The following is a 54,056-nucleotide window of genomic DNA, read 5'->3' on the forward strand; positions in this document are numbered from 1 at the left end:
GCTGCGCTGAACGTAAGGCTGCGAGACGCGTGCATCCTTGTAGGTCAGACGACGCTCCGCCGTTTGCGGCGGTTCCTGCGATCGGACACGTACTGGCAGGTCCGGATTTGCAGGAATCACACCGTAATATTGCTCGGCCAGCGATTTGACTTCGTCAGGCTCGACATCGCCCGTGACGACAAGAATGGCGTTATTGGGCGCATAATGAGTTTGGTAGAAGGACAGCGCGTCCTCCATATCCAGCGTCTCCATCTCATGCCGCCAACCGATGATCGGAACGCCATAGCGGTGGTTGAGGTACTGCGACGCGCTCATCTGCTCGCCGAACAGGGCGCGGGGGCTGTTGTCGGTGCGCTGGTTGCGCTCTTCAAGGATCACGTCGCGCTCGGTAACGATATCGTTTTCCGACAGCCGGATGTTGCGCATCCGATCCGCTTCCATCCGCATCATCAGTTCCAACCGGTCCGCTGCGACGCGCTGGAAATAGGCAGTGTAGTCGTAAGACGTGAACGCGTTGTCATTACCGCCATTGGCCGCGACGGTGGCGGAAAACTCGCCCGGGGCCAAAGTGTCAGTGCCCTTGAACAGCAGATGTTCGAGGAAATGTGCAACCCCGGACGATCCCACCGGCTCATCCGCCGAGCCGGCCCGATACCAGACCATGTGCTGCACGACCGGCGCGCGATGATCTTCGATCACGACGACATCCATGCCGTTGTCCAATGTAAATGTAGTGACCGCTTCGTGCCCCTCACTGGCGGCAAGAGGGGTTGCGGCCATCAGGGCAGCCGACAGTGCCAGAGCCCGAACCATAGGGCGTCCTCCGTTTGATTTATGGTGTTCAAACTACGGTGACGCCGCGCAGGTTCAAGCCCGATGACGGAAAGTTAAAGATTATTCATCTACCGGCGGCGATGAGGGCGTTTCGATGCCCGCGCGACGTGCCGCTTCGTTCTGAATGTCAGGATTGAGAGTTTCGCGGCGGTAAACCTGCGAATAGCGATCCACCTTGAACAAACGCAGGCGTGTCAGACGGCCCTGCTTTCTGCGGAATTCGGCATCTTCGGTGTCGACGACCTGCCGCGCGTTCGCTGGCACACCATAGCGGCTTGATGCGGTCACAAGCGCAGCGTCCGAAGACGGGATCGCTGTGTTGGTGTTCAACGACGAGGCGTTGCCACCAAGGGCGACGACCGCTTCTGCATTGGGATTAGGATCGGTCAGATTGCCACCGCCCGGAGTGGGCGCGGGCAAGAACTTGTAATCCTTGGGCTGGGTCAGCGGTTTGACAGGCATAACCGAAAACTCATCCGGTCCTTGCCCTGGCGCTTCTAGGTGGCGTAATCCGATATCGGAGCACCCCGCAGCCGCAAAGGCCAATGTCAAAGCAATTATGGAACGCGGCAGCCGCATAATAGTCTCCAGCCAGTTTCAGGCGCTTTTATCGCATTTCAAATGGCGCGTCACGAGGGCTTTTTTCCATCGAACAGCACCAAACCGATAGCTCCGGCAAAAATGAACACGTCGGCCAGGTTGAACACGAAGGGATTGTTGATGCCACAGCAGGACATGTTCAGGAAATCGAGAACATAGCCATAAAGCAGGCGATCCACGACATTACCCAGCGCCCCGCCGATCAGCAGCCCGCCGCAAACCAGCATGAGTTTCGACGGGACTGTGCGCATCAGCCAGATCAGCACGCCGATCGAGATTACCAAAGAGACACCGATCAGCGCCCAGCGGGCAGCATCGGTATTTCCCTGGAACAGCCCAAAATTGATGCCCCGATTCTCGCCATACTTGAACACCAGCAGCGGCGGCAGGACGTCGATATTCCCTTCGGCCACGCGCATCACGTGGACGACCAGATACTTACTGATCTGGTCGATCAGAAACGCGGCCAGACCAGCCCAGAGAAGCAGGCGATAACGCATCAGTGGCGGAAGTGGCGCATGCCGGTGAAGACCATGGCCAGACCGACCTCATCCGCTGCTGCAATCACCTCGTCGTCGCGCATCGAACCACCCGGCTGGATGACGCAGGTGGCACCGGCCTCGGCAGCCTCCATCAAGCCGTCGGGGAATGGGAAGAACGCGTCTGAGGCCACAGCCGACCCGATTGTCAGCGGCTGTGGCAGGCCCAGCGCGTCGGCCATGCGTTCGGCTTTCTTGGCGGCAATCATGGCTGAGTCCAAACGGCTCATCTGACCGGCACCAACGCCAACAGTTGCACCATCTTTGACATAGACGATGGCATTGGATTTGACATGCTTGGCCACTTTCCACGCGAACAGCAGGTCACGCATTTGCTCCTCGGTCGGCGCTTTCTTGGTCACGACTTTCAGGTCATCCATGCCGACAAAACCGTTATCCTTGTCCTGAACCAGCAAACCACCGGCCACCTGACGCACAGTTTTGCCGCCCGCAGTCACATCGGGAAGGCTTTCTGCGGTCAGCAGACGCAGGTTCTTCTTGGCGGCGAAGATTGCCTTGGCCTCGTCCGATGCGCCCGGAGCGATCACCACTTCGGTGAAAATCCCGGTGATCTCCTGCGCGGTTTCGGCGTCCAGCGGCTGGTTCAGTGCCACGATCCCACCAAAGGCCGAGGTACGGTCGCAGTCGAAGGCCGACTTATAGGCGTCCAGCAGAGTGGGGCCCGTGGCCACGCCGCAGGGGTTGGCGTGTTTGATGATAGCACAGGCCGCGCCTTGTGACGGATCGAACTCGGCCACCAACTCAAACGCGGCGTCTGTGTCGTTGATGTTGTTGTAGCTCAGTTCCTTGCCCTGATGCTGCACGGCGGTCGCCACGCCCGGACGGTTGGTGCCGTCGGTGTAGAACGCCGCCTGCTGATGGCTGTTCTCGCCATAACGCAGGGTCTGCTTCAGCTCACCGGCAAAGGCGCGGCGCTTGGGGGCCTCAAGTTGCAGCGCGTCGGCCATCCAGTTGGATACGGCGGTGTCGTAGGCGGCGGTACGGGCATAAGCCTTCTGTGCCAGCCACTGGCGGAAACCATAGGATGTCTTGCCGTAATTCTCTTCCAACTGATCCAGCAGCGACGAATAATCCTCGACATCCACAACCACGTTCACAAAGGCGTGGTTCTTGGACGCCGCACGGATCATCGCGGGGCCGCCGATATCGATGTTCTCGATGCATTCGTCATAGCCAGCACCTTTGGCCACTGTCGCTTCGAACGGATAGAGGTTCACCACCAGCAGATCGATCGCGCCAATGCCGTGTTCGTCCATCGCGGCGACGTGGGTGTCGTTGTCGCGCAGCGCCAGCAGCCCGCCATGCACCATCGGGTGCAGCGTCTTGACCCGACCGTCCATCATCTCGGGGAAACCGGTTATCTCGCTGACGTCCTTGACCTCCAGCCCTGCATCGCGCAGCGCTTTGGCCGTGCCACCGGTCGACAGCAACTCGACCCCACGCTCGGCCAATGCCTTGCCCAGCTCGATCAGCCCGGTCTTGTCGGAAACGGAAAGCAACGCGCGGCGCACGGGGTGAAGATCGGTCATGGGTCCAAAGGTCCTTTTGGCGTCAGTCAAACTCGGGCTCGTCCCGGTGCAGATCGCGCACGGCATAGGCTGTATCCTGTGCCTTGCTCAGCGTCCACCGGATGCGGGTCGCATACTCCATTGCGCGCCCGGATAGAACGATCTGTTTTGTCGCGCGGGGCTTTAATCGGCCTTTTTCCAAATAAACGCTTGGTTCAACTGACAATTTTCCTACGCCATCGTGACGGAAAACCCAGATCTCGCCGCTTTTGAGCGCCATCGACACCGCCGCACCACCCAGATCAATGGCCGCATCCACGTCCGGATGCAGGTGAAACCGGATGTCAAAGTTGATGCCTTTCAGGCCCGAGGCGTCCAATGCCTTGTCGAATTGCCGCTTTGCCTTGTCGGTGGCGGTCAGCAGAATGTCCTCGCCGGTCAGTTCGCGCCCGTCAAAGCGCAGTTCAAGCGTGCGGGCATGGGTCAGGCCAAAAACCTTGGTGTAGCCGTCGTGACCGGCCATGAAGCGCGTGCCTTCGAACGCTTCTTCGAACTCAACCGGAACCTCCTGCGGTGCATCTACCAGCGCCTCACGCTCGGTCCCGGGGGTCGGAGTGGTCAATCGCGCGCTGGAATACCCATCCAGACACAGCGTCGAGTGTGACGGCGTGGCCCGCCCGGCGCGACGCCATTCCAACCCGAAACTCTCGCCCGAGCCGCAATTGACGATCAGCGGCCGCCGGCCTGACGTCAATTCGAACGCCAGGGTTGACGCGTGCGCATTATACGACGCGGCACCCTTCGGCGGCGGGCTCGCGTCGACAATGACACTGGTTCGGGCCGCATAAACCCGGGCAAACCCCATGGACAACCCCACGGAATGCTGTGGCCGTACACCGCTTTGCGCCAGCGCCTGATCCAGACGGCCTTCGACACCGCGACCGCCTCCGTGAAAGCGGGCCAGCGCACCGTCCGAATGGCGTAAGCTGCGCAATGTGGGGGCCATACGCTTGATCGCGTTTGCCTGCGCTCCGGGCGTTCCCCGCCCCAGATCGCTGAGTGCGGCTGACGTCCACGCCAGCAGGGTAAAGACCTCGAGCAGCTCTTCCGGATTTCGCGTAGAAATACCACCTTGCTCGTCAATCTGACTGTCGCATTCACGGGCTAAAGCCCGCAATGCGGGATCGGCCAGATGCTCCAGCCCTTCCAACGCCAAACCAGCCTGAACCAGCCCGGCCAGCGCCTCAAACCGGGGCAGGCCCGGTGTTGCTGCCTTCCAGCGTTTGGACAGGAACCATGTTTGTTGCGCCAATGAACGGAAGAAGATCTTGCTTTGGTTTTCGTCCATGCCGCGCAGCAGGAAAATCGCGTGGTTGACCCAACGCATCACTCGTCGCCCAGTCAGGTCCGGCGCCCAGCCAGGCCCCTGACCCCGACCATGCGCCTTGATCCAACCCCAGACCCACCGCTGGGCTTTCTCCCGCGCCCGCATATCACCAACAGCGGCCAGATCATCGAGCCAGGCAAAACCGTGGCGTTCATCGTCGAAACCGGTACTAGGTGCAGAAACGTCCCACAGCTCGGTGTCCTGAGCTTCGACAAGATACCCGGCAAACAAGAGGTTTCCGGCAACAAGCTGACGTCCACGAGCAAAAGAGCCGACCGTGCGCGGCTCAGGTTCGCCGACAAACCCCGAAACCGCTTTGCGTCGCTGACTGAGCCGCGCGTAGAGACGGTTCTGAAACCGTGTCCACCGATTGGTCATGGTATCTGTCTTTGACATGACGCTCGTTACTCTGCCCCTTGCGCTCTGCTGGCGCCTGAACCAACGATAGCCCGCGGCGATCGTCAAGTCATCGAAAAGCGTCTTGTCACGTCGATTTGTTCAGGCAGGCGATATAGAAGCCGTCCATTCCGCCCCGATCCGCCCAATAATCGGGCCGCAGGCGCAGACCGCCTTCTTCGGTGATCCAATCCTGTTCAATACCGGGAACAATCAGAGCTTCACGATCAACCGCCATGTCCGGGTATTGCTCCAGCGCCTCTTCGACCTGCACCTCGCCTTCGTCAGGCAGCAGGGAGCAGGTGCAATACACAAGCCGCCCGCCGGGTTTCAGCAGGGTCCAGGCATGGGCCAGCATTTGGGCCTGCAGTTCGATCAGGCCGCCAAACTCCGAGCCGTCCTTGGCAAAGGGCAAATCTGGGTGGCGACGGATGGTGCCCGTGGCCGAACAAGGCGCATCAAGCAGAATGGCGTCGTACTGGCCCTGATGCTCCAGCGCATCTCCTGCGATGACATTCGCTGTCAATCCAGTGCGTTTAAGGTTTTCGCGCACGCGTTCCAGCCGCGAATCCGAGATATCCAACGCTGTGACCTCGGTCCCTGCGGCCGCCAGTTGCAGCGTCTTGCCGCCCGGTGCAGCGCAGAGGTCCAGAACCTTCTCTCCGGCCTTGGGTGCCAGAATGCGCACAGGCAGGGCTGCTGCTGCGTCCTGCACCCACCATTCGCCCGTGTTGAAACCCGGCAGGGCCGAGACCTGCCCCGCGTCCTGAACTCGCAATGATCCTGTTGGCAGCGCTTCACCGGGGCCGGATGCTCCGGGTTTCAGCGAGATATCAAGCGGCGCACCTGCAAATTGCGCCTGCTCCATACCCGTAACTGCCTCCGCGCCCCACGCCATGACCAAAGGTTCGCGCAGCCATTCCGGCAAACGCGGAACCCGCATCTTGGGCCATGCTTGGGGCCCTTCAGCCGCCACTTTGCGAAGCACCGCGTTCACCAGACCTTTCAGCCGCCCGTGCTTGCGGGACCGACCAACGATCTCGACCATGGAATTGACCACACCGTGCGCGGCCTCACCGTGGCACAGTTCCACCGCGCCAAGGCGCAGCGCGTTGTGCACGGTCAGAGCCGGAGTTCGGTTCAGGTGATTGTCCAGCAACCGGTCGGCACGTTCCAACCCTCGCAGGGTTTCCAGAGTCAGGCGTTGTGCCCGCGCGCGATCCTCTGGTCCCAGACGATCCAGCGCACCAGCGGCCAGACATTCGGACAGCAACCGCCCTTCCCCCAGAATCTGATCCAGCAGATAGATCGCGCTGCGTCGCGCCGCTGTTGCGTTGTCGGACATGAAAACCGCCTTTGATTTGACCGTCGCCCGCATTGCCAAGGGCGGACGGGGGCGTATATCAAGCGAATGCACGGAAAGGAACCCGATGTCATGAGCGACGACCGCAAAGACCTGCCCCCCGCTGCCCAGCGCGCGCTGGCCGAAGCCGAAGAGCGCCGCAAAAAGGCGGAAGCTGAGGCAAAAAAGATGCCCAAGGAACTGGGCGGTCGCGACGGTCCTGACCCGGCCCGCTACGGGGATTGGGAGAAGAAGGGCATCGCAATCGATTTCTGATTGCTCATCCCCGCAAAGCTTCCAGAAAGTCCGCGATCAGAGCGCGTTGTTTTTTTGATTTCGCGCGCTCTTCGGGCCACGCCAGCCAATACCCATCCCGCGCTTTCAGCTCTGGCAAGTTCAGTCTGCGCAACCGTCCGGCCTGCAAATCCGCCTTGGCTAACGGCACTGACCCCAGAGCCACGCCCATTCCCTGACGCGCCGCCGAAAGCGCGTGCTCCATTGAATCGAAACTGATATTGGACGGTGTCACATCCCCTTGATCCGTCTTCCGCGCCCAATCCCGCCATCCCGGCCTTTCCCCGCGAAGATCAATCAGAGGCGCGTCCCAATCCACATCCGGGGCCGCCATCGGCACCAGCACTTCACGCGCGATCAGCTCGGCATCCCGTCCCGGCCAGATGCCCCGTCCATACCGGATTTGCAGCCATGTCCGCTCTTCATCCAACGACGATCGTCGCGCCACAGAGTCCGTCATCACACGCACCTTCGGGCGCATTTCCTGAAACCGGGCGAGGCTGGGCACCACAAGCGCATGGATGTTCGATGACAGCCCGGCCACGCGTAGTTCGCGCGGGGATTTGCCGAACAGGTCCTCGGTATTGCGCTCCAACGCCTGCAAACTGTCTTGCACCAAGGGCAGATAGCTTTCGCCTTCGATAGTCAGCGACACGCCCCGCGCCTCGCGCACGAACAGCGACCGGCCCAGCCAGGTCTCAAGATTGCCGATCCGCTGACTGACCGCCGCTTGCGTCAGACCAAATTCCCGCGCGGCGGCGGAAAAGCCACCCAATCGCCCCGCGGATTCGAACACGCGCAGCCAATCCAGCGGCGGCAACCCGACCTTTTTCTTAGCCATAAGAATTTCCAAGCCTCAGTAGAAAGAAGGATTAATTGTCGTAATGCCACAGGCGGCGTATGTGCTCAACCAAAGCTCGCGCCGAACAGGAGACCCCCCATGCTGCGCTCTGCCACCCATGACCCCTCCGTGGTGACTGTCGACTTTATCGATGGCACCCAATCCCGCTTTCACGCCATCTGGCTGCGCGACAACGCGCTGGACCCCAAAACCCGCGCGCCCGGCAACGGTCAGCGCCTGATCACCATCGGCGACATCCCCGCCGACATTTCGGTCAGCGCCGCCGAAATCGACAATGGCGACCTGACCGTCACGTTCCAGCCCGAAGGCAAAACCGTCACGTTCCCCGGCGCGTGGCTGGCCGACCATGTTTATGATCGTGCCGCTGCATCCGAATTTGGCCGCCCCGCCCCTGGCATCACCACATGGGAACGTGGCATCAACGCACCCAGCGGGGATTGGAACGAAGTGCATGCCAGCCCTGTGGCCAAACGCGACTGGCTGGCTGCCGTGGCCGAATACGGCTTTGCCAAGCTGACCAACGGCCCGACCGAACCGGAATCGCTGCTGAAAGTGGCCGATCTGTTCGGCTATGTGCGCGAGACCAATTATGGCCCCTATTTCGAGGTCCGGACCGAAGTGAACCCGACCAACCTCGCCTATACCGGGCTGGGCCTTCAGGCCCATACTGATAACCCCTATCGCGATCCGGTGCCGACGCTGCAGATCCTTTATTGTCTTGAGAACAGCGCCAAGGGCGGCGATTCCATCGTGGTCGACGGCTTTTGCGCCGCAGAGAAACTGCGCGACCAAGACCCCGAAGGATTCGCCCTGCTGGCAGGTTACCCCGCGCGTTTCGAATACAAAGGCTCAGATGGTGTGTGCCTGCGCTCGCGCCGCCCGATGATCGAACTGTCGCCGGATGGTGAGCTGATTGGCATCCGTTTCAACAACCGCTCGTCAGCACCGTTCGTGGACATCCCCTTTGACCAGATGGAGGCCTACTACGCCGCCTATCGCCAATTGGGCGAGATCATCGACGACCCCGCCATGGGCGTGTCGTTCAAGCTGGAGCCGGGTGAGAGCTTCATCGTCGACAACACCCGCGTTCTACATGCGCGTCTGGGCTATTCCGGTGCGGGTTCACGCTGGCTGCAAGGTTGCTACGCCGACAAGGACGGACTGCTGTCCACGCTGGCCGCTATGGACATGGCGCAACCGGAGGCGGCGGAATGAAACCCGATTTCTCGACTTTGAACCGGGACAATATCGTGGCTTTCATCGGCGATATCTTCGACCGTCGCGGCGGCGAGGAATACCTGGGTGAACCGGTGACCATGGCCGAACACATGCTGCAAGGTGCCACCATCGCGGAACAAAACGGCCAACCCGAGGAAATTATCGTCGGCGCACTTTTACATGACATTGGCCATTTCACATCCGAGTTTGGTACCTACCATCCTGATGATACCGAAGACCGTCACCACGAGGACGCAGGCGCTGAAGTACTGGAACAGTTCTTCCCGTCGGTCATCACCGATTGCTGCCGCTATCACGTGGCAGCCAAGCGGTATCTCTGTGCCACCAAGCCCGAGTACTTCAACCGTCTGTCTTCTGCGTCGGTCCATACCTTGGAACTGCAGGGCGGGCCTATGAGTGCCGAGGAAGTCGCGGAGTTCGAGGCCAATCCAAACCTGAAAGAGATCATTCAGGTGCGCTATCTGGACGAGGCAGGCAAGCGTGCAGACATGGAAACCCCGGATTTCACCCATTTCGCGCCGATGGTGCAGCGCATGGTCGACAGGCATCTGGGTGCAGCATGAACGCGCCGGAGTATATATTCGAAGCCAGCTCGAAACCCTCCCTGCCTTGGCACGAAGTTCCGCTGATCCGGGCCACAGACGATTCGGTCAAAGGCTATGGCTGTCTGGTCGATGACCCCGATACCTTCGAGATTGAAATCGCCCGCTGGCCCCAACAGGGCTGGCGCCCGATTGACGAAGGAACCGGCGACGAGGGTGGCTGGGTCGAAGGCACGTTCAAATGCGACTGGCAGGGTGATGTTCTCTACGGTGAGAACGAGGCCGTCAAGGGACACTATGTTCTGGGCTGGTCCGCCGATCCCCAACAGGCACAGACGGAACAACAAACCGCGCCGCGCGATCAGGTGCTGCTGTGGCATATGAACTATCACCCCGATGGTGGGCAGATGTTCTGGCCACTGGACAACAAACCCTTCATCGTTCCCGCCGCCCTGCCCGGTGACAACCTGACTCCCGAAAAGGTGGTCGCGTTCTGGTGCGATGGCTCACGCGGTCTCTATATCCATCCCGGTATCTGGCATGAGGGGATTTTCCCCGTCGAAGACAATCAGCGTTTCCTTGATCGCCAAGGCCGGGTCCATGCCCGGGTTAGCGCCGATATCGGCAAAGAGTTTGGCGTGTATCTCGCCTGCCCGCTGCGCGCCGATAAAATTCGGGATCTTTGAAAAAAATCGTAGCAGGGCCAGTTCCACTTGGGACCGGCCCTGCTACGCGATCGGATATCTTACTAGCGATCACTGTTCTCGCTTAGCGGACAACCCGGCATAGATCAGCACCGTCACAAGAATGATTGCACCCCCGATAAAGCTTGCGACAGGCGGAATTTCTCCAAAGAACCCGAAAGCAAACAACGGCGCAAAGACCACTTCGGTCATCAGGATCATGCCAACTTCTGGCGCGGTGATATATCGGATCGCAACCGCTGACATCACACGGCCAAACGGCGCGGTAAACAACCCCATGGCCCCCATGATGACCCAGGTGCCGAGGCTGTACCCCGAAGGTTCCGCCACAATTGCCATCGTGAGTGCAAGGAACAACCCGCCCAGCCCGACACTCGCCATGCGGCTGACGTCCTGATACTTGCGCAACAGAGTTTGGTTCAGCGACAGGCAGATCACCGCAAAGAAAGCGAGCAAATCGCCTTTGAGGTTCCCGGACCCAAAAGACCCCGACACCACAATCGCGATCCCCAGCATAACGAACACGATCGAGATCCACGTTGACCGTCGTGTGATTTCTTTCAGGAAGAACCAGCTGAACAACGCTGCCAGCGCTGGCGAGGTGCTGAGGATCACAAACGTATTGGCGACCGACGTGTTCTTGATGCTCAGAACAAGGGCCGAAGCGCTGCCCAGCATCAACAGGCCCGACAGAAATATTGGCCAGCCGCCGGCCTTAAGGACTTCGATCAATCCACGCTCATCTCGCAATTGAATGAACGCCGACATCGATATCGCCGTGAACAATCCGAACAGAAAGGCGGTGTCAAATCCACTGACACCCGAGAGACGGATAAAAATCGGATCAAAGCTCATCAGCAACGCGCCAAGAAGGGCAATCGCAATGCCGGTCATACGTGGGTTTTGGGATCGCAGAGCAAGGGTATAGGAAGGTTTCATGTCAGCCACCGGATAGAATCATACTGATCGGTATGATTATTGCCCGCTTGCGAAGATTTCAAGACTATCATACCAATTAGTATGATTTTAGGGTGCAAGCATGAGCAAGCAGGAAACACGCAAAGAAAAGACCCGGCAGAAAATTCTGTATGCCTCGAAATCTGTCTTTCTGACCGAGGGCTACGTTCTGGCCAGCATGGACACGATCGCGACCCGGGCGCAGGTCACGAAACAGACGATCTATAGGTATTTTTCATCAAAGCTGGAGCTGTTTGAAGCAACACTCAGACACATGAGCCCAGGACCCAAGGCAGATTTTCTGGAGAGTCTGGAGGTGCCGGATACGCGTGAAGCCCTTATCGGATTCGCCATCGGTTTCATGCGATCGCACCTGAGGCAGGAACATCTGGATACAATCCGTCTGCTGATCGCCGAGGCACCAAAAGCACCTGAAATCGTACGCTCATTCTTTGCGATGGGACCGAGCGACACCAAGGAACGTCTGCACGAATTCTTCAAAAACAGGCTGGGCGTAGACCAACCGGAAATCCCGATGCGCCTGTGGACAGCCATGTTGTTCGCTCATCAAGAAGCCGCGATGCTGGGGCGAAGCGTTCCGACCGAAGAGGAACTGGCAGTCTATGCCGAAACGGCAACTGACTACCTGCTCGCAGGGCTGGCCGCGCGGACTTAAGAACCCTTTAACACCCGACCGGTTCTTCTGTGTTATTCTCAACAGACTCGTCGCGAATATTATGTCACGGAGGCATCTTATGGGCTTGAACAGACGCAGAGTTGTCCAGCTGGGAACAGCGGCTACAGTCGGATCGATGCTACCGGGGCTTGCACTTTCAGCATCCAATCAAAACGACTCGTTCGAACAGGAATTTGCCGACACGCTGGACCGGTTGAAGGTGGCGTTCTCCGAACTCGGCTACACCCAGACCACGCCGCTTTCTATTGCGACCGGAGCGAACGACTATAACGGCGGGCTGCGGCACGATTTCGATCAGGCCGAACTGCCCATGGGCGCCTTTGTGATCCAGCCATTGGCGCGGGTCGCTGATGTGGAAGAAAAGCAGCGCCCTGATGTGCTGCCCTTGTTTCATGAGGTCGGCTGCCATCCCGCAGATGCTGATGGTCAGACCACAACCCGTCTGATGGTGGGTCTTCTGACCGACAAGTTTGGCCTCGACCCGTCGCGCCTCGCCTTTGTCAGCGTGCCGCAAGCCGACACCATGCGCCCGGTGCTGGACGAGATCGGCTTGCCTTTCGCGAAAAAAGTCCTGTTGCGGGATGAGGCCGAGGCCCTGGCGGCCCGCGACGCCTCGGGCTATTTCTTTCCCGATCCGTTTGGCGACTACTACATCGTCACCATGGGCGTCTATTACCGCGTAGGCGAAACCGATGAGCCCGCGCCTACGGCTTATCCTCCGCCACCCAATTGGACCGAGATCGGCGAGATCGTAATCGACGGCACCGTCGCGCCTCTTGGCATCTCAATCGGGGCCGAGCGCCTCACTTATGCTCTGACTGGCCAATACCCGACATGGGATCAGCGGTTGGGGCTGCTCTTTGCGACGGCGGAAGAGAACGGCGCAGAGCCGCCTGGCCTTGCCGCGTTCCGGTAGCCGGGACTACAGTCCCAGCACATCCACCATGTCATACTGACCGGGGGCCTTACCCTGCCCCCACAGCGCTGCTTTTAGCGCACCTCTGGCAAAGATGGCGCGGTCGGTGGCCAGATGGCGCAGGACGATGCGTTCACCGGGGGCGGCGAACAGGACGTCGTGTTCGCCCACGATGTCGCCGCCGCGAATGGCGTGGAAACCAATATTGCCGCGTTGACGCGCGCCGGTGATGCCGTCGCGGCCGCGGTCGGACACATCTTCCAGTTTCACGCCGCGACCTTCGGCGGCGGCCTCGCCCAACATCAACGCGGTGCCCGACGGGGCATCGACCTTGTGATGATGGTGCCCTTCGATCACTTCGATGTCGAAATCTTCATCCAGTGCAGCCGCAACCTTTTTAGTCAGTTGCACCAACAAGTTCACGCCAAGGCTCATATTGCCTGCCCGTACGATGACAGCGTGACGCGCAGCCGGTTCCAGCGCAGCGATCTGCTCATCCGTCATGCCTGTGGTGCCGATCACGTGGACACAGCGCGCTTGCGCGGCCAGTGCAGCAAATTCCAGCGTCGCTTCGGGCGCAGTGAAATCGATCACCGCCTGCGCCTGCGAAAACGCTTCCAGCGGATCATCCGTGACTTTCACGCCCAGCGCCTGGCCGCCCATCGCCGTGCCTACGTCCTGCCCGATCCAGTCATGGCCCGCACGCTCAACCACGCCAACCAGACGTGCCTGATCGCTGTCGGTGATGGTCTTGATCAGCATCTGCCCCATACGGCCCGAAGCCCCTGTTATGACGATCCCCGGAATTTGGGTCATAGCGCTGGTCCTTTCTAAAGTCGGCTCAAAGCCTCCTACCCCGTTCGCGCCCGCTTGGCAAAGCCCTGCTTTGCCCTTAGATCGGGGATATGGCAAAGAACAAATTCCACGATGGCCCCGGCCCGTCCCAACGACAGCTGCGCGTCGGCGAACTGATCCGCCGCACCCTGTCCGAGGTTCTGGCGCGCGGAGATGTCCACGACCCCGACCTGAACCGTATGTCGATCACCGTGGGTGAGGTACGAACCTCGCCCGATCTGAAGATCGCCACCGCCTATGTGCTGCCCTTGGGCGGCAAGGGGCAGGAGGACGTGATCGAATTGCTCGCCCGCAACAAGGGCGAGTTACGGCGTATGGTCGGCAAGAAGGTCGGCCTGAAATTCTCGCCCGATCTGCGCTTCCGTCTGGACGATACGTTTGACCGTCTGGACGACACGCGCCGCATGTTCGAACAGGACGCGGTGCGCCGCGATCTCGACGAGTGATCCGAACGCTGGCCACGCTGGGCGCTGTTTTCTGGGCGGCGCAAGCCTCTGCGGTCACCTGTGAGAAACTGACCCATGAGGATAAGCGGTACACTATCTGCGAGGTGGATGCCGCTAACGAAGACTTGCGCCTGTTCCTGAACGACCACGACGGCGTTCTGCTTGGGCATTTTTCTTCGGTGAATGATGCTCTGAACTCGGATGACAAACGTCTGGCTTTCGCGATGAATGCTGGGATGTATCACGACGACCGCTCACCGGTTGGGCACTACGTCGAAAACGGCCAGGAACAGATGCGCGTGATCCCGAACGCCGGGCCGGGAAATTTCGGATTGCTTCCGAACGGGGTGTTCTGCATCCGGGATGGCCGCGCCGATGTGTTCGAGACGTTGGAATATGTTGATCAGGCTCCAGAGTGCCGTTTCGCTACCCAGTCCGGCCCGATGCTGGTGATAAACGGCGAGCTGCACCCGCGTTTTCTGCTCGATTCGACTTCGCGCTATGTGCGCAACGGGGTGGGCACCAGCGACGACGGCACCCGCGCTGTGTTCGCGATCTCAGACGGCTACGTGACGTTTCACGAGTTTGGCAGCCTATTCCGGGACGTGCTGAACACCCCGAATGCATTGTTCTTCGATGGCAATATCTCTCGTATGTATGACCGGGCGAGCAATCGATCAGATGTCGGGTTTTCGCTGGGGCCGATCGTTGGCGTGGTCGAAGACGCACCCCGAAATTGACAGGGGCAGAGTGATCCGATAACTCGCGCGCCTCAGCAAAAGGCAAGGTGCAAGATGGGACGTAAACGCAAGGGTCGCGACATTTCCGGCTGGCTGGTGGTGGACAAGCCTGCGGGCATGACCTCGACCGCTGTGGTCAACAAGGTGCGTTGGGCGATGGACGCCAAGAAAGCGGGCCATGCGGGCACGCTGGACCCTGAAGCAACGGGCGTTCTGGCCGTGGCGCTGGGAGAAGCGACCAAGACCGTTCCCTATATCACCGACGCGTTGAAAGCCTATACTTTCACCGTTCGTCTGGGTCAGGCCACCAACACCGATGATGCCGAAGGCGAAGTGATTGCTGAAAGCGATGCGCGCCCTTCAGATGACGATATCAAACAGGCGCTGACCCCGTTTCTGGGGGATATTATGCAGGTGCCGCCTAAATTCTCAGCTGTAAAGATCGACGGCCAGCGCGCCTACAAACTGGCCCGTGATGGTGAGGACGTTGAACTGACGGCCCGCCCGCTTTGGGTCGAGGAATTGATTTTGGTCGATCGCCCCGACGAAGACCACGTCGTGCTGGAAATGACCTGCGGAAAAGGTGGCTATGTTCGCTCTATTGCACGCGATCTGGGGGCAGCATTGGGTTGTCATGGCCACGTCAAAGAACTGCGTCGAATCTGGTCCGGCCCGTTCGAGGTCGAAGACGGGTTGAACATCGAACAGATCGACGAGATGGCCAAGACCACTGCTCTGGATGAATACCTGCACCCGCTGGAAACCGGCCTCGCTGATCTGCCTGAATTGAAATGCACACCCGAAGGTGCCACCCGTCTGCGCAATGGTAATCCGGGTATGGTTCTGGCCTCGGACGTGGAATACGGAGACGAGGCCTGGGCCTCGCTGGATGGCAAGGCAGTGGCCGTGGGCATCTATAAATCTGGAGAATTACACCCCAGCCGGGTGTTCATTCAACCGGTCTGATAGAACGAGCGAAAATGTCCATAAGTGTCGCGAACTATGCACGACCGTTTAGGGGAACAGGGTTGTGTCAGGCAAAATTGGACGAAAAGCCTTAAATTTGGTATGATCAGCATTATCGCTTGAACTTTTCGGAGTGTGATTATGTTGAGTTTCTCAAGTGACAAATTGTTCAAAGCAATTGCTGTTTCTCTGACTTCGTCCCTTTTTGCCGTTCCGGCGGCAACCGCAATGACGCTGCAGTACCAAATCGAAATCGACGGTGCGATTGGCACGTTTGAAGCCCCGGATACCGGTGGTCTTCTTTCGAGTTTTGAGATCACCATAGATGGCGTCACCTTTGATACCCTTGGCGTCGGAAACGCAGCGCCCGTATACGATGCGGTGGACAATGACATCCGCGGAAACCCGGGCACGGAAGGGTTTATCTTGAATTCCATGGCCGGTGGAGCTTGTCTGGCAATGGAGTGCATCCTGTCGTTGGAGGATTCGGGCAATCCGGGAGTCGAACCGCCTCTTTTTGCAATCTTCCCTCTCGTTGGCGGAGTTCCGGATACTGTAACTAACTCAGGCGAGTACTCGATTTCACAGGGACCGCCGATGAGCCCGATTCCGCTTCCTGCGCCTTTCGCTCTGTTGGCCGCAGCACTTATGTTCTTGTTTGCGATTGGCAGAAGGGTTCGGCGCCCCCAGCCATGTCATTGAGTTTATCTGGTCAAGTTGCCGGGCAATTTACTCAGGACTGAAAGCAGGTTTTTCTGAACATAGTCGTTGGCCCTGCTTGATTTAGCGTGTTAGGCCAGCGGGATGATCACCCGTTCTCATACCAAGGGCGACGCGCCCTCGACCGCCATCTATTCGGATTGCGAGCAGTATCGCTATAGCCTGACCCGCGTCTGGGATCCGGACGGGCGTAAGGCGTTGTTCGTGATGCTGAACCCATCCACCGCGACCGAGGTTCAGAACGACCCCACTGTCGAACGCTGCGAACGCCGCGCGCGGGCCTTGGGGTTCGGCGCGTTTCAGGTGACCAACATCTTTGCCTGGCGCGACACCGACCCACGCAAAATGCGCGCCGCTGGCGATCCTGTGGGTCCGGAGAATGACGCGGCCATCCTGGACGGCGTCGAATGGGCGGATCAGGTTATCGCCGCCTGGGGCACTCATGGTGCTCATCTTGAACGCGGCCCCGCAGTAGAAAACCTGCTGCGCGGCACCGGCCAGCCCCTGTTCCATCTGGGGCTGACCAAAGACGGACATCCCAAGCACCCGCTCTATGTCGCTTACACTCAGCAACCCGAACCCTGGTGACCAAAGGTTAACCACGAGTCCAGCTTGGCTTTGACCAACTGACTGACATCATGGGATATTTCACCCTCGGAGCAGTGCGTTCTCGGAGGGTTCCCATGTTTCTGATCGGATTTCTGAGTCTGGCCGCAGTCGGCGGTGCGGCCTATGCGATGGGCGACATATTCGACTCTGACGAAAACTCCGAAGAGGACGACGTTATCGATGACGAATCTCAGGAAGTTCCCGATGGGAACTTTCTGGACGTGGGCGAAAACGTAGACGACCCCGAGCCGACCGAAGTACCTGAGCTTTCGACCGGGACCATAATCTCGGAGTTCGAGGGCGATCTGGTCATTGCCGGCGGCGAAGACACGGACGTCCTGACAGGACAGGATGGGGACGACCAGATCAACGGCTATGGCGGTGACGACACGGTGATCGGGGGCGAGGGCAACGACACCCTGCATGGCGGTGACGGCATTGATACGATTGAAGGCGGCGAAGGCGATGACGTAGTGCATGGTGAGGGCGGCGATGACGATCTGTCCGGTGATGCTGGTGACGACGCGCTTTACGGTCATTTCGGCGCGGACAAACTGGACGGCGGCGAAGGCGATGATGACCTGTTCGGCGGTCAGGACAACGACACTCTGACCGGAGGAGCGGGAGAGGATGCGCTGCACGGCGGATATGGCGACGACGTGCTGAACGGCGGTGCAGGTAAGGACGTGTTGTTTGGTGGTGACGGCAACGATGTACTGACCGGCGGCGACGGCGAAAACGAAGAGTCCATGGATTTCCTGAATGGCGGTGCCGGCGATGATACGATCCTGGCAGATAGCGGAGACATCGTGACCGGAGGTGACGGCGCGGACAGCATCCAGATCGCCCCGGAGGATGACGACGAGGCGGTCAAAGTCATGGATTTCGAACCGGGTCAGGACAAGCTGCTAATATCCTGGGAAGGTGAGGAAGATCCGGAAATTCAGATCGAAACCGACGCCGGCAACGAAAACCTGACCCGCGTATTGGTCAACGGGCAGAACGTCGCCCAATTGCTGGGCGCTGACGGGTTGACGCTGGACGATATCCAATTGATCAATGGTCAGGACCTGTCGCAACTCAGCGCGCTTGGCTGAACCCGCAGAATCCTTTTGCCATTTGCCCGAAATGCGCTTATACGCGCCCATCCGCATCGGAATCGGTGCGGTTTTCTCCATGGGCCTGTGCTGGACGACATCCCGGCCTGCGCCATCAACTCTAACCTTTCAAAGGAGACCCCGATGTCGATTACTGCCGCTGAAAAAGCACGCGTCATGAAAGAATTCGCAACCAAGGACGGCGACACCGGTTCGCCTGAAGTCCAGGTTGCAATCCTGACCTCGCGCATCACCACGCTGACCGAGCACTTCAAGACCCACAAGAAAGACAACCACGGTCGTCGTGGTCTGCTGAAGATGGTTGCTCAACGCCGCAAGCTGCTGGACTACCTGAAGGGCAAAGAAGAAGCGCGCTACCAGGACCTGATCAAAAAGCTGGGCATCCGTCGTTAAGCGTCATTTGCGCATTTCGAACGGGGTTTGAGACCCGGTTTGGTTTATTGGAACGCCCGCCATATTGGCGGGCGTTTTTTGTTTCATGTTGCGAAAAACGCGTATTTCCAGGCCTTCAATTCAGCCCGAACCAATCTTTGGAAGAGGTCAAAAAACAACTGGTTTCCATCTTTCAAACCACCAGGAATTCTCCGGAGTTTTTTGCCGCCCATAGGCGGCTAAATGCCCGCACCCTTTACTTAATATTTGCCCGCCCTACCAAATCCCCTATGCTTTCTATACATGCGAATTTGTGACGTCAGTTTTTTGGTTTTTAGGAGAGTACCCATGAAAGCAGTGGCGCTTGTGTCTCTATTACCGTTGGTTCAGTTCATACCGAACTTGGCACTCGCGCAGAACACCGCGACCGGCAGCGCATTCGATGGCGCGTATGTGGGTCTGGAACTTGGCGCGGCGACGTCAGATGGCACGACGGATTACCCGGTTTTATCCGGCGGAAATGTGAACGCGTCCATTGACCCGGACAACGGGCGCAGCTTTGGTGGTCTGGTCGGATATAACCTGCAACGAGGCGATTGGATTTACGGCGCCGAGTTTCGGTATTCGAACATGTCCCACGTTCTGCAAAACGACGCCCCCGATCCCGAGCGGCGCGAGGTTTTGGACTTTTCCGACCTGCGCGGCAGGGTGGGTTATGTGAACGGTGATTTCATGTTCTACGGCGCGCTGGGATGGTCCTGATCGCGATTCCGCGTTCATCCCAGTGCATCCTTCAAAGACCGTGACAGTCAGACCACGCTGAACGGCTTCAACATCGGACTGGGTATGGAGTACAATGTCTCGGACAAGTGGTTGGTAGGCGCGGACAATACCTATCGCGATCTTAGCGGCAGATTAGATGGCGCGTCCGACGACTCGGACATCGATCTGAGTACAATCACTGCCCGGGTTGCGTATCGGTTCTGAAGAACCCCGAGAGTGTAATAACACGATCCGCCTCAGCCGGATGTTTCGAGCTTTGCAGTTCCCATGCTGTTTGGATGCCCGACATGCAAGGACTGTGGTTTCGAGGACGAAAAATGCCAGTTTACCCAAATCACCGCGCGATTTTCGTGAACATTCCGAAGAACGGTGGATCAACGCTGACAACGATGCTGAAACGCAATCGTTTCCTGGGACGGCGGGTGAACAATACAGATCCCCGCTGCGATGATTGCGAGTTTGTTTCGCAATATCTCGATGTGCTTGGGGATGGGGCCGCCGACTACTTCAAGTTCAGCTTTGTAAGAAACCCCTGGGATCGGTTTGTCTCGGCCTATCACTATGTGTGCCAGTGACGCCCGGAAATGGCTCAGGTGACGTCACACTGATCATTCGCAGAGTTCACCTCCGCGTTTTCCGACGACCCCGAGGCATTCCTGCATATCCGCTATTTCAAACCGCAATGGACCTATCTGACAGACGCCGCCGGCGCGGTGCCTCTGGATTTTGTCGGCAGGTCGGAAAGGTTCGAAGACGACCTCAAGGTGGTGCTGAAAAAGCTAGGGCTGCGGCGCTCGCTCGTACGCCGGAGAAAACAGACGAAACGTTCTGATTTCCGCGACTACTACGACGATGAAAGCCGCGCAGTGATCGCGCGGACTTACGAACGGGACATCGACCTGCTGGGGTACGAGTTCGAGGACGGAAACCGCCGACAAAAATCCGGCGTTCTTGGGTTTCTGAAGTAACCTGTCGGCGTGGACGAAGTGCGCGGCAGAAAGAGAAATGCCCACCAAATTGGCGGGCATTTCCTGTTCTTGGGATGTCAGCTTACATCTTCGCCCGTTCAGATTTCAGCGCCAGCCACAAGCAGTAGCACATAATCAGAACCACCAGCGTGAACGGGATGCCGGTCGACACCGCAGCGCCCTGCAGTGCAGCAAGCCCTCCGCCAAGCAGCAATGCAATGGCAACCAGACCTTCCAGAGTGCACCAGAACACCCGTTGGATCACCGGTGCATCCATCTTGCCGCCCGCGGTGATCGTGTCGATCACCAACGATCCGGAATCCGACGAGGTCACGAAGAAGATCACGATCAACACCAAAGCGATTGGGGCCACGATACCGTAGAGCGGCAGTTCCTTCAGGAACCCAAACAGCGCGCCTTCGGGGGCATAGCTTTCGATCACCGTTGCACGGACACCTTCGGCTCCGCCTACATTCAGCATATCGATGGCCGCACCACCGAATGTCGACATCCACAGGGCACATACCGCTGTGGGGGCCAACAATGCGCAGATGATGAACTCACGCACCGTGCGACCGCGCGAGATGCGGGCGATAAACATGCCCACAAACGGCGACCATGCGATCCACCACGCCCAGTAGAACGTCGTCCAGCCGTGGAAGTAACTGGTGTCCTCCCGCCCAAACGGGTTGGACAAGGCTGGCAAATGGCGCACGTAATCTGCCATCACGTTGAAGTAACGACTGATTGCCGTTCCAACGCCCGTAACGGCTATTACAAAGATGAAAAGCCCGACGGCCATAACCATGTTGATCTCACTCAGCCGTTTGACGCCTGCATCCATACCCATCAGGACCGACCCCAAGGCTATCATGGTGATGCCTATGATCAGCAAAACGACAACGGTCGGGCTGGGTTCGATGCCGAACACCTCATAAAGCCCTGCCGCAACCTGCTGAGCGCCCAGCCCGAGTGAAGTTGTCAGACCAAACAGCGTGGCAAAAACCGCCAGTGTATCGATGATATGACCCCACCAACCCCAAACACGCTCGCCAAGGATTGGGTAGAACGCCGAACGCAAGGTCAGGGGAAGGTCAAGATTGTAGGCGAATATTGCCAGGCTCAGACCGACGGCGGCATAGACCGCCCATGCCTCAAGCCCCCAATGGTGGATGGTGCCGACAACGCCAGCGTATTCGTTACCGGGCACCGCGATATCAATGCCCAGCGGCCGTGCGCCGCCATCTTCAGCAAAGTTGTAATAGACGGGCTCCATCACGCCAAAAAACAGCAGGCCGATACCGATACCGGCTGCGAACATCATCGCGATCCATCCGGGATAGGAATAGTCCGGCTTTGCATCCTTGCCTCCGATCCGAACGCTGCCAACCGGCAACACGATCAGGACCAGACAAAACAGGGTGATTGCATTGACCGATAGCACCAGAAACCAGTCAAATGTGCTGGTCAGCCAAGGCCTTAGCCAGCCAAAGAACGTGGCTGTAGCCTCCTGATTGGCCAGTGCGATCAGCACAAATGCGAAGATCACGATGCTCGAGATCAGGAAAACCGGGTTGTGGATATCCAGACCGAAGGGCCGGACGTTGTCTTGCCCAAGCTCGTATTCGGTCTCAAAATCATAGATCCGCGGATCCGGATCCAGCATTTTCTTGGTGTCAGCCATTCGACTGCCCTTCTGTTCGCGCAATGCAAACGCCAAGGTATTCTGCCGGATGACGGTTCTGAGTTATCGACTCCCTTGGCGCGCTCCCGTCATGTCGACCTTGAGGGAAGTGTTAACATATTACACTGACACCAAAATTTCGCAAAACGCATTCTGTCTTTGGAATATGTATACCCGGCCCATGGAGAACCCAAAAGCAGGAACGCAGTCCCGCTTTCACCCCTCCTCACTTGCGTACCGTTCTCCCTTAGGTGGAATCTAGCGATAACTACTTAGGACATTCCAGCCATTTTACGAATTACGACACTCTCATCTGAAGGCACGCACTTTTGACCCTCATCCTCAACTCGTTGACACTGTCATTTGGCGTTTTTGCGCCCACGATTGTCCCGATCCTTCTGATCAGCGTTGCTTCTGTTGGTGTTTGGGCCGTCCTGAATCTGGTCACGCTCGGGATGCAAGTTACATTAGCCAGCCGGTCACAACGGTGTTTGCCCTCTTGCCCGTCATTGTGTCGGTTTTTAAATACTTACAACACCGTCATTGCCGGAAATCGATCTGGAAACGGTCCTAAGAGGGATGGCAGCGGCCGCAGCCCTGCTCTGGCTTAATTCCTGGGTCTGGTCCGTGTCTGCATTGGGGCGCTTTTGAAGTTCCAGAATAGCGACGCCCCGCACACGTCTGGCTCGCCACCAAATGCAGAAACGGCAACGGACATTCGGGCATTGCGCAAAGCTCGCGAGCGGTCTTTTTGAGTTTGGACCTGTCCGCAGGTTGGCCTTGAACCATTGAGGCCGATAATCACTCCTGAACGCGAGACCTCTTTTAATTCGGCCCGTTCTCATGTATGCGCGCGCTATCTGAGACGTTGTGCCCTGACCCCGGCACTCGAACGGAAGATAAATTGGGGTCGGCGGCAATGGGGCCGCCATGCAAACGGGAGACCCGCAGGGGCGGGAGTGCTCTCATCTAGGATACGCATATGTTTGATGTAACGAAGAAATCGATGCAGTGGGGCGAAGAGACGCTCACACTGGAAACTGGCAAAGTTGCGCGCCAGGCCGACGGCACCGTGATTGCCACGCTGGGCGAGACCAGCGTCATGGCGAACGTGACCTTTGCCAAGAGCCAAAAGCCCGGTCAGGACTTTTTCCCGCTGACCGTACACTACCAAGAGAAATACTATGCCGCCGGTAAGGTTCCGGGTGGCTTCTTCAAGCGCGAGGCGCGCCCGACCGAGAAAGAGACGCTGACCGCGCGTCTGATCGACCGTCCGATCCGCCCGCTGTTCGTTGACGGCTTCAAGAACGAAGTTCTGGTGATGTGCACCGTGCTGAGCCACGATCTGGTCAACGATCCCGACATCGTCGCGATGATTGCTGCTTCGGCTGCCCTGACAATCTCGGGCGCGCCGTTCCGTGGCCCGATTGCCGGTGCCCGTGTTGGTTTCGTCGACGGTGAATACGTCCTGAACCCGACCGTGGACGACATGCAGGACCTGCGCCTGAACCCGGAACAGCGTCTGGATCTGGTTGTTGCCGGCACCAAGAACGCCGTGATGATGGTGGAATCCGAAGCTTACGAGCTGTCCGAGGCAGAAATGCTGGGCGCCGTGAATTTCGCGCATGAGCAGATCCAACCGGTTCTGGACCTGATCATCGATCTGGCCGAAGAAACCGCAAAAGAGCCGTTTGAGTTCGAAGCGCCCGATTACTCGGACCTGTACGCTGCCGTCGCAGCCGCCGGTGAAGAGCAGATGCGCGCCGCCTTCGAGATCACCGACAAGCAAGAGCGCACCGCCGCTGTTGCCGCTGCGCGTGAAGCGATCAAGGAAGCGCTGACCGAGGAACAGCTGGAAGACGGCAACCTGGGTTCGGCGATGAAAAAGCTGGAAGCCGGCATCCTGCGCGGCGACGTCGTCAAAGGCGGCAAGCGCATCGACGGTCGTTCGACCACCGATGTACGTGCCATCGATGCCGAAACCTCGCTGCTGCCGCGTACACACGGTTCCGCCCTGTTCACCCGTGGTGAAACGCAGGCGCTGGCCGTGACCACGCTGGGCACCGGTGACGACGAGCAGTTCATCGACGCGCTGCATGGCAACTTCAAATCGAACTTCCTGCTGCACTACAACTTCCCTCCGTATTCGGTTGGTGAAGTTGGCCGCGTTGGTTCGCCCGGCCGTCGTGAGATCGGCCACGGCAAGTTGGCATGGCGTGCGCTGCAGGCGGTTCTGCCTGCACCGACCGACTTCCCCTACACCGTTCGCGTGGTGTCGGAGATCACTGAATCGAACGGCTCAAGCTCGATGGCATCGGTCTGCGGCGGTTCGCTGTCGATGATGGATGCGGGTGTTCCGCTGAAAGCACCGGTTGCCGGTGTGGCCATGGGTCTGATCCTGGAAGATGATGGTGAATACGCTGTTCTGACCGACATTCTGGGTGACGAAGACCACCTGGGCGACATGGATTTCAAAGTGGCAGGTACCGAGAACGGCATCACCTCGCTGCAGATGGACATCAAGGTCGCAGGCATCACGCCGCAGATCATGGAAACCGCTCTGGCACAGGCCAAAGAAGGCCGGATGCACATTCTGGGCGAGATGGGCAAAGCCCTGTCCGAGACCAACGAATTCTCGGTCCACGCTCCGCGCATCGAGACCATGAACATCCCGACCGACAAGATCCGCGAAGTGATCGGCTCGGGTGGTAAGGTCATCCGCGAGATCGTGGAAACCTCGGGTGCCAAGGTCGACATCAACGACGACGGCGTCATCAAGATCGCCTCGCCGGATGGTGAGTCGATCAAGAAGGCCTATGACATGATCTATTCGATCGTGGCCGAGCCGGAAGAAGGTCAGGTCTACACCGGTAAAGTGGTCAAGATCGTCGACTTCGGTGCCTTCGTGAACTTCTTTGGCAAGCGCGACGGTCTGGTCCACGTGTCCCAGATCGAAAACCGCCGCCTGAACCATCCGTCGGATGTTCTGAAAGAAGGTCAGGAAGTAAAGGTCAAGCTGCTGGGCTTTGACGATCGCGGCAAGGTCCGCCTGTCGATGAAAGTCGTCGATCAGGAAACCGGCGAAGAGATCGTTCCCGAGAAGAAAGAAAAGAAAGAGGAAAGCGCAGAGTAATCTGTTCTCTCATTCAGAAACGTTAAAGACCCCGGCCTAGGCTGGGGTCTTTTTTTGATTTGGCCTTCTCGATTCCGCGGTATTTTTCAACATTGGTGATTTCACAACTTCACATCTTCAGCGCAACACCTTATATACGTGAGTAGTGAAATCATGAATGTTGAGATTTACCCATGAAGAAAATTTTGAGAGAGTACGCAAAACTGTGTCAGACAGAGGGTGTGAGCCTTATCGAGATTGAATCGCGCAGACGGCACTATGCCCTTCATTTCGAAAAAGGATTTGTGATCGCTCCGGCTTCCCCGTCTAGCCAACGAGCGCACCGTGAAGTACGCGCACATATTCGTAGACTACATAAATAGGGGCTGGAGAATGGTAGTTGACCAATGGCCTGGCACACCAGAAACGATGACGGCAGAGGCACGTCGACGTTGCTGGTACGAAGACGAACCGAAGTTTATCGTTTCATATCTTCGCGGTTTCGCGCACGAATTCACACCGCTGGCGAACAGCACTCTGGATACTGCAGAACGTATTTTTGGAAAATCAAAAGCCGCGATATGTTTTAAGGAGTTTATACCAGGCAGTGAGCCAGAGGACGAGAACTGGCATGGTCCGGTATCTCGAACAACGCCATCACAAATCCTGAAAACATGGCCAGGCGCTCAATTCATTGACCAAGTGGGCCTGTATGGATTGTTTGGTGTCACTGCAGCAGATTGGCCCCTGGCAGAAAAGCGGTATTGGGTTGCAAGCCTGACAGTCGAACTCGAGCATTGGCAAGACGATTTGAAATCAGATCGCTACGACGCTATCCGAACTATTGTAGACCTCGCCCTTTCACGACATGCCCTCGAACACGAATTTTATTTTGACGGTGACGAGAACAAAACCACGGCAGAAGTGGACGTTCGCTCTCTATCCATCTTTGGAGGCGTTACCGAAGGCAGAATTCGCAATATTCTTTCAGACGGGAGCGGTGGCCTTGTTCGTATCGGCCACAAAATAACTGCGACCAGTGCAAAAGCTTGGTTGAAAGGTCGTAAAGAGTTCTTCGCTTCTATTTGGGACCAACCGGAGGGAGACTTGCCCGCTCCCCCCAACCCAGATTTTTCAGGCGAAGTTATTTTTGTCCCGGTCGCTGCAGATGGAAGTACCTTTCATCCGGGGCTCGCACGTAATGGTTCTTACACAATCGGCGCAAAGGGAGAGGAAGAACGCATCTTCAACTTTGATGACGCCCTGATCGCACTGCAAAAAATGGCAACGCCTCGCTGGCGGCGTCCTAACGACGCTGGCAACTGGGGCATTGTATCCGGTCGGGATTGGAGGCGAGTAGAGCGCTATTGAATCGCTCTGCAGTTTGAGTGCATTCCTTCGACAAAAGAGGGCCCCGGTGGAAACGCCGGGGCCTTTTTTGTGCTACAGTGCAACTTGATCCAGTGGGAGGGAAAGCGATGTCGGACAAAGATCGGATTGACCATCTGGCGCGGCAATATCTGCAGGCTATCGAAAGCGGTGATATCTCGCAGATGCTGAGCCTGTTTTCCAACGATGCGACCGCGACCTCACCAATTTCCGGCAAGCAACAGGCGCGGGACTTTTATACCCATGTCATGAAGATCACGAAGGACCGGTCTACCGTACACAAGAACACATTCGCCGATACGTCCAGCGCGCTGCAAATGGCGGTGCATTTTGACTACACACGCATCATCCATGACGGTCATCCCGAAACCATCGAATGTGTGGACCTGTTCGAACTGACCGAAGATCAGAGCCGGTTCAAATCTGTAACGATCATCTATGACACGGCCCCGGTTCTCGTGGACATTGATGAAGCCTGATCGTCAGTGCGCAACCCCCGACGGTCCGTGCTTCATGACGTGCCATTGGCCGTAGCTGTCGTTCAGATCCAATTTGATCGCTGCGTCTGCCTTGGTTGAAGCGCTGCCGATCTCAGCCAGGGTGAACTCAATACCGCCGGGGATATCGATCCGTACACGATGCGGGCCGCCACCATGCGGCGCTTGAATCGGCTCTCCGGTTGATTGGAGCACATCACCGATTAAGACATTGGCCGTGCGCCCCTCAATGTCCATTTCGAAGTCAATCGGCAAAAACAGGGTGTCGTGAACCCTTTCGCACATGGCCCTGAACACGAACCAATGCGTCGCCATTTCTTCGGTTTCTTCACCGTGAAAGACCTTTTTCAACGCGGCGCGCTGCGCCTCCGACGCACTGGGATCAATGATCACTTGCATCTCGCCGCCGCCTTCGAAAATCGGGCCCGGCCAGGCGTAAATCAGGGCAGCTTTTGTACCGCTTAAATCCGTATCGCCGAAATGTCCTTTTTTGATCTCCAACACTTCGAACCCGCGACAGTGCCCGTGGGTGGGCAGCTCTTCGAACTGGCATGGACATGCATAGCCGCAGTTACAGTTCCCAAACGCATCGCCTTCAACATACCAATCAGTAAATGCCATCGTCATCTCCTGTTACGCACAGTGTGAAATCCCGACGTCGTCGGTTGCTGCCTGTAGAAAACTCCCCCAATGACACTTTATCACAGTTTGAGTCCGTTCAGAGCGTTGATTTTGACAGCCTAGCGGACACAACGAGGTCTTGCTTTGATGTTGCGTGTTTTAGCGGTGTCACGGGCCGCACCTATTCACTCACACACCCCCAAAAACCCGTGAAACGAAGTGATGGCCGCGCACCTTCACTTCGCCCACCGCTTTCCCACATGTGCGCCATACCAAATTCGGAACAAAGGACATGGTTATGGTTACGCGCCTCATTCTCGCCTCGACAGCCCTGACGATCAGCGCATCCGCGCTGGCCGCGCAAAGCCTGTCGGACGGCCTCTACGTTCAGGGCTTCGCCGGGTACAGCCAACTGCAGGACAGCGATTTCAGCGGAACGATTAATGGATCGACACAATCCGTGGTTACAGACTTTGATGGCGGTTACGGGCTGGGCATCGCCGTCGGCAAAGAGATCCCGCAATGGTCAAACGATCAGATCGGCACCCGGATCGAGCTTGAGCTGTCCTATCGTGACAACGATGTGGATGGCGTGAATTTCTCGGGCAATGGTCCCGGTGCCGAAGGCAACATTTCAGGCGACGTGACGCAGACATCGTTATTTGCCAATGTGCTGGTCGATTTCAAGCAAGCCGGAGCATTCACACCATATGTCGGTCTGGGTCTGGGGGCCACCTACTCGGATCTGGACTTTGCGTATGGACCGGGCGTCGCGCTTAATGACACCGACACGACCTTTGCTGCGCAAGTTATTGCCGGTGTCGCCTACGAGGTCAGCGCGAACACCGCCCTGACCCTGGATACCCGTTATACGCGCGCATTCGACGTTTCCTCTGAACGTTTGGCCCCGAATGGCGCATCTACAGGCACGGTAGAGGACGACATCGACGCCTTCAGCGTCAACTTCGGCCTGCGCTACGGCTTTTGATCGACCAAAGGAGGTGTTTCTGTCGAGTTTCTCTTCCCCCTCTGGCCCCGGTGTTCTATGCACTGGGGCATGAAGTCTTTTGTTATTCATATGACCTCAAGCGCAGCCCGGCGCCCCAACGCCGAAAGGCTGTGCACTGAATTACCCAACGCCGAGTTGTTCGAGGCCGTGAATGGCAAAGACCCCGAACAGATCGCGGATGTTCAGTTGTTTCCCGGCGATTTGCATCGCCCCAGGTACCCTTTCGCCTTGAAACCGGCCGAGATCGGCGTGTTCGAGAGCCACCGTCGAATTTGGCGCAAGCTGGTGGATGAGAAAATCGATCGGGCGATCATCACCGAAGATGATCTGCGCGTGGATGCCTGTCGCATGGCCGAAGCCTTGGAAATGTTGGAACCGCTGGCCACTCCGGATGATTATATCCGCATCCCGGTAAAGCAACGCGAAGAACCGGCGCAAACCCTGGCCAAACATAACGGGCTGCGCCTGATCCTTCCCAGGGTGATCGGTCTTCAATGTGTATGCCAGATGGTCGGACGCCGCGCGGCCGAGCGGTTGCTTGCCGTGACCGATCAGATCGACCGGCCGGTTGATACGTTCCTGCAGATGCATTGGGTGACAGGGCAGCCCATTCTTTCGCTGCAAGGTAGCCGTAATCAGGAAGTCGCCGCTGAAATTGGTGGCTCGACCATTCAGACAAGCCCGCCTCTGGCCGACAAACTGACGCGTGAGTTCAAGCGAGCTTCGTATCGCAGGAAACTGTATCAGTATCCGCAGCGATCTTCGGCCTGACAGAAATTGAAAACGGGCGGGGCTTTGCGCCCCGCCCGCATTGTTTTAGCTGGGCGCTTTGGTTTTACGCAGGTAGGGGAAGATGGTTTCGAACTCGCCAAACTTCTCTTTTGCCTCGTCATTCGAGACGGCGGGCGGGATAATCACGTCTTCACCCGGGACCCAGTTTGCGGGGGTGGCCACACCCTTGGCACTCATCTGCAGACCATCCAGTGCGCGCAGGATTTCCGCAAAGTTGCGGCCTACGGTCATCGGGTAGGTCATCGACAGTTTCAGCTGTTTATCCGGGCCGATGATAAAGACCGAACGCACGGTGGCACTGTCCGCAGGGGTTCGGCCATCGGGCAGATATGCTTCGGCGGGCAGCATGTCGAACGCCTTGGACACGGCCAGCCCGTCATCGGCGATGATCGGGAAACCGGGATTGGCGTTGCCGTACGCCTCAATGTCTTTCTTCCACTTCTTGTGGTCCTCGACACCGTCGACCGACACCCCGATCACCTTGGTGTTACGTGCCGCCCATTCGTCGTTCAACTGCGCGACAGCCGAAAACTCGGTGGTGCAGACCGGAGTGAAATCCTTGGGGTGAGAGAACAGGATGGCCCAGCTGTCACCGATCCAGTCGTGGAACTGAACAGTACCCTGATCCGTTTCTGCGGTGAAATTCGGAACGGTGTCATTGATGCGCAAACCCATGGGGCATCTCCTTTTTTGTGAAACAACCGAGTCGGTTGGGGGAAACCTAATAACTCTGCGTCATTGTTAAACCATCCGTTGGCTTAAAGGGTATTCATTTTTGAGGAAAATAATTTGATCAAATTATCTCTTGCCACACCGAAATGCCGGTGCCAGAGTGGCGCAAATTCCCGGCATCCGGGCCATGGGATCAGGAGGATACGCGATGATCGAGAAGCGCAATTTCTACATCAACGGAACATGGGTCGCCCCATCCGCACCCAATGATTTTGAGGTGATCAACCCCTCGACCGAGGAACCCTGCGCCGTGATTTCGCTGGGTGCGCAGGCCGATACCGACGCTGCCGTTGCTGCCGCAAAGGCCGCACTGCCCGGTTGGATGGCCACACCGGTCGAGGAGCGCATCGCTCTAGTCGAAAAACTGATCGATTTTTACCAGAGCCGGTCCGAGGATTTGGCGCAGGCGATGTCGCTTGAGATGGGAGCGCCGATCGACATGGCGCGCACCCAGCAATCCGGCGCGGGTGTGTATCATCTGGCGAACTTTGTACGCGCAGCCAAATCGTTCCAATTCGACCGCCCGCTGGGCGATCACGCGCCAAATGACCGGATCATCTATGAGGCGGTCGGGGTTGCCGCCCTGATCACGCCTTGGAACTGGCCGATGAACCAGATCACGCTCAAGGTCGGCGCCGCGGCGATTGCCGGATGCACGATGGTTCTGAAACCGTCCGAGCAAAGCCCACTGAACGCGATGATCTTTGCCGAGATGATGGATGAGGCGGGCTTTCCTGCCGGTGTCTTCAATCTGGTGAACGGCGATGGCGTCGGCGTCGGCTCGCGACTGTCGGCGCATCCGGACGTGGATATGGTCAGCTTTACCGGCTCGACCCGAGCGGGCACCGCGATTTCCAAAAGCGCAGCGGATACACTGAAGAAGGTACATCTTGAGCTGGGCGGCAAAGGCGCAAACGTGGTCTTTGCCGATGCCGATGAAAAGGCGGTTAAACGCGGCGTCCTGCATATGATGAACAACACCGGCCAAAGCTGTAACGCGCCCAGCCGGATGCTGGTTCAGCGACCGATCTACGATCAGGCGGTGGAAACTGCGGCCGAGGTTGCAAACGTGGTCTCAGTCGGCAGCGCTCAGGAAGAAGGGCGTCACATCGGCCCCGTCGTGAACGAGGTGCAGTGGACCAAAATCCAGGATCTGATCCAGAAGGGCATCGACGAAGGCGCGCGTCTGGTTGCCGGTGGCACAGGTCGCCCCGAGGGCCTGAACAAAGGCTACTACGTACGCCCGACGGTGTTTGCCGATGCCAACAACCAGATGACCATCGCGCGCGAGGAAATCTTTGGCCCGGTCCTGACCATGATCCCCTTCGACACCGAAGAAGAGGCCGTCGAGATCGCTAATGACACGCCCTACGGCCTGACCAACTATGTCCAGACCCAGGACGGCGCACGTGCCAATCGCATGGCGCGGGTCCTGCGGTCCGGTATGGTCGAAATGAACGGACAGTCGCGCAACGCAGGGTCGCCTTTCGGCGGTATGAAGCAGTCCGGCAACGGGCGCGAAGGCGGTCTTTGGGGTCTCGAAGACTTCCTTGAGGTCAAAGCCGTCGGTGGCTGGGCGGCAGAGTAAACAGATTTACCAATGTCGGTTGATTTTGACCTATTGAACACTGTTGAACCCGTGAGCGCCAAACGTTTGGCAGAGAAGCACACGGGTTCACTTCTGATGCGTCTAAAGGCTCTCAGACGCCTGCAGGAGTCTTTTTCTCAGAGCGATTGGAGCGATGAAGAGAGGGAAGCCGTCGACGCACAGGGGCTTATTGCATTTAAGGACAGTGAGAGCTGGCAACGTGCCTGGTCAGAGTTGAAGGCCGAGCTTTCCACTCGTGAGCATGTACCTCCGGGCGGTAAGGAGTTACGGCGTCTCAATCAGCAAGCAAAACAAAAACGTTAGAGCCCTGCCGATTTGTGGCATGGCACCACGCTTTACTCCACAGCGATGACACGGGCGGTTTCCTTTAACTCTGTGTCCGGCTCCAGATGGATCACAAAGACTGATCCGGGAAACTTTTGAACCAACGCCCCCTCGATATCGTCGCAGATGTCATGCGCATCGGTGACCGACATATTGCCATCGACCACAAGGTGGAATTCTACGAAAATCATGTTGGCCGACCTGCGACCCCGCAGGTCATGGTATTCCAGCGCCGGACCCAGATTGGCCTCAACCGTTTCCCGCACAGACTTCAAATCCCCGTCGGACAGCGAGGCATCCATCAGCCCGTCGACCGAACTGCGGATGACTTTCCAGCCCTCCCACAGAATGTTGACGGCCACGAGGATCGCGATGAGCGGGTCCAGGATCAGCCAACCGGTGGCCATCGCAACCAGTAACCCGACGACAACGCCAACTGACGTCATCAGGTCGGTAAAAATGTGCTTTGCGCTTGCCACCAAAGCAGGTGAATTTTCGCGCCCCCCGATCCGCAAAAGCAAAAAGGCCCAAATGCCGTTCAGACAAGTCGCCCCCACATTGATAGCGATGCCGAGCAAAGGCGCGCCTGCCAATTCAGGATTGGGTAAAGCAAAAACGGCTTCACGAATGATCAGCAGCGCCGCCAGAACAATCAGGGTTCCTTCGGCCACGGCCGACAGATACTCGGCCTTCTTGTGCCCGAACGGGTGTTTTTTGTCCGGCGGCATACCCGAAATTCGGACCGCAAAATATGCGAGCAAGGCCGCCGCCACATTCACGACCGATTCCAACGCATCCGACAGCAACGCGACCGAGCCGGTCACCCACCAAGCCAGCAGTTTTAGCAATAAAACTGCAAGCGAAACGGGGATGGCCCATGCAGCGAATGTCTGGGTTGTCTGTCCGGTGTCCTGCCTCATGAAGACTCACCTAGCACATGAAGCAGGATCACGAAGGTTCTTTTTTAACGCCTATGCATCCGCCTGCGCGGCCTCATAAGCAAGCATCGCGCGTTTCACCGGCAGCCCCCAATGATAGCCGCCCAGACCACCGGATTTGCGCAGCGCACGGTGGCAGGGGATCAGCCAGCTAACCGGGTTGCGCCCAACTGCCGTTCCGACTGCGCGCACGGCTTGTGGCGATCCAACACGCTGCGCGATCTCGGAATAGGTCGTTACCTGCCCCGAGGGGATATGCATAAGCGCTTCCCATACCTTGATCTGCAAGGGCGATCCGATCAGCAACAGCGGCGTCGGTTCCAACCGGTCACTGGCCGCACCAAACGCGCTGAGCACCCAGGGGCGCAGGCGCATCGGGTCTTCTACGAATTCCGCCATGGGCCAGCGCGAGATCATGTCCTTCAATGCAGCCTCTTCACCGGTTTCGGCCCCAAAAGCCATGCCACAGATGCCTTTTTCAGTGCCCATGACCAGTGCAGGACCAAACGGGCATTCGAACCAGCCCCAATAGATCGTAAGGCCATCGCCCTTGCGGGCGTATTCGCCGGGGCTCATGGATTCCCATTTCAGGAACAGATCATGCAGGCGGCCGCTGCCGGACAAGCCGACATTGTGCGCCGTCTCAAGCGTTGTGAATCGCTCGCGCAGCAGCGCCTTGGCGTGGCCCAGGGTCAGATATTGCTGATAGCGTTTTGGTGACACCCCGGTCCAGCGCGAGAACAGGCGCTGGAAATGCGCGGGGCTCATGTCCATCTGGCGCGCCAACTCGTCGAGACTGAGGGTTTCGCCGCCCTGATCAATCAGGTTGATCGCACGGCGCATGACGTTGTAATGGTATCCGCTTTCCGGGGTCTGGACGTTCATGGTTCTCACCTCTTTGTCTTGTCCAAACCATAGCGCGCAGGCCACGGCCCCGCGACCCGGAACTTGCGCATTGGCTTTGGACTTGTATCAACGCGCCCCGACCGGCATTAAGGCGCGGATGGCAAAACAACTTGATTATCACACGATCCGCGAGATCTTCACGCGTTTTCAGGACGCCGACCCAGAGCCCAAAGGCGAGCTGGATCACGTGAACGTCTATACTCTGGTCGTGGCCGTGGCGCTGTCTGCGCAGGCCACCGACGCCGGGGTAAACAAGGCCACGCGCGCGCTGTTCAAAATCGCCGACACGCCGCAAAAGATGCTGGATCTGGGCGAAGAGGGCCTGATCGAGCATATCAAGACCATCGGCCTGTTCCGGCAAAAGGCCAAGAACGTCATCAAGCTCAGCCGGATTTTGGTCGAAGAGTATGACGGTGAAGTGCCCAATTCCCGCGCTGCGCTGCAATCGCTGCCGGGTGTGGGTCGCAAGACCGCCAACGTGGTGCTGAACATGTGGTGGCGTTATCCGGCGCAAGCCGTGGACACCCATATCTTCCGCGTCGGCAACCGCTCTGGTATCTGCCCCGGCAAAAACGTCGACGCTGTCGAGCGCGCCATCGAGGACAATATCCCAGTTGATTTTCAGCTGCATGCGCATCACTGGCTGATCCTGCACGGCCGCTATCACTGCAAGGCACGCAAACCGATGTGCCCAACCTGTATCATCCGCGATCTCTGCGAATTTGAGGACAAGAACTTATGAAAACGTACCAACTGACCGGCATCGGGAATGCTGTTGTAGACGTGATTTCCCAAGCTGATGACAGTTTTCTGGAACTGATGGGCATCGAGAAGGGCATCATGCAGCTGATCGAGCAGGAGCGCGGTGAGGTGCTGTATGCCTCGATGGAAGGCCGGGTACAGACACCGGGCGGATCGGTTGCCAATACGATTGCCGGCGCAGGTGCTTTGGGACTGGACTCAGCGTTTATCGGGCGCGTGCATGACGACGCTCTGGGGCGTTTCTACGCGGATGCGATGAACGAAGATGGCGTCGACTTCGTGAACCCACCCGTACCGGGCGGTGAATTGCCGACCTCGCGCTCGATGATCTTTGTTTCGCCCGATGGTGAGCGGTCGATGAATACTTATCTGGGGATTTCCTCGGAACTGTCGTCCGAAGACGTGTCCAGCGATGTCGCGGGCAACAGCCAGATCATGTTCCTCGAGGGTTATCTGTTCGACAAGGAAAAGGGCAAGGCGGCGTTTCTTGAGGCCGCACGCAACTGCCACAAGGGCGGCGGCAAGGCGGGCATCGCCATTTCCGATCCGTTCTGCGTGGAGCGCCACCGGGTCGACTTCCTGCTGCTGATTGAGAACGAGCTGGATTTCGTCATCGGCAACGAGGCCGAGATCAAATCGCTGTTCGAAACTGACGATCTGGAAGAAGCGCTGGCCAAAACCGCCGCGATCTGCCCTCTTGTCGTGTGCACACGTTCGGGCGACGGAGTTACGGTTCTGAACGAAGGCAAGCGCATCGACGTGCCGGTGGAAAAAGTGGTGCCCGTGGATGCGACCGGTGCAGGCGATCAATTCGCGGCCGGATTCCTGTTTGGAATGGCGACAGGCCGCGATTATGAGACCTGTGCGCGGATCGGTAATGTCTGCGCCCGCGAAGTCATCAGCCATATCGGCCCCCGCCCCGAGGCAAACATGCAGGAACTGCTGCGCGCCGAAGGGCTGCTGTAACCGCCAGCTACGATCCAGCCGCCGCGTCGTTCAGCGCCCAGTCGTACTGGTATGCTTTGACACGCGGCGTCTGCTGCAGACGGGCGCGCAGCTCGGGTTCCGCCACCGTTTCGATGTAGGCCAGAATCGCCTTTTCATTCGGACCGAAGTCCTCGCGGAACCAGATGTAGATTTTCGACAGGATTAGCCCGTCGCGGTTGTCGAACCATACTCCGCGCGGGTCGTTTACATAGTCGTGTTCAGCAGCGGCAAAGTCCCGCTCCAATGTCTCCGCCCGCCAGGCACGGTTCATCAGGTTGGGGCAGCCCACAGCGGCACAGTTCAGCGCATAGTGGATACGCGGTTCGTTGAATGTAGGCCGGATGATGCGGTGTTCGATGTCATTCAGGGTCAGGGTTTCCCCGCTAACCTGTGCCAAAGGACGGTTCCACGGCCCAATCGACAGCGGTCCATCCTTGATGTCTCGGATCGAGGCAACGGGGTAGTTGTCGAGCACCACATCAACCGTCAACGCATTATACAGATTGATCCAGTAAGCAAGTTGCTGGTTACGGGTTAGCTGCGCAGGGTCAACGGCCTGTAAGTCGGCCAGATACTCTTTCAGACGCGCCTGATCCGCCTGTGTCACTTGCCCATACGCCAGCCGATTCACGCCTTGCGCATCCGTGCTGACGTAGCGGTTCAGAAAGTTGTCCCAATCCCGGTGATCAACTTTCTCTCCGGGAGGTGTCGCGAAGCGGGTCAGGGTCTGCCCCGGAAGGGCCTCGGGCGCAGGCAGGGCCAACCGTTCCACGCTGGCGCAGGCCGCCAGTATCGGAAATAGCAGAAGTAACAGAAGGTTTCTCATGACACGTCCTTTCGGTTCCGGCGCAACGCACGCATCTGACCTTTGAGCCGTTTGAGAGGTGCCAAAGCGGGATCGCTTAGATCCGGCAGATCGGGGGTTCCTGACAGGCGTGGCGCGGCGGCGTTCCACCAGCTTGGACCAAACGGGCCGTCGATCTGATCGGGTGCCGCCAGATGCAGGTCGCGTTGCGCATTGTGGGCACACATAGAAAGTGGGCCGTTTGCCGTGGCAACCATGAACACGCAGGAGGCGCAGCGATCTTCTTCCAGCGCATCCGCGGCCATGAAGTTATGGATGAACACGGATTGTCGACGGACCGGTCCGCGTAAAAGGCCGCGCCCCAGACGCAGAACACAACCAAGCAGATGCAATCCAGCCCGCGCAGCCACGAGTGGATGGCGTAACGCCATGCGCCGCACCCCATCACGGATATCGATATGGCCGTCTGCCGTCCGATCCGCCTGTTCCAGCGCGGCTATCACCTGATGAGCTAGACGCCGGGCTGACAAAAGTGAAACCGCGCGTCCTCCGGCAGTGACCACACTGGCATAACGGTTGCATTTCGAATGCCCGACGGCTGCGGTGTCGAAATGCAGGGGCGTTTCATACCCGGCCTCGACCGCGCGCATCACGCTGTCTTGTGTGATCGCGTCGGGCCGTTCGCGCAGCACTCCCCGCCCGGTATCGGCCTGCATCTGGAACGAAACAAAGGCAACCTCAGGGCGGTCACGCAGAAACCGCGCCAGCGATGGGAGTTCGTCGAAATTGCCACCAAAGACCGTTGTGTTGAACAGAACCCGCAGGCCCAGCCCGCGTGTGCGGCGGATATAAGCACAACGCACGGTGTTCAGCTCGGCTTCGCTGGCGAACCCTTTGCGTTCCTGAGTCAGATCGACGTGAAAGGCCACATCATCCAATCCGGCTGCTGCGAGCCGCGTCAGAAAGGCCCGGCTGGCGCGAATACCGTTGGTCATCAGGCAGGACCGCATGCCCAAGCGCTTGATCTCGCGGCAGAGCGCTTCAAGATCCTCGACTTTGCGCAGTGTCGGATCTCCGCCTGTCAACTGGACCGAAACACCGGGGCCGTAGTGGCTTTGGATCGTGGCAATCCGCGCGAACAAAACCGAAAGCGGCGGATCATACGTCATCTCGGCCCGGTCCGAGAGGTAACACAGCGTGCAATCCAGATTGCAGCGCTGGGTGACCTCAAGCGCGACGCAAGCGATGGGATAGAACCGGCCTGCGGTCTGGCCGGCGCCATATTCCCCACATCCTTGCAAACCGCCACGTAACGGAGCGCGGCGGTCGGTACCCGTGAACTTGCGTCCGGCGGGCTTTATGGAAGTGAGAGCTGGGGCTGTGTCCTTCATACCCGCCAAGCTAGACAGGTCGATCAGATGCGGCCACGCCCCCTCACGCCAACGTGCGGCTTGGTGAGTGAATCAGCCGCAGCACCCACCGGATTGTTTCAACGGAGCGCTTGCAGGCGCTTCATTCAGGTTCGCGCCCCGACCCAACCACGTCCGCTCGACCAAATAGAAATCGGCGAACCGGGCGACAAAATCCTCGGACACAGTTTTCTGCGGGATGCCTGTCGCCAGCAAAGCCTGCTGCCAAGCTTTCACCTTCGGATAGGCTGCCAACATATCGTGCCCACTGTGATCAGCCACGATTGCAGCGCGATGCAGCAAGGGCAACCACGCCATATCGACATTGCCCAGCGCCTCACCCGCAAAAAAGGGTCCGTCGCCCAACTGCTTTTCAGCTTTCGCAAACGAGGCGTTCAGCTTGGTCGTGCGATCACTGTAGATCGCCTGATCCGCGCTTTGCATCGCGCTGCACTGGACCAGGTAATGTTTGCTTGCCTGATAGCTCCACGCGCGGTTCAGGGCGCGCTGTTCGGGCGTCAGGTCGGGCTGCAGGGGGGCAGCCACTTCGTCGAGGTATTCAGCAATCGCGTCCGACTCGAACAACGCAGTACCGCCTTCGGTCACCAGAACCGGCACCTGACCTGTCGGCGACAGCTCCAGAAACCAATCTGGTTTGTCGCTAAGGCTGATATAGTCGATCTGATAAGGCACCTGCTTCGCTTCCAACAACGCGGTGACGCGCTGAACGAATGGGCAGATTTTGAAACTGATGATACGGATCATTTGTCTTTCCTTTTGCTGGTTTCATCTGTCAGACGAAGCCCGCGCCAAAAAGACGACGATCAGATCAACATTTTTTGCAGGATTTCGGTTTTTCCTGAATGTCCGAGATATTGCCCCGCACATCCATCGAGATATTGCAGCAATCTTCGAACGCTTTTCGCAATTCTGCCCGGCCCTTCTGAACGCGGGATTTCAGAGTTGAATACGCCAGCCCCTGCGCCGCCGCGTAATCCTGCTGGGACATGCCATTGATGTCGATCGCCATTAGCATATCTGCAGTTTCCTGCGGCAAACCCCGAATGAAGGGTTCGACACAGCCCTCCAGATCCTGCCGCGTTTCCGGATCATCGCGGTGATACCAAAGGTCATCAGGGTGCGCCTCGGCACGGCCGGATTTCCGGTAATAGTCGATGATCGTGCGGTCGGCTGTTTGAAACAACCACGGCTGCAGTTTTGCCGGGTCCTTCAAATTCGGCAGACCGGTGAAAACTTTGACCGATATCTCTTGCAGCAGATCATCCACATCTGCCGCGTTGGACACACGCGAATGCAGAAACGCCTTCAGGCGTGCGCGGTACTTGGGCCAGATGTCTTCGATTTGCATGCTGTCTTATGACAGGTGATCGGCAAAGGCGGCAACCACTTGCTGGTAAACCTCACGTTTGAACGGCACGATCTCTTCGATCAGCTTACCGGGGTCCTGCCATTTCCATTGAGTGAATTCCGGATGCTCTGTCTGGATGTCGATCTGGTCGTCCCGGCCCGTATATCGTAGCAAAAACCATTTCTGTTCCTGCCCGCGATAGCGGCCCTTCCAGATTTTGGGCACGATGTCATGCGGCAGATCATAAGGCAGCCAGCCGTCGGTCTCGGCTACGATCTCGACAAGGTCGGATGTAACCCCCGTTTCCTCCCACAATTCACGCAGCGCCGCGTCGCGCGGGTCTTCGCCTTTGTCGACGCCGCCCTGAGGCATTTGCCAGGCCTCTTTGTGGCGGTCATTGCGCTGGCCAACGAAAATCTTGCCATCGGCGTTCATCAGCATAAGTCCCACGCAGGGACGATAGGGCAGTTTGGCGATTTCTTCGGGAGTCATGCGCGGCCTCATGAATGTGCTTTGAGACGTCTGTATCAAGCCCCAAGGCCCCAGCAAAGGGTTTGACGTTAGGTTTCGCGTGACAACGTTGACGCGAACGTCAATCTAGCGTCGAGAAATCGGGAGGGAGAGTTCGCCATGACTGCGTACCCAAACATGCTGGCCCCGCTGGATCTGGGCTTTACCACTTTGAAGAACCGCGTCCTGATGGGGTCGATGCACACAGGGCTAGAAGAAACCGGCGACTGGAACCGCGTGGCCGAATTCTATGCCGACCGCGCCCGCGGTGGTGTCGCCCTGATGGTGACGGGCGGAATTGGCCCGAACCTTGAAGGCTCGGTTTTGCCCGGCGCGTCCATGATGACCAACGACAAAGAAGTGGCGAACCATTCCATCGTGACGCAGCGCGTGCATGAAGCAGGCGGCAAGATCGCGATGCAGATCCTTCACGCAGGCCGTTATGCTTACGGTCCGAAATGCGTGGCCCCCAGCCCGGTGAAATCCCCGATCTCACCCTTCCCGCCGAATGAGCTGGACGAGGAAGGCATAGAGAAACAGATCGCCGACATCGTGAACGCCGCCGTTCTGGCCCAGAAGGCGGGCTATGACGGGGTCGAGATCATGGGGTCTGAGGGGTATTTCCTGAACCAGTTTCTGGTGACCCACACCAACAAGCGCACCGACCGTTGGGGCGGGTCTTACGAGAACCGCATGCGCCTGCCCATCGAGGTGGTGCGCCGCACGCGCGAGACCGTGGGCACCGACTTCATCATCATCTACCGCCTGTCGATGATTGACCTTATCCCCAATGGCTCGACCCATGAAGAGGTCGTTGAACTGGCCCAGCGCATCGAAGAAGCAGGTGCCACGATCATCAACACCGGTATCGGCTGGCACGAGGCGCGAATTCCGACCATTGCCACCAGTGTTCCCCGCGCTGCGTTTGCCTGGGTGACAAAAAAGTTGATGGGCAAGGTGTCGATTCCGGTCATCACCTCGAACCGGATCAACACGCCCGAGGTCGCCGAAGAGGTCCTGTCGACTGGCTGCGCGGATATGGTGTCTCTGGCACGGCCGATGCTGGCTGATGCGGATTTTGTGAACAAGGCGATTGTAGGTGAAGCGGCCAAGATTGCGCCGTGTATTGCATGCAACCAGGCCTGCCTGGACCACACGTTCAACGGCAAACTGACGTCGTGCCTTGTGAACCCGCGCGCCTGCCATGAGACCGAACTGGAAATCGGCGTGGCCGACACGCCCAAAACCGTTGCCATCGTCGGTGCAGGCCCGGCGGGATTGTCTACAGCGATGACCGCTGCCCAGCGTGGTCATGACGTGACCCTGTTCGACCGCGCCTCGGAGATTGGCGGTCAGCTGAACATGGCCAAGCAGGTGCCGGGCAAGGAAGAGTTCTGGGGGCTGGTCGACTGGTATCGCACCATGATAGCCGATCTGGGCGTCAAAGTTGAACTCAACCGCGAGATCAGCGCTGACGACCTGAGCGGCTTTGACGAGGTAGTGATCGCCACCGGTGTCACGCCGCGCGACCCGCGGATTCCCGGGCAAGATCGGGACAACGTCATCAGCTATATTGACGTGCTGCGCGACAAGGCCGAAGTCGGCAAATCCGTAGCGGTGATCGGCGCAGGCGGCATCGGGTTTGACGTGTCAGAGTTCCTGCTGGAAGATGGCCACAGCGTCACAACCGACCTGCCCGCATGGATGAAGGAATGGGGCGTGACCGACCCGGCTGAACACCGCTCGGGCCTCGCGCCAGAAGGTCCACAGCCCGCGGCACCTGCGCGTGACGTCACCTTGCTGCAGCGCAAAAAGCAGGCCCATGGCAAAGGTCTGGGCAAGACCACTGGCTGGATTCACCGCGCCACCCTTAAGATGAAAGACGTCAACTTTGTGGGCGGCGTGAATTACGAACACATAGACGATGACGGCTTGCATATCAGCTTTGGCGATGAACGTGCCGACCCCACCGTAGTCGCGGCGGACACAATCGTTCTATGTTCCGGCCAAGTGTCCGAACGCAGCCTTGCGGATGCGTTGATCGAACGAGGCATCACCCCGCACGTGATCGGCGGTGCGGATGTCGCCGCCGAACTGGACGCCAAGCGCGCGATCAATCAGGGCACGCGTTTGGCTGCTTCATTCTAAAACAGTGTCACATTCACACTTAAGAAAGCCGTCTCGAAAGAGGCGGCTTTTTTTCTGTGCTGCTTGACTCTGTAGTTACCAATATACATATGTACGTCATGAATCAGAAAATAGAACGCACCCAGACGGGAATTCGAATCGAAAAGCGCCTGCTGAAAGTTCTCAAAGGACTGGCAGAGTCGCTGGACATGACCCTTGGCGATCTGATCGAGGGCATCGCCCTGCATAGCTTTGAAAACAAGCCGGCGTTTTCCGAGGAAACGCTGGAGAAAATCAAACAACTCAAAAGTGTCTACGACCTCGACTGGACAGCCGAGGACAGTCACCGTTTCAAGGAGGACGGAGAATGAGCGCCGATATCACCAGCGCGTTTGAGGCACACGCCATCGACAACACGACCTTCGGGCATGCCGAACATGTGCAGGTCGCTTACGACCTGCTTCGCAAATATGATTTCATTGATGCTGCCACGATCTATGCCAAAGGCATTCGCACGCTTGCGGCCAAGGCGGGCGCTCCGGATAAGTTCAACCTGACGATCACTTACGCGTTCATGAGCCTGATCGCTGAGCGTCTTGCCAATACTCAAACCAAGGGCTTTGAGGCTTTCACGCGAGAAAACCCAGATCTGATGGCCAAGACTGTACTCAACCAATGGTATTCGAAAGAACGGCTGAATTCGGCGCTGGCGCGCGGAGTCTTCCTGCTGCCCGTCGCCGCGTAGACAGGTCGGCGGACTGGGCGCACAGCCTATTCGACCGTGATCGTAATCACTTCGGACACAATCGGCGTGGCGTGCGGCACGTGACCGGCATCGCCCAGAACCAGCTGCAGTGTGTGTTCACCCGGAGCAAGCTCCAGCGTCACCTCCGTCTGACCGCCACCGAAATGCAAATGGTTATCGTCCGAGGGCAGACCATAGGCCAGTTCATCCGCACCGTCTTCACCCTCACCCAACGGTGGGCGGTCGACAAGCAGGTGATGGTGACCAGTGTTTTCGGCCTCGGTCCCGGCGGGCGCCACCCCCATACCACTCAGACCAAAAACCACAGTTACCGGTGACTGAACCGTGTCACCGTCCGACAGGTTTGCGAAATAGACCTTCGCATCCGGGTTCGAGGGAGTTTCACCCCCGGCCAATGCAAGGGATGCGGACAGGTACAGAGCTGCGATGGCTAAAATGGCTTTCATGTTCTCCTCCGTGGACACAAATTTGCCATTCTCATGTTAACATATTCCGCCAACTTCGCCTAAAATCCTTGAGTTACAGGCTTTGTGGCCAACTCGGAAACCATCGTTTCTGCGTTTCCCATCTGCAAACGATCCGATTTAAATCCCCGATATTATCCAATGTCTGCCTAGTTTCCGCCCAGATTGGAGGCCACAGTTAGCCAAAGAACAGAATTCCTGGGGTACTAGAATGGATCGACTGACCGAAATGGAAGCCTTTGCCAATGTGGTGGACCAGGGTGGCTTCACCGATGCGGCCAAAAAAATGGGCATCTCCAAATCGGCCGTGTCAAAGCATGTTTCCAGCCTTGAGGCCCGATTGGGCGCAAGGCTGCTGAACCGAACGACCCGGCGTGTATCACCGACCGAGATTGGTCTGGCGTACTATGACCGCGCGCGCCGTGTTTTGAATGACGCAGGTGAGGCCGATGCGCTTGTTACTTCGATGCAGTCCGCCCCCTCGGGTCTGCTTCGGATCAGCGTGGCCACGGATTTCGGTGTAAATCATCTGTCCCCGGTCTTGTCCGAGTTTCTTGCAGCCTATCCGGATATCACCGTGAACATGGTTTTGAACAACCGCTATGTCGAACTGATTTCCGAAGGGTTTGACGTAGCCGTGCGGATTGGTGAGTTGGAAGACAGCACCCTGCGCGCTCGCAAGCTAACGGAAACCGTCAAGCGGATGGTTGCGGCACCCAGCTATGTCGAGAAATTCGGACGCCCGCAGAAAATCGACGATCTGAACGAACACAAGCTGCTGCATTACTCCAGCCAGTCATCTGGCAATGTGTGGAAACTGACCGCGCCGTCGGGTGAAAAACGGCAGGTGCGCACCGCTGGCTGGCTGAGCGTCAATGACGGCCAGTCGCTGTTGAACGCTGCCATTTCCGGGTTGGGGATCGCGTATCTGCCCAGCTACCTGTACGCAGACGCACTGAAATCCGGATTGGTTCTGGACGCGATGCCATCGCTGCCCGATGAGGTGCAGGGCGTCTACGCCGTTTACCCACCCGGGCGCTTTACTCAGCCCAAGGTTCGGGCATTCATAGATTTTCTTGTCGATGCCTTTCACGAGAAAGGCCCGATGGATTGGTGAATTAACCTCGGTGAACTGGAACGGCCCGCGCCAAATAGCGCGGGTCTTTTTTTTGCGGCCGGTTATGCCGGGAACGTTCAGAACCGTTCGACCCATGGCCGCAGGGTTAGCTCATCGCTCCATGTCGAGCGGTCCTGATGGATCAGGTGCATGTATTCCCGTGCGATGGCGTCGGGGTTCAGCATACTGTCGGGGTTGTCCTCGGCCTCAACCCGTTCAGGGCGCGATGCATTGCGGATACCGCCATCGATATTGATCCACGCGACATGAATGCCCTTGGGATGAAGCTCACGCGCCATGGATTGCGCCAGACCACGCTGGGCGAACTTGCCCATGGCAAAGGGGGCCGACATCGGAAACCCTTTGACCCCTGCCGACGCACCAGTGAACAGGATGGTGCCACGGCGGTTATCCCGCATCTCTTGCGCCAGCATCCGACGGGCAGCAGCCTGTCCCAGCAGGAAAGCGCCGTGGGAGGTCACTTCGACCGCCTTTCGCACGGTTTCCGGATCAAGTTCGGTGATCGGCCCCCGCTGGCGCGCAGAAGGGTTGTAGCAAGCGACGCGCAGCTCACCCGGTAGACCGGCTACCAGCGCGGCCACGGCTTCGGCGTTGGTGCCGTCCAACTGATGCAACTCCGCTCCGGTTTCGGCCGCCAATTGGCCCAGATTCGAAAGATTGCGCGCGGCCAGATGCAGGTTGAACCCATCCTTTGCCAATGCCCGCGCAAACGAAGCTGATAAACCCGCCCCTGCCCCGATGATCAACGCCTGAGGGGCGTGCGTCTGGTCCGGCATGAGAAGCTCCTGTGTTCGTAGTCAGATCTCTAGGTGATCTAATGTACAGAAGTCAGTTTACCAACAAAACGGCTTCGACACGGCGGTTCAGGTCGCGTCCCTCTGGCGTCGCATTCGAGGTCAGAGGGGCCAGATACCCGATCCCCCGAGCCTCAATCCGATCCGCTGCGACCCCATGTTTTTCGATCAATCGAACACGCACGGTCTGTGCGCGGCCAGTGCTGACCGAGATATTGGCCTCCAGCGCGCCGGTGTCGTCCGTATGCCCCACAAGCGCCAATCGAGTATCGGGGTTTTTGGCCAGGAACTCTGCAATCAATTCCAGCGAGGAGAATGGCCCCTCGCCCAAGGTGATCTCTCCGGTGCGGAAATGCAGGTCATCCAGAATCACATGGCCGTTCTGTTCGAGACCGGCCAGCAAGCTACCCGACGGATTGACTGTTTCCTCGATCACCAGAGGCGGCGGGGCCGTTACCCCAACCGGAGTCACCCGGATCATCTGCACGTACCCGTCGGGTGGATTGCGGCTGACCAACAGGCTGACCACGGCGTCCCCTTCGGCGGCTGACAAAAACCGGTAATCCTGAATGGCAACATACATATCCGGCGTGGGCACCACTTCGGTACCAAAACGGAAGTCAAAACCACCACAGACACTGGCCTGGCAATCGAGCAGGATTTCATACCCCTGGGCGGCAATCTGGTCGCGCAACGGGGCCAGCAACTGGAGCGTTGTGCTGGACCCGGACTGAAGGCGCCATGTGAACCGCTCTACCTTTCCCTCAACCTCGCGCGCGGGAACGGCCCCGTCGGCAAAGGGACCAATAGGCAGTTCGTAACTGTCCAATGCGCTCGTGCGGTCGCTGACAAGCCGTGCCCCGGAAGGCATGGTCAGGTTCTGCGCAACGGCCTGACCGGCCAGCAACAACAGACAAAGGGCAGCGGTTCGGATCATCGGGCCTGTGCGTGGTATTCGTCGTTCGGAGCCATAGCCGTCGCGCTGGCCACCCGGTTCGACATGTTGAAAAAGCCGGTGACATTGGCGATGTCCCAAATATCCCGGTCGCTGAAACCCACATCCCGCAGGCGCTGGCGGTCGGGCTCTTCGATCTCGGTACTGGCAGTGGTCATTTTGGCGGCAAAGTCCAGCATGGCGCGCTGACGGTCGTCCAGTGGGGCCACGCGGTAGTTCATCACCAGCATCTCACCCAGTTGCGGATTGCCCGACAATTGCCGAACAGCAGCGCCGTGAGCCACGAGACAATAAAAGCACTTGTTGATCGCAGAGACGACCACGGCAATCATTTCGCGTTCCAGCTTGGACAATCCGCTGTCACCCAGCATCAGGTCATTATACGTGGCGGTAAAAGCGTTCAGTTTGTCGATATCGAAGGCATAAGCCTTCAGAACATTGGGCACAAAACCCAATTTCTCGACACAGATATCAAAGTACTTCTGCGTCTCGGGCGGCAGCGGGTCCACCATCGGCAGGACCAGTGCGGTGGGAAGGGTTTGGTCGGTCACAGCGGGCTATCTCCTTGGACAAGCTGACGATAATGGTATTCCCCGGTGATCGCCATCCCGAGCGCGTGGTAGAGACCATTTGCCCCGTCATTGGCTTTGGTACAAATCACGCTGAGTGTTTCAGCGCCATTATCCTGCGCCCAAAAAGCCGCCGCCCGCATAGCCCATTGGCCAAGCCCCTGACGACGATGTTCCGGTAGAATTTCCAGCGCGTGCACCATCGCGACCTTGTCATGAATAGCGACAAACCCTGTTCCGGCTGGCTGATCAGACCGGCGCAGCAAGATCCCCGTTTTCGGCCCTTGGGCACGATCCATGACAGCCAGTCGTTCCGGCCCGATACCACCCTGTGCCCAAATCTCCTTCATGATGGCCAGCGGGCTCCAGATCGTGAAGGCTGTGACCCTGGGGATCGGCGTGTCGGTCAGACGTTGCACCGGGCATTCATAAATGTTGACCGGATCCAGAATGTCATATCCTCGATCCGCTAGCTGTTGATCCAGCATTTCGTCTTTGGGACGAAGGCAGATTATGGGTCGCTGACCCATGGCGCGCATTGCTTCTTCAGCAGCCCTGAGCTGCGCTTCGGTCGCTGGTCCCAGCGCATTGGCCGCAGAAACGCGCGAACCGCCGCCCAACCCTTGCCGCAGCCGGAACGGACCCAGCGTTTCATATCGGGCAGCTGGCCAGGTCCCGTCGACGATGTCGGGCCAGTTCGGGCTCAAAGCTCCAGCTCTTTCGCCAACCGGGTTGTGGCCGCGTCGACCTTTGACCCGTCCGTCCCCCGAACCACCACGTTAGAGCCGAAAACACCATTCACCTGGAACGGGTAACTTCCGACGGCAAGATCGGGAAAATCATCAGCCAAAGTAGACAGGATCGATGCAATATCCCCCTCGCCTCTGTTGACCCGCAGCGTTTGCGACAACAGCGGATCGCCGCCGGTCAGTCGAGGTAGAACACTTGCCACCATGGCCTGAAAGATCGTCGGGATTCCCGCCATCACATGCACATTCTCCAGCGAGAAGCCGGGCGCGGTCGAGACTGGGTTTTCTATCAGCGTCGCGCCGTCCGGGATGCGCGCCATACGCAGGCGCGCGGAGTTCAACTCCAGCCCTGAATTCTCGTAATGCCGTTCCAGCAAAGCACGAGCATCGTCCCTCACGTCGATCGCCGCTCCAAAAGCCCGAGCAATGCAGTCAGCCGTGATGTCGTCATGTGTCGGGCCAATGCCGCCGCTGGTAAAAACATGGTCAAAACTTTCGGACAACGCGCGGACCGCTTCTTCGATGGCCGAGGCGTCGTCGCTGACCATGCGAACTTCTTTCAGGTCGATCCCCTGCTTGGTCAGTTCCTGCGCCAGGTAGTGCATATTTGCATCCCGGGTGCGGCCCGACAGGATTTCATCCCCGATCACAAGCATCGCTGCGGTTGGGTTCGGCATGACCTGTCCTTTCCTGCTATGGCACAGGCCGCAAGATATCGTTCCTGCCGGGCCTCGCAAGGCCCGTTTGTTAATCGCGCAGGGCTTCGGCTGGCAAATCATCCGTGACGCGATGGAACAGGTCCATATCGTTCATCGACCGCGCCAGAATCATCGCCCCTTCAAGCCGGGCAATGGTTTCACCTGCCCGCGCCTGGGGGTTTTTAGCACCGGCGGCCCGGAACACCGTTTCGAGCCACACCAGATTGCGTTCGAAGAACTCACGCGTACGTCTGGCCACTGGGTCGGGCAGTCTGGCGACTTCAGCACCGAACATTCCACACAGGCACATCAAATCCTGTTCTATCAATGCTCGTCTGTAGGCCGCCACGTATTGCTCCAAGGACTCCGTCGGCGTCGCCTCATCCAACCTGCCCAACGCACCCAGAAACCGATCCGTGTACCGGGTCACCAGTGCTTCGCCCAACGCTTCTTTGGTTGGAAAATGGTAATGAATACTGGCAGACTTTATGCCGATTTCCGCCGCGATATCGCGGAAACTAAAGGCGTAATATCCACCCTGCCGCGCCATACGCTCGGCCACGTCCAAAATTCGGTTGGCGGTTTCTGACAGTGGTTTTTCTGATTTTGCCATAAGCGTTCAGGTTCAATTCTCTACCTATCATTAGATAGGGGGTTGAACTGGCGTTTGCCAGCCCAATATTTCTACCTATCAGTAGATAGGGAATCTGATCATGACACAGCTAACAACATTGATAATCGGCGGATCCAGCGGAATGGGTCTGGCAACGGCGCGCCAGATCGTAGCGGGCGGAGGACACGTCACGCTGGTCGGCTCATCCACCGAGAAGTTGGACGCCGCAAAGGCGGAACTAGGGGTAGCCGCGGACACGCACCGCGCTGACCTGCGCGATAAAGCAGACGTCGAGGCGTTGATTGCCCAGATCCAATCGACCGGCGATCACATCCATGGGCTGGTCAATGCGGCTGGGACATTCGCTCCAAAACCGTTTCTGGAACATACCGGCGAGGACTATGACAGCTACATGGACCTGAATCGCGCAACCTTTTTCATCACGCAAGCGGTGGCCGAAAACATGAAGGCCAATGGTGGCGGCAGCATCGTGAATATAGGCTCTATGTGGGCGAAACAGGCGGTACGGGCCACGCCATCCTCGGCGTATTCCATGGCCAAAGCGGGCCTTCATTCGCTAACGCAGCACCTTGCGATGGAGCTGGCGGAACACGGCATCCGCGTGAATGCGGTTTCTCCGGCGGTGGTGGTAACGCCCATCTATGGCACCTTCATCGAACCGGGCCAGATCGAAGAAACCCTGACCGATGCATTTGACGCATTCCACCCGATCGGCCGCGTCGGCCGCCCTGAGGATGTCGCGCAAACGGTCACACATCTTCTGTCTGACGGCACCGCATGGGTCACCGGCGCCATTTGGGACGTGGACGGTGGCGTGATGGCAGGCCTCGTCTGACTCTTCCCTTGCGGACACGCACACGCTAATTCGGGTGGCATGAAATTTGCCACCCCATTGATCCCCGCTCGCCTGATCCGTCGTTACAAACGCTTTCTGGCCGATTGCCGGTTGGAGGACGGGCAAGAGGTGACCGCCCATTGCGCCAATCCGGGTTCAATGATGGGCCTTGCCGAACCGGGCGAGAAGATCTGGCTGGAACCCAATGATGACCCGAAGAAGAAGCTGAAATACGGCTGGCGGCTGGTCGATCATGAGAATGGACATTACACCGGAGTTGACACGTCGGTCCCCAACAAAGCCCTGCGCGCTGCGCTGGAGGCTGGAGAGATTCCCGAACTCGCCGCCTATGAAACCGTCCGCCCCGAGGTCAGATACGGCGAAAACAGCCGGATCGACTTTCTGCTGACCCAACCCGGCCTGCCGGACGCCTATGTCGAGGTCAAAAGTGTCACCCTGTCCCGCGAACCCGGGCTGGCAGAGTTCCCGGACAGCGTCACAGCGCGCGGCACCAAACATCTGGGCGAGCTGGCGACGATGGTGGGACAAGGGCACCGGGCGATCATGCTGTATCTGGTGCAGCGCACCGATTGCGACCGGCTTGCACTGGCTGCGGATATCGACCCGGCTTACGCGGCAGCATTTGAGGAAGCGCAAGCCAAGGGTGTCGAACGGTTGGTCTATGACACCCTTATGTCGCCAGAGGGGGTCGGGGTCGGAACGCGCCTGCAATAAGAGCCAGTCGCCATGCATTTGGGTGCGCCCAGTGCAGACCGCAATCAAAGGCACTAGGTAGCACACCCGCTGATTAGGGTCTCATCGTGCTGCGATTTGGCTCAAGTGAGCTTAAGACTGCCGCCAGACACCTCTGGCCACAAATTCGAATCCAGCGCCTTCACAAACGGCTCGAACTGACCCTCTACAGCCTTCCACCCACCAATTGAGGATGTGTTCACCGGCCGTCGCGCCTGCAGGTTACTGGCCGTTTTTATCGCGCTTTCGGATTTGTCAGGGGACAACATGGCGTCTTCGAAGGTCAGATCGCAGACCTGCGCCAGTTCCTCGGCGGTGGATTGCAAATTATTGACCAGCATTTCATAGCGGACGTCATGAACGCGGGTGGGCAGAACATCACGCCAGTGGCGCATGTAGCGCTGATACCGGTTCGCCTCGGCCGCCATCCATTTCAGGTCATGGGTGAAATACAACCCTCCAGCGCCGAATTGCGCACGCCACATCGAAAGAGCGATGTCTCTGGGGTCGCGCTCGACATTCAGAATGACGGCGTTGGGGAAGGCCTGCGCCATTGCACCGACATAGGCATAGTTGCCCGGTGCCTTGTCGACAAAAGCCATGATACCTTCGTCAAGCTCGGGCAGGCTTTGGAAGTAGAAATCAGACAGCGCCTGCGCTTCGCTCCAATTTGATGGCGTTGTTTTTCTGGCCCAGAGATGCACGGTCGGCAGCTCACCCAGACCCTGCACACCGGAATGCGACGACAAAATGCGCTCGACCAACGTTGTGCCGGACCGGGGCAGACCAATGACAAATATGGGGCGCGGTCCGTCTGAGTGCAGGGCAGCCTCAACCGGCACAGGTGCCGACAATATGGCTCGACACTGCTGGGCGTTGCGATCTTCCCACCCGTCGAATCCTTTGCGCGTCAATTTATGCGCCTGGTTCAAATGCTGCATCTCTTGAGGGATATCTTTGTCAGATTTCGCAAGACTTGCGGCCGCGAAATGAAGCATGGCTGCTGCTTCGCGATTTGCCGGATCAGCCTCAATCAGCTTTGCCGTACGCGCTTTCAGCGCTCCTTTTTCCTGATCGGACAGGTTGGGAAGCGACGCCATGAATTGCAGGGTTTCGGCATTATCCGGATCCAGCTCAATCGCGGCACGACCGTGGGTCAGCGCATGATCCAGTTGCCCCAGCCCGACATGCGCCTTGGCCAGACGCAGCTGCCCATATTGAAACTTTGGATGCTGTTTGGATAGCGCGGTCAAAACGTCAAGCGCACGGTCCCAGTGCTGCATTTCGTCCAAAATATCCGCCTTCAAACAATAGGCTTGCAGATTTTCGGGCTGGTGCTCCAGGACCTGCTCGATGGCGACAAGGGCCTCAGCAGCCCGATGTTCGCGCAGCGCGGCCAACGCCCGGATCAGCTGCTGGCCAGGGGCCAAGGGGCCCTTTGCCTCGATTTTGTCGATAAACCGCAAGGCAGCCTCAGACTCACCACCCTGAACAAGACTCAGCCCATAGTTCTGGATCAGGTCCGGGTTGCCCGGCTCCAGGCGCCAGGCGCGCTCAAAAAAAGTCTGAGCCAGCTTGAACTTTTGCTGCTGCACGGCACACAAGCCCGCCAACCTAGGCAAGGCCGCGGCCTTCGGCCACTTTTTTGCGGCCTTGGTTGCCCGTTTGAATGCCCTCTCGTACTTTCCGGATTGAAGCAGTTCTGCAATGCCGGAAATTTCGGCCTTCAACTGGTCAGCTTTCTGCATTGGCCTGCCTCCCTTTTTTCTTAATCAACCGTATGAAATCTGTCTTGTGCTAGTTCATTCTACCTTGAGGGTCCACCTGCGATACGCAGCCTGCAATCACAGTTATGGCAACCGCGACCCAACACCCTCTGGTACTTTCTGCGCAAGCAGCGTAAAAGGAGTGCTGCGCGAAACATTTGGAGCTTAGCGTCGATGAAAGAACATCGTGGCCGCCTGACCAAGGACGGCATCCGCATCTATGAACAGGGTGACTTTGCCGGCATGCACGCGGCAGGGGCCTTGGCCGCGCGGATACTCGACGATATTGCCAGCCATGTCTTTCCCGGCCAGACCACCGGCGCGATTGACGGGCTCATCACGCAGATGGTCGAGGATGCAGGCGCGACATCGGCGACGATTGGCTACAAGGGCTATCAGCACGCCAGTTGCATCAGTGTGAATCACGTGGTCTGTCACGGCATTCCCGGCGACAAGCGTCTGAAGGACGGCGATATCCTGAATATCGACGTCACGGTCATCGTTGACGGCTGGTTCGGCGATACTTCGCGCATGTACGTGGCGGGCAAACTGCCCCGCAAGGCCGAGCGCCTGATCCAGGTGACCCATGATGCGCTGTTCAAGGGAATCGAAGCGGTCAAGCCGGGCAACACCTTCGGCGATATCGGTCACGCCATTCAGGCCTATGTCGAGGCGCACCGGATGAGCGTCGTGCGCGATTTCTGCGGCCACGGTCTGGGCCGGGTGTTCCACGCGCCACCAAATGTTCTGCATTATGGCCGTCCGGGTACGGGTGCGGTACTGGAAGAGGGTATGTTCTTCACCATCGAACCGATGGTGAATTTGGGCCGTCCCGAAACCAAAACGCTGGCCGATGACTGGACCGCCGTGACGCGCGACAAGTCCCTGTCAGCACAGTTTGAACACTCTGTGGGTGTGACGGCAGATGGGGTCGAGATTTTTACCCTGTCCCCGGGCGGCAAGTTCCACCCGACCTATTCGTCCTGATCGGCGGCCTGCTCGCGCAGGAGTTTCAACAGCAATGTCTCTGACCCCCACGGTGTGATTGCATCGTGGATGAAGACAGGCGCGCGCATCGGCTTAGGTTCCGGCCCAGTGCGGGCTTCGGCGTCCTTCGAAAGTGTCCAGAGGGGTGAGGTTAAAGCGCGATCCATGGACCGAGCTTACCATGGTCGGGTCAGATTCCCAAAAGAGCCGGAACCTCGGCCATATCGGAAAAGACCTCAGCTCCGATTTCGGCAAGTTGCGCCCCGTCATCATGCGCTGCGTAGCCTAGGCATCGCATACCGGCGCGGATCGCTGCCGTGGCTCCGCTGGCGCTGTCTTCTATCACGACCGGCGACTTGGCCCCGAAGTGGCGCGCGGCGGTCAGGAACATCGTGGGATCTGGTTTGCCGACGCCCACGGTATAGGCTGAGAACATCGCGCCCTGGAATCGGTCCCACAGATCGTTCTGGCCCAGCGTGATCTGCATTTTCTCAATGTGACCGTTCGAAGCCACGCAGTACGGAATAGCTTTGGCCTCCAAATGCATCAGCAATTCACGCGCACCCGGAACAAGGGGCACGCCATCGCGCAACCGGGCATAGGTTTCCCGGTACACCTCGTCAATCCATGCATCGGGCAAATTTGCACCCATTTCTTGGGCAATCTCCTGCGCCTTGGCCATGGTCGTTCCGACAAAAAGCGCCATGCACTCGCCCATCGTCAGAGGCAGGCCATAGCGCGCGAGGCTTTCAATCATCACCTGATTAGACAGGGGCTCGCTATCGACCAGAACGCCGTCGCAATCGAAAATCACCAGATCGTGCATTGGGACCTCAGCCTGTTATAGCGTTGCGTATCCGAGGGGGGACGGGTTGACAAGTTTCTGACAAGCGTCATTTTTGACACCCTGTTTCAGTCTGAAACACTGTTCCACATCAATGAGATATGCGT

The 54,056-nt window shown here is 58.1% G+C and carries 60 protein-coding genes and 2 pseudogenes (2 of these 62 cut by a window edge); 32 read left to right on the forward strand and 30 right to left on the reverse strand.

The genetic code is table 11. The annotated features are described in order from the left end of the window. From MHN28_RS15210 to MHN28_RS15235, 6 genes are all read right to left on the reverse strand, one after another. Positions 1–813 carry the 5' portion of a pitrilysin family protein gene (locus MHN28_RS15210; protein ID WP_239343219.1) on the reverse strand. The gene continues 528 nt to the left of window position 1, outside the view, so only the first 813 of its 1,341 coding nucleotides appear in the window; the start codon lies at positions 811–813; the stop codon falls past the left edge of the window. Between the two features lie 81 nt (positions 814–894). Continuing rightward, positions 895–1,413: a DUF3035 domain-containing protein gene (locus tag MHN28_RS15215; protein ID WP_239343221.1), complete on the reverse strand. Its 519-nt coding sequence runs from the start codon at positions 1,411–1,413 to the stop codon at positions 895–897. 50 nt (positions 1,414–1,463) lie between these two features. Further along, entirely contained in the window at positions 1,464–1,934 is a 471-nt protein-coding gene (lspA, locus tag MHN28_RS15220; protein WP_239343223.1) for a signal peptidase II, read from the reverse strand. After that, positions 1,934–3,523 (reverse strand): bifunctional phosphoribosylaminoimidazolecarboxamide formyltransferase/IMP cyclohydrolase, encoded by a 1,590-nt coding sequence (gene purH, locus MHN28_RS15225; protein ID WP_239343225.1) that lies wholly within the window; start codon positions 3,521–3,523, stop codon positions 1,934–1,936. Before purH ends, lspA begins: the two co-directional genes overlap by 1 nt. Before the next feature lie 22 nt (positions 3,524–3,545). Continuing rightward, complete coding sequence (locus MHN28_RS15230) at positions 3,546–5,285, reverse strand: heparinase II/III family protein (protein WP_239343227.1); 1,740 nt, start codon at positions 5,283–5,285, stop codon at positions 3,546–3,548. An 88-nt stretch (positions 5,286–5,373) separates the two neighbouring features. Further along, complete coding sequence (locus tag MHN28_RS15235; RefSeq protein WP_239343229.1) at positions 5,374–6,630, reverse strand: RsmB/NOP family class I SAM-dependent RNA methyltransferase; 1,257 nt, start codon at positions 6,628–6,630, stop codon at positions 5,374–5,376. A 90-nt stretch (positions 6,631–6,720) separates the two neighbouring features. Between MHN28_RS15235 and MHN28_RS15240 the strand changes: the two genes are divergently transcribed. Beyond that, positions 6,721–6,903 (forward strand): DUF1674 domain-containing protein, encoded by a 183-nt coding sequence (locus tag MHN28_RS15240; RefSeq protein ID WP_113791212.1) that lies wholly within the window; start codon positions 6,721–6,723, stop codon positions 6,901–6,903. A gap of 4 nt (positions 6,904–6,907) precedes the next feature. Here MHN28_RS15240 and MHN28_RS15245 read toward each other — a convergent pair whose 3' ends face one another. Continuing rightward, a complete protein-coding gene (locus MHN28_RS15245) occupies positions 6,908–7,762 on the reverse strand; it encodes a LysR substrate-binding domain-containing protein (protein ID WP_239343231.1) in 855 nt (284 codons plus the stop codon). Between the two features lie 99 nt (positions 7,763–7,861). Here MHN28_RS15245 and MHN28_RS15250 point away from each other — a divergent pair, with 99 nt between their 5' ends. Genes MHN28_RS15250 through MHN28_RS15260 form a run of 3 tightly spaced genes read left to right on the forward strand, consistent with a single transcriptional unit; the run spans position 7,862 to position 10,250 of the window. Continuing rightward, positions 7,862–8,998, forward strand: a complete 1,137-nt coding sequence (locus tag MHN28_RS15250) for a gamma-butyrobetaine dioxygenase (protein ID WP_239343233.1) — start codon at positions 7,862–7,864, stop codon at positions 8,996–8,998. Next, positions 8,995–9,585, forward strand: a complete 591-nt coding sequence (locus tag MHN28_RS15255) for an HD domain-containing protein (protein WP_239343235.1) — start codon at positions 8,995–8,997, stop codon at positions 9,583–9,585. Before MHN28_RS15250 ends, MHN28_RS15255 begins: the two co-directional genes overlap by 4 nt. Next, positions 9,582–10,250 (forward strand): ureidoglycolate lyase, encoded by a 669-nt coding sequence (locus MHN28_RS15260; RefSeq protein WP_239343237.1) that lies wholly within the window; start codon positions 9,582–9,584, stop codon positions 10,248–10,250. Before MHN28_RS15255 ends, MHN28_RS15260 begins: the two co-directional genes overlap by 4 nt. 69 nt (positions 10,251–10,319) lie before the next feature. Here MHN28_RS15260 and MHN28_RS15265 read toward each other — a convergent pair whose 3' ends face one another. Next, a complete protein-coding gene (locus MHN28_RS15265; protein ID WP_239343239.1) occupies positions 10,320–11,207 on the reverse strand; it encodes a DMT family transporter in 888 nt (295 codons plus the stop codon). A gap of 100 nt (positions 11,208–11,307) precedes the next feature. On the opposite strand from MHN28_RS15265, the gene MHN28_RS15270 reads away from it, so the two are divergent. After that, positions 11,308–11,901, forward strand: coding sequence for a TetR/AcrR family transcriptional regulator (locus MHN28_RS15270; RefSeq protein WP_239343241.1), 594 nt, complete (start codon positions 11,308–11,310; stop codon positions 11,899–11,901). A gap of 79 nt (positions 11,902–11,980) precedes the next feature. Further along, positions 11,981–12,838 carry a hypothetical protein gene (locus MHN28_RS15275; RefSeq protein WP_239343243.1) on the forward strand — a complete coding sequence of 286 codons (858 nt, stop codon included), beginning with the start codon at positions 11,981–11,983 and terminating at the stop codon, positions 12,836–12,838. Positions 12,839–12,844: 6 nt separating this feature from the next. On the opposite strand, the gene dapB is transcribed toward MHN28_RS15275, so the two are convergent. Further along, entirely contained in the window at positions 12,845–13,654 is an 810-nt protein-coding gene (gene dapB / locus MHN28_RS15280) for a 4-hydroxy-tetrahydrodipicolinate reductase (protein ID WP_239343245.1), read from the reverse strand. An 89-nt stretch (positions 13,655–13,743) separates the two neighbouring features. On the opposite strand from dapB, the gene rbfA reads away from it, so the two are divergent. The 10 genes and pseudogenes from rbfA (at position 13,744) to MHN28_RS25050 (ending at position 20,415) form a co-directional block, all read left to right on the forward strand. Next, positions 13,744–14,139, forward strand: coding sequence for a 30S ribosome-binding factor RbfA (gene rbfA, locus MHN28_RS15285; RefSeq protein WP_010438628.1), 396 nt, complete (start codon positions 13,744–13,746; stop codon positions 14,137–14,139). After that, on the forward strand, positions 14,136–14,879 hold the full coding sequence (locus MHN28_RS15290; protein WP_239343247.1) for a phosphodiester glycosidase family protein: 744 nt from the start codon (positions 14,136–14,138) through the stop codon (positions 14,877–14,879). The genes rbfA and MHN28_RS15290 overlap by 4 nt, the downstream gene beginning before the upstream one ends. Positions 14,880–14,933: 54 nt before the next feature. Continuing rightward, positions 14,934–15,845 carry a tRNA pseudouridine(55) synthase TruB gene (gene truB, locus MHN28_RS15295; protein WP_239343249.1) on the forward strand — a complete coding sequence of 304 codons (912 nt, stop codon included), beginning with the start codon at positions 14,934–14,936 and terminating at the stop codon, positions 15,843–15,845. 141 nt (positions 15,846–15,986) lie between these two features. Continuing rightward, positions 15,987–16,547, forward strand: coding sequence for a hypothetical protein (locus MHN28_RS15300; RefSeq protein ID WP_239343251.1), 561 nt, complete (start codon positions 15,987–15,989; stop codon positions 16,545–16,547). A 102-nt stretch (positions 16,548–16,649) separates the two neighbouring features. Then, a complete protein-coding gene (locus MHN28_RS15305; RefSeq protein ID WP_239343253.1) occupies positions 16,650–17,153 on the forward strand; it encodes a DUF1643 domain-containing protein in 504 nt (167 codons plus the stop codon). A gap of 95 nt (positions 17,154–17,248) precedes the next feature. Beyond that, positions 17,249–18,271: a calcium-binding protein gene (locus tag MHN28_RS15310; protein WP_239343255.1), complete on the forward strand. Its 1,023-nt coding sequence runs from the start codon at positions 17,249–17,251 to the stop codon at positions 18,269–18,271. Positions 18,272–18,415: 144 nt separating this feature from the next. Next, complete coding sequence (gene rpsO / locus MHN28_RS15315; RefSeq protein WP_008757925.1) at positions 18,416–18,685, forward strand: 30S ribosomal protein S15; 270 nt, start codon at positions 18,416–18,418, stop codon at positions 18,683–18,685. A 327-nt stretch (positions 18,686–19,012) separates the two neighbouring features. Then, complete coding sequence (locus MHN28_RS15320) at positions 19,013–19,426, forward strand: outer membrane protein (RefSeq protein ID WP_239343257.1); 414 nt, start codon at positions 19,013–19,015, stop codon at positions 19,424–19,426. 45 nt (positions 19,427–19,471) lie between these two features. Then, positions 19,472–19,651, forward strand: a pseudogene (locus MHN28_RS15325) (outer membrane protein); the annotation flags it as partial. 113 nt (positions 19,652–19,764) lie between these two features. Further along, positions 19,765–20,415: pseudogene (locus MHN28_RS25050) on the forward strand (sulfotransferase family 2 domain-containing protein). A gap of 82 nt (positions 20,416–20,497) precedes the next feature. Here MHN28_RS25050 and MHN28_RS15340 read toward each other — a convergent pair. Then, the gene (locus tag MHN28_RS15340; protein ID WP_239343265.1) at positions 20,498–22,099 is read right to left on the reverse strand and encodes a BCCT family transporter; all 1,602 of its coding nucleotides are present in this window, start codon (positions 22,097–22,099) and stop codon (positions 20,498–20,500) included. Between the two features lie 982 nt (positions 22,100–23,081). Between MHN28_RS15340 and pnp the strand changes: the two genes are divergently transcribed. The 3 genes from pnp to MHN28_RS15355 all read left to right on the forward strand — a co-directional run bounded on the left by pnp (position 23,082) and on the right by MHN28_RS15355 (position 27,079). Beyond that, positions 23,082–25,232: a polyribonucleotide nucleotidyltransferase gene (gene pnp, locus MHN28_RS15345; RefSeq protein WP_239343267.1), complete on the forward strand. Its 2,151-nt coding sequence runs from the start codon at positions 23,082–23,084 to the stop codon at positions 25,230–25,232. A gap of 372 nt (positions 25,233–25,604) precedes the next feature. After that, complete coding sequence (locus MHN28_RS15350; RefSeq protein WP_239343269.1) at positions 25,605–26,582, forward strand: hypothetical protein; 978 nt, start codon at positions 25,605–25,607, stop codon at positions 26,580–26,582. 107 nt (positions 26,583–26,689) lie between these two features. After that, positions 26,690–27,079: a nuclear transport factor 2 family protein gene (locus MHN28_RS15355; RefSeq protein WP_239343271.1), complete on the forward strand. Its 390-nt coding sequence runs from the start codon at positions 26,690–26,692 to the stop codon at positions 27,077–27,079. A gap of 3 nt (positions 27,080–27,082) precedes the next feature. On the opposite strand, the gene MHN28_RS15360 is transcribed toward MHN28_RS15355, so the two are convergent. Further along, a complete protein-coding gene (locus tag MHN28_RS15360) occupies positions 27,083–27,718 on the reverse strand; it encodes a DUF1326 domain-containing protein (RefSeq protein WP_239343273.1) in 636 nt (211 codons plus the stop codon). 298 nt (positions 27,719–28,016) lie between these two features. On the opposite strand from MHN28_RS15360, the gene MHN28_RS15365 reads away from it, so the two are divergent. Together MHN28_RS15365 and MHN28_RS15370 are read left to right on the forward strand one after the other, a co-directional pair. Beyond that, positions 28,017–28,706, forward strand: coding sequence for an outer membrane protein (locus MHN28_RS15365; RefSeq protein ID WP_239343275.1), 690 nt, complete (start codon positions 28,017–28,019; stop codon positions 28,704–28,706). A 69-nt stretch (positions 28,707–28,775) separates the two neighbouring features. Next, on the forward strand, positions 28,776–29,498 hold the full coding sequence (locus MHN28_RS15370; protein ID WP_239343277.1) for a glycosyltransferase family 25 protein: 723 nt from the start codon (positions 28,776–28,778) through the stop codon (positions 29,496–29,498). Positions 29,499–29,543: 45 nt separating this feature from the next. Here MHN28_RS15370 and MHN28_RS15375 read toward each other — a convergent pair whose 3' ends face one another. After that, positions 29,544–30,194: a peroxiredoxin gene (locus MHN28_RS15375; RefSeq protein ID WP_170408508.1), complete on the reverse strand. Its 651-nt coding sequence runs from the start codon at positions 30,192–30,194 to the stop codon at positions 29,544–29,546. 205 nt (positions 30,195–30,399) lie between these two features. Here MHN28_RS15375 and MHN28_RS15380 point away from each other — a divergent pair, with 205 nt between their 5' ends. Both MHN28_RS15380 and MHN28_RS15385 read left to right on the forward strand, forming a co-directional pair. After that, entirely contained in the window at positions 30,400–31,839 is a 1,440-nt protein-coding gene (locus MHN28_RS15380; protein ID WP_239343279.1) for an aldehyde dehydrogenase family protein, read from the forward strand. A 12-nt stretch (positions 31,840–31,851) separates the two neighbouring features. Then, the gene (locus MHN28_RS15385; RefSeq protein ID WP_239343281.1) at positions 31,852–32,163 is read left to right on the forward strand and encodes a hypothetical protein; all 312 of its coding nucleotides are present in this window, start codon (positions 31,852–31,854) and stop codon (positions 32,161–32,163) included. A gap of 32 nt (positions 32,164–32,195) precedes the next feature. Here MHN28_RS15385 and MHN28_RS15390 read toward each other — a convergent pair whose 3' ends face one another. Together MHN28_RS15390 and MHN28_RS15395 are read right to left on the reverse strand one after the other, a co-directional pair. Next, entirely contained in the window at positions 32,196–33,104 is a 909-nt protein-coding gene (locus MHN28_RS15390; protein ID WP_239343283.1) for a cation diffusion facilitator family transporter, read from the reverse strand. A 51-nt stretch (positions 33,105–33,155) separates the two neighbouring features. After that, positions 33,156–34,007, reverse strand: a complete 852-nt coding sequence (locus MHN28_RS15395; protein WP_239343285.1) for a bifunctional helix-turn-helix domain-containing protein/methylated-DNA--[protein]-cysteine S-methyltransferase — start codon at positions 34,005–34,007, stop codon at positions 33,156–33,158. 118 nt (positions 34,008–34,125) lie between these two features. On the opposite strand from MHN28_RS15395, the gene nth reads away from it, so the two are divergent. Together nth and MHN28_RS15405 are read left to right on the forward strand one after the other, a co-directional pair. Then, positions 34,126–34,770, forward strand: a complete 645-nt coding sequence (nth, locus tag MHN28_RS15400; RefSeq protein ID WP_239343287.1) for an endonuclease III — start codon at positions 34,126–34,128, stop codon at positions 34,768–34,770. Further along, entirely contained in the window at positions 34,767–35,756 is a 990-nt protein-coding gene (locus MHN28_RS15405; protein ID WP_239343289.1) for an adenosine kinase, read from the forward strand. The genes nth and MHN28_RS15405 overlap by 4 nt, the downstream gene beginning before the upstream one ends. A gap of 7 nt (positions 35,757–35,763) precedes the next feature. Here the strand turns inward: MHN28_RS15405 and MHN28_RS15410 are convergent, their stop codons facing one another. The 5 genes from MHN28_RS15410 to MHN28_RS15430 form a co-directional block, all read right to left on the reverse strand. Then, entirely contained in the window at positions 35,764–36,603 is an 840-nt protein-coding gene (locus MHN28_RS15410; RefSeq protein ID WP_239343291.1) for a DUF547 domain-containing protein, read from the reverse strand. Beyond that, positions 36,600–37,973 (reverse strand): radical SAM protein, encoded by a 1,374-nt coding sequence (locus tag MHN28_RS15415; RefSeq protein ID WP_239343293.1) that lies wholly within the window; start codon positions 37,971–37,973, stop codon positions 36,600–36,602. Before MHN28_RS15415 ends, MHN28_RS15410 begins: the two co-directional genes overlap by 4 nt. Positions 37,974–38,045: 72 nt before the next feature. After that, positions 38,046–38,756 (reverse strand): glutathione S-transferase family protein, encoded by a 711-nt coding sequence (locus tag MHN28_RS15420; RefSeq protein WP_239343295.1) that lies wholly within the window; start codon positions 38,754–38,756, stop codon positions 38,046–38,048. Positions 38,757–38,820: 64 nt separating this feature from the next. Beyond that, a complete protein-coding gene (gene sigZ / locus MHN28_RS15425; RefSeq protein WP_239343297.1) occupies positions 38,821–39,360 on the reverse strand; it encodes an RNA polymerase sigma factor SigZ in 540 nt (179 codons plus the stop codon). A gap of 6 nt (positions 39,361–39,366) precedes the next feature. After that, complete coding sequence (locus MHN28_RS15430) at positions 39,367–39,852, reverse strand: RNA pyrophosphohydrolase (protein ID WP_239343299.1); 486 nt, start codon at positions 39,850–39,852, stop codon at positions 39,367–39,369. A 138-nt stretch (positions 39,853–39,990) separates the two neighbouring features. Here MHN28_RS15430 and MHN28_RS15435 point away from each other — a divergent pair, with 138 nt between their 5' ends. From MHN28_RS15435 to MHN28_RS15445, 3 genes are all read left to right on the forward strand, one after another. Next, entirely contained in the window at positions 39,991–42,018 is a 2,028-nt protein-coding gene (locus MHN28_RS15435) for an NADPH-dependent 2,4-dienoyl-CoA reductase (RefSeq protein WP_239343301.1), read from the forward strand. A 98-nt stretch (positions 42,019–42,116) separates the two neighbouring features. Beyond that, on the forward strand, positions 42,117–42,368 hold the full coding sequence (locus MHN28_RS15440; RefSeq protein ID WP_239343303.1) for a hypothetical protein: 252 nt from the start codon (positions 42,117–42,119) through the stop codon (positions 42,366–42,368). After that, on the forward strand, positions 42,365–42,742 hold the full coding sequence (locus MHN28_RS15445; protein WP_239343305.1) for a hypothetical protein: 378 nt from the start codon (positions 42,365–42,367) through the stop codon (positions 42,740–42,742). Before MHN28_RS15440 ends, MHN28_RS15445 begins: the two co-directional genes overlap by 4 nt. Before the next feature lie 26 nt (positions 42,743–42,768). Here MHN28_RS15445 and MHN28_RS15450 read toward each other — a convergent pair whose 3' ends face one another. Beyond that, entirely contained in the window at positions 42,769–43,209 is a 441-nt protein-coding gene (locus MHN28_RS15450; RefSeq protein WP_239343306.1) for a DUF4399 domain-containing protein, read from the reverse strand. A 229-nt stretch (positions 43,210–43,438) separates the two neighbouring features. Here MHN28_RS15450 and MHN28_RS15455 point away from each other — a divergent pair, with 229 nt between their 5' ends. After that, entirely contained in the window at positions 43,439–44,344 is a 906-nt protein-coding gene (locus MHN28_RS15455) for a LysR family transcriptional regulator (protein WP_239343307.1), read from the forward strand. 77 nt (positions 44,345–44,421) lie between these two features. Here MHN28_RS15455 and MHN28_RS15460 read toward each other — a convergent pair whose 3' ends face one another. From MHN28_RS15460 to MHN28_RS15485, 6 genes are all read right to left on the reverse strand, one after another. Then, complete coding sequence (locus MHN28_RS15460) at positions 44,422–45,141, reverse strand: SDR family NAD(P)-dependent oxidoreductase (protein ID WP_239343309.1); 720 nt, start codon at positions 45,139–45,141, stop codon at positions 44,422–44,424. A 52-nt stretch (positions 45,142–45,193) separates the two neighbouring features. After that, positions 45,194–46,096: an OmpA family protein gene (locus tag MHN28_RS15465; RefSeq protein WP_239343311.1), complete on the reverse strand. Its 903-nt coding sequence runs from the start codon at positions 46,094–46,096 to the stop codon at positions 45,194–45,196. Further along, positions 46,093–46,626, reverse strand: a complete 534-nt coding sequence (locus tag MHN28_RS15470) for a peroxidase-related enzyme (protein ID WP_255733215.1) — start codon at positions 46,624–46,626, stop codon at positions 46,093–46,095. Before MHN28_RS15470 ends, MHN28_RS15465 begins: the two co-directional genes overlap by 4 nt. A gap of 35 nt (positions 46,627–46,661) precedes the next feature. Next, complete coding sequence (locus MHN28_RS15475) at positions 46,662–47,390, reverse strand: GNAT family N-acetyltransferase (protein WP_239343315.1); 729 nt, start codon at positions 47,388–47,390, stop codon at positions 46,662–46,664. After that, positions 47,387–48,109, reverse strand: coding sequence for a molybdopterin-binding protein (locus MHN28_RS15480; RefSeq protein WP_239343317.1), 723 nt, complete (start codon positions 48,107–48,109; stop codon positions 47,387–47,389). The genes MHN28_RS15475 and MHN28_RS15480 overlap by 4 nt, the downstream gene beginning before the upstream one ends. A 70-nt stretch (positions 48,110–48,179) precedes the next feature. Further along, positions 48,180–48,743, reverse strand: coding sequence for a TetR/AcrR family transcriptional regulator (locus tag MHN28_RS15485; RefSeq protein ID WP_239343319.1), 564 nt, complete (start codon positions 48,741–48,743; stop codon positions 48,180–48,182). Positions 48,744–48,843: 100 nt separating this feature from the next. Between MHN28_RS15485 and MHN28_RS15490 the strand changes: the two genes are divergently transcribed. After that, positions 48,844–49,599, forward strand: coding sequence for an SDR family NAD(P)-dependent oxidoreductase (locus MHN28_RS15490; protein WP_239343321.1), 756 nt, complete (start codon positions 48,844–48,846; stop codon positions 49,597–49,599). Between the two features lie 39 nt (positions 49,600–49,638). Then, positions 49,639–50,334, forward strand: coding sequence for a DNA/RNA nuclease SfsA (gene sfsA, locus MHN28_RS15495; RefSeq protein ID WP_239343323.1), 696 nt, complete (start codon positions 49,639–49,641; stop codon positions 50,332–50,334). Between the two features lie 101 nt (positions 50,335–50,435). On the opposite strand, the gene MHN28_RS15500 is transcribed toward sfsA, so the two are convergent. Beyond that, a complete protein-coding gene (locus tag MHN28_RS15500) occupies positions 50,436–52,100 on the reverse strand; it encodes a sulfotransferase (RefSeq protein WP_239343325.1) in 1,665 nt (554 codons plus the stop codon). Between the two features lie 192 nt (positions 52,101–52,292). On the opposite strand from MHN28_RS15500, the gene map reads away from it, so the two are divergent. Continuing rightward, positions 52,293–53,105, forward strand: coding sequence for a type I methionyl aminopeptidase (gene map / locus MHN28_RS15505; RefSeq protein WP_239343327.1), 813 nt, complete (start codon positions 52,293–52,295; stop codon positions 53,103–53,105). Here the strand turns inward: map and MHN28_RS15510 are convergent. From MHN28_RS15510 to rsmD, 3 genes are all read right to left on the reverse strand, one after another. After that, on the reverse strand, positions 53,093–53,272 hold the full coding sequence (locus MHN28_RS15510; protein ID WP_239343329.1) for a hypothetical protein: 180 nt from the start codon (positions 53,270–53,272) through the stop codon (positions 53,093–53,095). The genes map and MHN28_RS15510 overlap by 13 nt on opposite strands. A gap of 23 nt (positions 53,273–53,295) precedes the next feature. Next, the gene (locus tag MHN28_RS15515; RefSeq protein WP_239343331.1) at positions 53,296–53,931 is read right to left on the reverse strand and encodes an HAD family phosphatase; all 636 of its coding nucleotides are present in this window, start codon (positions 53,929–53,931) and stop codon (positions 53,296–53,298) included. 86 nt (positions 53,932–54,017) lie between these two features. After that, positions 54,018–54,056, reverse strand: the final stretch of a protein-coding gene (gene rsmD / locus MHN28_RS15520) for a 16S rRNA (guanine(966)-N(2))-methyltransferase RsmD (protein ID WP_239343333.1). Its footprint extends 522 nt past the window's final position; the window shows 39 of its 561 coding nt (coding positions 523–561); its start codon lies off the right edge, out of view — the gene reads right to left on this strand; its stop codon occupies positions 54,018–54,020.

This window comes from Ruegeria sp. Ofav3-42 (genome assembly GCF_022347725.1).
Lineage (GTDB): Bacteria > Pseudomonadota > Alphaproteobacteria > Rhodobacterales > Rhodobacteraceae > Ruegeria.

What these genes read in the sequence shown, in the direction of transcription:
- MHN28_RS15365 (WP_239343275.1), top strand. Translation starts at nt 28,017, where the DNA reads ATGGTTACGCGCCTCATTCTCGCCTCGACAGCCCTGACGATCAGCGCA.
- MHN28_RS15300 (WP_239343251.1), top strand. Translation starts at nt 15,987, where the DNA reads ATGTTGAGTTTCTCAAGTGACAAATTGTTCAAAGCAATTGCTGTTTCT.
- MHN28_RS15415 (WP_239343293.1), bottom strand. Translation starts at nt 37,973, where the DNA reads ATGAAGGACACAGCCCCAGCTCTCACTTCCATAAAGCCCGCCGGACGC.
- MHN28_RS15470 (WP_255733215.1), bottom strand. Translation starts at nt 46,626, where the DNA reads ATGGTGGACCCGCTGCCGCCCGAGACGCAGAAGTACTTTGATATCTGT.
- MHN28_RS15490 (WP_239343321.1), top strand. Translation starts at nt 48,844, where the DNA reads ATGACACAGCTAACAACATTGATAATCGGCGGATCCAGCGGAATGGGT.
- MHN28_RS15480 (WP_239343317.1), bottom strand. Translation starts at nt 48,109, where the DNA reads ATGCCGAACCCAACCGCAGCGATGCTTGTGATCGGGGATGAAATCCTG.
- MHN28_RS15385 (WP_239343281.1), top strand. Translation starts at nt 31,852, where the DNA reads ATGTCGGTTGATTTTGACCTATTGAACACTGTTGAACCCGTGAGCGCC.
- sigZ (WP_239343297.1), bottom strand. Translation starts at nt 39,360, where the DNA reads ATGCAAATCGAAGACATCTGGCCCAAGTACCGCGCACGCCTGAAGGCG.
- MHN28_RS15310 (WP_239343255.1), top strand. Translation starts at nt 17,249, where the DNA reads ATGTTTCTGATCGGATTTCTGAGTCTGGCCGCAGTCGGCGGTGCGGCC.
- sfsA (WP_239343323.1), top strand. Translation starts at nt 49,639, where the DNA reads ATGAAATTTGCCACCCCATTGATCCCCGCTCGCCTGATCCGTCGTTAC.
- MHN28_RS15270 (WP_239343241.1), top strand. Translation starts at nt 11,308, where the DNA reads ATGAGCAAGCAGGAAACACGCAAAGAAAAGACCCGGCAGAAAATTCTG.
- MHN28_RS15250 (WP_239343233.1), top strand. Translation starts at nt 7,862, where the DNA reads ATGCTGCGCTCTGCCACCCATGACCCCTCCGTGGTGACTGTCGACTTT.
- MHN28_RS15260 (WP_239343237.1), top strand. Translation starts at nt 9,582, where the DNA reads ATGAACGCGCCGGAGTATATATTCGAAGCCAGCTCGAAACCCTCCCTG.
- purH (WP_239343225.1), bottom strand. Translation starts at nt 3,523, where the DNA reads ATGACCGATCTTCACCCCGTGCGCCGCGCGTTGCTTTCCGTTTCCGAC.
- MHN28_RS15370 (WP_239343277.1), top strand. Translation starts at nt 28,776, where the DNA reads ATGAAGTCTTTTGTTATTCATATGACCTCAAGCGCAGCCCGGCGCCCC.
- dapB (WP_239343245.1), bottom strand. Translation starts at nt 13,654, where the DNA reads ATGACCCAAATTCCGGGGATCGTCATAACAGGGGCTTCGGGCCGTATG.
- MHN28_RS15450 (WP_239343306.1), bottom strand. Translation starts at nt 43,209, where the DNA reads ATGAAAGCCATTTTAGCCATCGCAGCTCTGTACCTGTCCGCATCCCTT.
- pnp (WP_239343267.1), top strand. Translation starts at nt 23,082, where the DNA reads ATGTTTGATGTAACGAAGAAATCGATGCAGTGGGGCGAAGAGACGCTC.
- MHN28_RS15410 (WP_239343291.1), bottom strand. Translation starts at nt 36,603, where the DNA reads ATGAGAAACCTTCTGTTACTTCTGCTATTTCCGATACTGGCGGCCTGC.
- MHN28_RS15405 (WP_239343289.1), top strand. Translation starts at nt 34,767, where the DNA reads ATGAAAACGTACCAACTGACCGGCATCGGGAATGCTGTTGTAGACGTG.
- MHN28_RS15455 (WP_239343307.1), top strand. Translation starts at nt 43,439, where the DNA reads ATGGATCGACTGACCGAAATGGAAGCCTTTGCCAATGTGGTGGACCAG.
- rbfA (WP_010438628.1), top strand. Translation starts at nt 13,744, where the DNA reads ATGGCAAAGAACAAATTCCACGATGGCCCCGGCCCGTCCCAACGACAG.
- MHN28_RS15465 (WP_239343311.1), bottom strand. Translation starts at nt 46,096, where the DNA reads ATGATCCGAACCGCTGCCCTTTGTCTGTTGTTGCTGGCCGGTCAGGCC.
- MHN28_RS15445 (WP_239343305.1), top strand. Translation starts at nt 42,365, where the DNA reads ATGAGCGCCGATATCACCAGCGCGTTTGAGGCACACGCCATCGACAAC.
- MHN28_RS15510 (WP_239343329.1), bottom strand. Translation starts at nt 53,272, where the DNA reads ATGGATCGCGCTTTAACCTCACCCCTCTGGACACTTTCGAAGGACGCC.
- MHN28_RS15485 (WP_239343319.1), bottom strand. Translation starts at nt 48,743, where the DNA reads ATGGCAAAATCAGAAAAACCACTGTCAGAAACCGCCAACCGAATTTTG.
- map (WP_239343327.1), top strand. Translation starts at nt 52,293, where the DNA reads ATGAAAGAACATCGTGGCCGCCTGACCAAGGACGGCATCCGCATCTAT.
- MHN28_RS15240 (WP_113791212.1), top strand. Translation starts at nt 6,721, where the DNA reads ATGAGCGACGACCGCAAAGACCTGCCCCCCGCTGCCCAGCGCGCGCTG.
- nth (WP_239343287.1), top strand. Translation starts at nt 34,126, where the DNA reads ATGGCAAAACAACTTGATTATCACACGATCCGCGAGATCTTCACGCGT.
- MHN28_RS15230 (WP_239343227.1), bottom strand. Translation starts at nt 5,285, where the DNA reads ATGTCAAAGACAGATACCATGACCAATCGGTGGACACGGTTTCAGAAC.
- truB (WP_239343249.1), top strand. Translation starts at nt 14,934, where the DNA reads ATGGGACGTAAACGCAAGGGTCGCGACATTTCCGGCTGGCTGGTGGTG.
- MHN28_RS15515 (WP_239343331.1), bottom strand. Translation starts at nt 53,931, where the DNA reads ATGCACGATCTGGTGATTTTCGATTGCGACGGCGTTCTGGTCGATAGC.
- MHN28_RS15440 (WP_239343303.1), top strand. Translation starts at nt 42,117, where the DNA reads ATGAATCAGAAAATAGAACGCACCCAGACGGGAATTCGAATCGAAAAG.
- MHN28_RS15215 (WP_239343221.1), bottom strand. Translation starts at nt 1,413, where the DNA reads ATGCGGCTGCCGCGTTCCATAATTGCTTTGACATTGGCCTTTGCGGCT.
- MHN28_RS15235 (WP_239343229.1), bottom strand. Translation starts at nt 6,630, where the DNA reads ATGTCCGACAACGCAACAGCGGCGCGACGCAGCGCGATCTATCTGCTG.
- MHN28_RS15460 (WP_239343309.1), bottom strand. Translation starts at nt 45,141, where the DNA reads ATGCCGGACCAGACGCACGCCCCTCAGGCGTTGATCATCGGGGCAGGG.
- MHN28_RS15390 (WP_239343283.1), bottom strand. Translation starts at nt 33,104, where the DNA reads ATGAGGCAGGACACCGGACAGACAACCCAGACATTCGCTGCATGGGCC.
- MHN28_RS15355 (WP_239343271.1), top strand. Translation starts at nt 26,690, where the DNA reads ATGTCGGACAAAGATCGGATTGACCATCTGGCGCGGCAATATCTGCAG.
- MHN28_RS15245 (WP_239343231.1), bottom strand. Translation starts at nt 7,762, where the DNA reads ATGGCTAAGAAAAAGGTCGGGTTGCCGCCGCTGGATTGGCTGCGCGTG.
- MHN28_RS15375 (WP_170408508.1), bottom strand. Translation starts at nt 30,194, where the DNA reads ATGGGTTTGCGCATCAATGACACCGTTCCGAATTTCACCGCAGAAACG.
- MHN28_RS15350 (WP_239343269.1), top strand. Translation starts at nt 25,605, where the DNA reads ATGGTAGTTGACCAATGGCCTGGCACACCAGAAACGATGACGGCAGAG.
- MHN28_RS15380 (WP_239343279.1), top strand. Translation starts at nt 30,400, where the DNA reads ATGATCGAGAAGCGCAATTTCTACATCAACGGAACATGGGTCGCCCCA.
- MHN28_RS15305 (WP_239343253.1), top strand. Translation starts at nt 16,650, where the DNA reads ATGATCACCCGTTCTCATACCAAGGGCGACGCGCCCTCGACCGCCATC.
- MHN28_RS15265 (WP_239343239.1), bottom strand. Translation starts at nt 11,207, where the DNA reads ATGAAACCTTCCTATACCCTTGCTCTGCGATCCCAAAACCCACGTATG.
- MHN28_RS15395 (WP_239343285.1), bottom strand. Translation starts at nt 34,007, where the DNA reads ATGAACGTCCAGACCCCGGAAAGCGGATACCATTACAACGTCATGCGC.
- MHN28_RS15420 (WP_239343295.1), bottom strand. Translation starts at nt 38,756, where the DNA reads ATGATCCGTATCATCAGTTTCAAAATCTGCCCATTCGTTCAGCGCGTC.
- MHN28_RS15340 (WP_239343265.1), bottom strand. Translation starts at nt 22,099, where the DNA reads ATGGCTGACACCAAGAAAATGCTGGATCCGGATCCGCGGATCTATGAT.
- MHN28_RS15255 (WP_239343235.1), top strand. Translation starts at nt 8,995, where the DNA reads ATGAAACCCGATTTCTCGACTTTGAACCGGGACAATATCGTGGCTTTC.
- lspA (WP_239343223.1), bottom strand. Translation starts at nt 1,934, where the DNA reads ATGCGTTATCGCCTGCTTCTCTGGGCTGGTCTGGCCGCGTTTCTGATC.
- MHN28_RS15430 (WP_239343299.1), bottom strand. Translation starts at nt 39,852, where the DNA reads ATGACTCCCGAAGAAATCGCCAAACTGCCCTATCGTCCCTGCGTGGGA.
- MHN28_RS15500 (WP_239343325.1), bottom strand. Translation starts at nt 52,100, where the DNA reads ATGCAGAAAGCTGACCAGTTGAAGGCCGAAATTTCCGGCATTGCAGAA.
- rpsO (WP_008757925.1), top strand. Translation starts at nt 18,416, where the DNA reads ATGTCGATTACTGCCGCTGAAAAAGCACGCGTCATGAAAGAATTCGCA.
- MHN28_RS15275 (WP_239343243.1), top strand. Translation starts at nt 11,981, where the DNA reads ATGGGCTTGAACAGACGCAGAGTTGTCCAGCTGGGAACAGCGGCTACA.
- MHN28_RS15435 (WP_239343301.1), top strand. Translation starts at nt 39,991, where the DNA reads ATGACTGCGTACCCAAACATGCTGGCCCCGCTGGATCTGGGCTTTACC.
- MHN28_RS15320 (WP_239343257.1), top strand. Translation starts at nt 19,013, where the DNA reads ATGAAAGCAGTGGCGCTTGTGTCTCTATTACCGTTGGTTCAGTTCATA.
- MHN28_RS15360 (WP_239343273.1), bottom strand. Translation starts at nt 27,718, where the DNA reads ATGGCATTTACTGATTGGTATGTTGAAGGCGATGCGTTTGGGAACTGT.